Here is a 54929-nt window from a genome sequence, read left to right as displayed (position 1 = left end):
AGCCGGCGATATCGGCGAGCGCCTCGTGGAAATCCTCGTCGGCGAGGTGGAAGCGCTCCTGATCATCGGCCTCATACGATTCGTGCAGCACGGCGATCGTCGCGTCGAGCCGGGCGATGTCCTCGGCGGTGGCCGTCCGCGCCAGCACCTCGACCGTGGCGCACTCCAGCGCCTGGCGGATGAACACCGCTTCGGGGATCGCCCCCGCCGGAATGCGGGCGACGAAGGTCCCGGCCTGCGGGAATATCTCGACCAGCCCCTCCTCCTTCAGCCGAATCAAGGCCTCGCGTACCGGCGTGCGGCTCATGCCGAAGCGGGCGGTCAGGTCCTTCTCGGACAGCGGCACACCGGGCCGGAGCACCATGTCGAGGATCTCGCGGCGAAGCTCGTCCTGCACGACGGAGGCGGCCGTGGCGCGGCCCGCCGACGCTCCGGCCAGACGCTGCGGCTTGCGCTCGCGGCGCGAGCCTCCAGTCTCGCCTATCCCTAACGCCTCCGACATCGTCCTATCCTGGCCATGATCACTGCCTTATTGGACCACGATGCGCGCTCCGCGGCCAATCAAGGCGTAACACGGCCGAGCGGTGCATACTAGTATATTAGTATATTGACGTCCCACCAGTGCTGGCCCTATGGTCCGGCCCGACAGAGGAAACGCCAGCGATGCTGCTGCACGACGATCGTCTTTTGCCTGCCGAGCCGGTGACGCGCGGCATTGCGCGCCGCCTCTATGCCGGCGTCCGCGACCTGCCGATCATCTCGCCGCATGGCCACACCGACCCGCGCTGGTTCGCCGAGGACAAGCCGTTCCCCGATCCGGCGACGCTGTTCGTCAAGCCGGACCACTACATCTTCCGCATGCTCTATTCGCAGGGCATCAAGCTCGAACAGCTCGGCATCGCCCGCAAGGATGGCGGCGAGATCGAGGGCGACCCGCGCCAGATCTGGCGGCTCTTTGCCAGCAACTGGCACCTGTTCCGGGGCACGCCGACGCGGCTCTGGTTCGAGCATGCCGCCTTCTCGATCTTCGGCATCACCGAACGCCTCTCGGCCGAGAGCGCCGACCGCATCTATGACCGCATCGCCGAGCAGCTGGAGCAGGACGCGATGCGCCCGCGCGCTCTGTTCGAGCGCTTCAAGATCGAGGCGATCGCCACGACCGAAGGCGCGCTCGACCCGCTGAAATGGCATGACATGATCAGGGAGTCCGGCTGGGGCGGCAAGGTCGTCACCGCCTACCGTCCCGACAGCGTCGTCGACCCCGAATTCGAGGGCTTCAAGGACAATCTCGACCAGTTCGGCGAACTGACCGGCGAGGATGTCGGGAGCTGGACCGGCTATCTCGAAGCCCATCGCAAGCGCCGCGGCTATTTCATTGAGCGCGGCGCGACCTCCTCCGACCATGGCCACGCCACGGCCCGCACCGCCAACCTTTCGCCGGCCGAGTGCGAGAAGCTCTTCGCCAAGATCTTGAAGGGCAAGTTCTCGGCCGAGGATGCCGACGTCTTCCGCGGCCAGATGCTGACCGAGATGGCGAAGATGAGCCTCGATGACGGGCTCGTCCTGCAGATCCACCCCGGCTCCTATCGCAACCACAACCCGCATCTGTTCGAGCAGTTCGGCCGCGACATGGGCTCCGACATCCCGCGCGGCATGGACTATGTCTCGGCGCTGAAGCCGCTGCTCGACGCGGTCGGCAATGAGCGTGGCCTCACCGTCATCGCCTTCACCCTCGACGAGACCAGCTATTCGCGCGAGCTCGCCCCGCTCGCCGGCCATTACCCGGCGCTGAAGCTCGGACCGGGCTGGTGGTTCCTCGACGCGCCCGAGGCGATGCTGCGCTTCCGCGAGCTCACCACCGAGACCGCCGGCTTCTACAACACGGTCGGCTTCAACGACGACACGCGCGCCTATCTCTCGATCCCCGCGCGCCACGACGTCGCCCGCCGGATGGACTGCCACTACCTCGCCAAGCTCGTCGCCGAGCACCGTCTCGACGAGGACGAGGCTGCCGAAGTCGCCCACGATCTCGCCTACCGCCTGGCCAAGGAGGCCTACCGGCTGTGACCAGCGCCACCAGGACCATCGACGAACGCCAGGCCGCGCATCCCCGTGATGTGCGCGGCTACGACACCGAGACGCTGCGCCAGGATTTCCTGATCGAGCGCATCTTCGTGCCGGGCGAGGTCGCACTGACCTACAGCCATTACGACCGCATGATCGTCGGCGGCGCGATGCCGGCAGCCAAGCCGCTGACGCTCGATCCGTTCCCGCCGACCGGTACGCCCTTCTTCCTGGCGCGGCGCGAGCTCGGCGTGATCAATCTCGGCGGCGCCGGCTCGGTCACTGTCGATGGCGAGCGCTTCGAACTGCCCAGTCTCGATGCGCTCTATGTCGGGCTGGGCGCGAAGGAGGTCTCCTTCGCCAGCGCCGATCCGGCCAACCCGGCCAAGTTCTACCTGACCAGCGCCCCGGCGCATCGCGAGGCCAGGCACCAGCTCATCCGCAAGGACGACGCCAATACCATCCATCTCGGCTCGGCCGAGACCTCGAACAAGCGCACAATCCGGCAATACATCATGCCGAACTCGACTGGCACCAACCAGTTGGTGATGGGCATGACGGCGCTGGAGCCGGGCTCGGTCTGGAACTCCATGCCCTGCCACACACATACTCGGCGGATGGAGGCCTATCTCTACTTCAACCTCGACCAGGCCCACCGCGTCTTCCACTTCATGGGCGAGCCGCAGCAGACCCGCCACCTCCTCGTCGCCAACGAGCAGGCGGTGATCTCGCCGAACTGGTCGATCCATTGCGGCTGCGGCACCTCGAACTACTCCTTCGTCTGGGCCATGGCCGGCGACAATGTCGAGTTCACCGACATGGACGCCGCCCCGGTGGAGACCCTGCGCTGATGGCGACGACTTCGCCCTTCTCGCTGGACGGCCGCACGGCGCTGGTGACGGGCGCCAATACCGGCATCGGCCAGGGCATCGCGGTGGCGCTCGCCGAGGCCGGCGCCAGGGTCGTCGCAGCCGGGCGCTCCAGCATGGCTGACACCGAGAAGCTGATCACTGAAGCGGGCGGCACCTGCTTTCCGCTCCACGCCGATCTCCAGCAGAACGGGATCGCCGCGCGGGTTATCGAGCAGGCCGCGGAACTGGCCGGCCCGCTCGACATCCTCGTCAACAATGCCGGCATCATCCGCCGGGCCGACGCGCTCGATTTCAGCGAGAGCGACTGGGACGAGGTGATGAACCTCAATCTCAAGGCCAATTTCTTCCTGGCCCAGGCCTTCGCCAAGGCCGCGCTCTCCGCCGGACGCACCGGGCGCATCGTCAACATCGCCTCGCTGCTCGCCTTCCAGGGCGGCATCCGCGTCGCCTCCTACACGGCGAGCAAGAGCGGGCTCGCCGGCCTCACGCGGCTGCTCGCCTGCGAATGGGCGGCCAAGGGCATCAACGTCAACGCCATCGCTCCCGGCTATGTCGAGAGCAACAATACCGAGGCGCTCCGTGCCGATCCCGACCGCAACGCCGCGATCCTCGCGCGCATCCCGGCCGGCCGCTGGGGCAGGCCGTCCGATATCGGCGGCGCGGCGGTGTTCCTGGCGAGCGATGCCGCGGCCTACATCCATGGCGCGATCCTTCCCGTCGACGGAGGCTGGCTGGCCCGATGAGCGACCGTCTCAACTCCTTCTTCCAGCACGACGCTGACATCGCCTGGGAGCCGACCGAGCCCGGCGTCAGGCGCAAGATCATGGCCCATGGCCCGGACCTGATGGTCGTGCGCGTCGCCTTCGAGCAGGGTTCGGTCGGCAAGGCCCACCAGCATCCGCACCGCCAGGCTTCTTACGTCGAGAGCGGCGTCTTCGACGTCACCATCGACGGCAAGACCAGCCGGCTTGTTGCGGGCGATACCTTCTTTGTGCCCGAGAACCTCGTCCATGGCGTCGTCAACGTCGAGGCCGGGCAACTGATCGATTCCTTCACACCGATGCGGACGGAATTTTTGTGAAAGTCCGCTGCGCCGGCCCTGCCGGCGCAGCTCCCGCCTGGGGCAAGAACGACCGGAATAAGCCGGCGATCATTTTGGGGAGAGGATCAAGACCATGCTCAATCGCAAGACCATGCTCGATCGAAGGAGTTTCTCCGCGCTCGCCGGCGTCGCCTTTGCCGCGTTGCTTTCGACCTCGGCTCAGGCGCAAAACGTCACCCTGCGCTCGACCGACATCCACCCGACCGACTATCCGACGGTCGAGGCCGTCCGCCATATGAGCAAGCTGCTCGATGAGCGCACGCAGGGCCGCATCAAGATCAACGTCTTCCACTCGGCCCAGCTCGGCCAGGAGAAGGACACGATCGACCAGACGCGCTTCGGCGTCATCGACATCAACCGCATCAACATGGCGCCGTTCAACAACCTGATCCCGGCGACCAACGTGCCGTCCCTGCCCTTCATCTTCCGCTCGGTCGACCACATGCGGAAGGTCATGGACGGGCCGATCGGCGACAATCTCCTGAAGGACTTCGAGAAGCACGACCTGATCGGCCTCGCCTTCTACGATTCCGGCTCGCGCTCCTTCTATAACTCCAAGAAGGCGATCAACAGCCCGGCCGACATGAAGGGCATGAAGATCCGCGTGCAGCAGTCCGATATGTTCGTCGCGCTGGTCTCGGCGCTCGGCGCCAACGCCACGCCGATGCCGTTCGGCGAGGTCTATTCGGCCCTGCAGACCGGCGTCATCGACGGCGCCGAGAACAACTGGCCGTCCTATGAATCGACCCGGCATTTCGAGGTCTCGAAGTTCTATTCGGTGACCGAGCACTCGCTCTCGCCAGAGGTGCTGGTGATGTCGAAGAGGAGCTTCGACAAGTTCAATGCCGCCGACCAGGCGCTGATCAAGGCCGCCGCCAAGGAATCCGTCGCCAAGATGCGCGAGCTCTGGGACGCGCGCGAAAAGGCCTCGGAAGCCAAGGTCAAGGCCGGCGGCGCGCAGATCAACACGGTCGAGAAGCAGCCCTTCATCGACGCGATGAAGCCGGTCTACGACAAGTTCGTCACCGACGCGAAGCTCAAGGACATGGTCGCCGCGATCCAGGCGGTGAAGTGAGCTGAACGACGGGGCGGCTTTCGGGCCGCCCCGTTTTCCAAAGCCCTCATCCTGAGGAGCGATCGCAGATCGCGTCTCGAAGGATGCTCCAGTTGGTTCCGGAGCCTCCTGGAGCATCCATCGAGACGCCGCTCCGCGGCTCCTCAGGATGAGGGCTGAGCACAAGCAACCGACATCAGTCTCGGACATCCCATGCACGCCTTCACCGCGTCTCTCACGCGCCTCGGCGCCAAGCTCAGCCTCTACGCCCTGTTCGCCGCCGGCGCCGGTCTCGTCCTGATGACGATCATGGTCGCCTGGGGCGTTTTCGGCCGCTATGTCCTCAACGACACGCCGATCTGGGTCGAGGCCGGCTCGCTCTTCCTGATGTCCTGGTTCATCCTGCTCGGCGCCGCCGTCGGCGTGCGCGAGAGCGATCATCTCGGCTTCGAGGTCGGGCTCGCCATGTCGCCGCCGCCCCTGCGCGCCGCTCTGATCCTGATCGGCGAGGGCCTCGTCTGCGCTTTCGGCATCGCCATGCTCGTCTATGGCAGCCAGCTCGCCGCCGGCACCTGGAGTGACCGCATGCCGATCATCGGCATCTCGCGCGGCTGGGACTATGTCCCGATCGCCGCCGGCGGCGCGCTGATCGCCCTCTTTGCGTTTGAGAAGATGCTGCTCTTCGTCACCGGCGAGAAGCAGGCCCCGCTCGGCTTCGGCCATTTCGGCTCCGAGCAGGAGGTCTGAACCATGGAACTCTGGGTTCTCTTCGGCACCTTCTCGCTGCTGCTGCTGATCGGCGTCCCGGTCGCCTTCTGCCTCGGCATCGCCTCGGTCGCGACCGTGGTCTATATGGGCCTGCCGCCGGTCGTCGTCTTCCAGCAGATGAATTCCGGTATGAACGCCTTCGCCATGATGGCGATCCCGTTCTTCATCTATGCCGGCGACCTGATGATTCGCGGTGGCATCGCCGAGCGCCTGATCCAGATGGCGGCGAGCCTGGTCGGCCATCTGCGCGGCGGCCTCGGCCAGGTCAATGTCGTCACCTGCACGCTCTTCGGCGGTATCTCCGGTTCGGCCGTGGCGGACGCCTCCGCCGTCGGCGGCCTGATGATCCCGCAGATGAAGAAGCGCGGCTACGACGCCGACTACGCCGTCAACGTCACTGCGAATGCGGCGATCATCGCGCTGCTGATCCCGCCCTCGCACAACATGATCATCTATTCGCTCTCGGCCGGCGGAAACCTCTCGATCGCCGATCTCTTCACCGCCGGCGTCGTCCCCGGCCTTCTGCTCTGTGCCGCGCTGATGGTCGCGGCCTGGGCGGTCGCGGTAAAGCGCGGCTATCCGCGCGAGGCCTTCCCCGGCTTCGCCGCCGTCGGGCGCTATGTCGTGCTGGCCTTGCCAGGCATCCTGCTGATCGGCATCATCTTCGGCGGCGTCCGCTCCGGCGTCTTCACCGCGACCGAATCCTCCTGCGTCGCCGTGGTCTACGCCATCCTCGTCACCATCCTGGTCTATCGCCAGCTGACCTGGACGGCCTTCGTCGAGGCGACGCTCGGCGCGGTCCGCACCACCGCCATGGTGCTGCTGGTGATCGGCGCCGCCGGCTCCTTCGGCTGGCTGATGGCCTTCCTGCAGGTGCCGCAGGCGACGATCGCGGCGATGAAGGCGGTCTCCGACAACCCGCTCGTCATCCTGCTGATGATCAACATCATCCTGCTGGTGCTGGGCACCTTCATGGATATGGCGCCGATGATCATCATCTGCACGCCGATCTTCCTGCCTGTGGTCAAGGCCTTCGGCGTCGACCCGATCCATTTCGGCGTGATCCTGATCCTCAATGCCGGCATCGGCCTCAATACCCCGCCGGTCGGCTCGGTGCAGTTCGTCGCCTGCGCCATCGGGCGGATCTCGATCGGCGAATCCATGCGCACGATCTGGCCGTTCTACGGCGCCTCTGTTGCCGTGCTGCTGCTGGTGACCTATGTGCCCGGCATCTCCCTCTGGCTGCCGAGGCTGTTCCATTGACCCGTCTGTGCTCCGCCACCCTTGCCTCGCTCCCGGCCGCCGTCAGGCGTCCGAGCTATGATCGGAGCAAGCTCCAGCCAGGCATCGTCCATCTCGGCCTCGGCGCCTTCACCCGCGCCCATCTCTGCGAATTCACCGACGATGCGCTTGAGCGGGAGTTCGGCGCCTGGGGCATCGTCGGCGCCAGCCTGCAACGTCCCGACCAGCGCGATAGGCTGAAACCGCAGGACGGGCTTTACACCTTCCTGAAGCGCGCTCCCGCCGGGCCGGAGCTGCGCGTCATCGGCTCGGTGCTCGACGTGCTCGTCGCGCCCGAGAACCCGCAGGCGCTCGTGGCGAAGCTCGCCGCGCCCGAGACCAGAATCGTCTCGCTCACCGTCACCGAGAAGGGCTATTGCCACGATCCGGCAACGGGCAAGCTCAAGGCCGACCATCCCGACATCGTCCACGACCTCGCCAATCCCGCTGCGCCGCGCTCGGCCGTCGGCCTGATCGTCGCAGGTCTCGCCGCCCGCAAGGCCGCGGGTCTTGGCCCGTTCACTGCGCTCTGCTGTGACAATCTTCCCTCGAACGGCCATGTCCTGGCCGGTCTCATCAGGGACTTCGCCGCCCTGCGCGACGACAAGCTCGCCGCCTGGATCGAAGCCAAGGGCGCCTTCCCCTCGACCATGGTCGACCGGATCGTGCCGGCGACCACCGAGGCCGATATCGCCGAGGTCGCTGGCCTGCTCGGCCTCGACGATGCCGCACCGGTGATCGGCGAGCCCTTCCGGCAATGGGCGGTGGAGGACGTGTTTGCCGCCGGCCGGCCACGCTGGGATGCGGTCGGTGCGCAGATAGTCTCCGAGGTCGCGCCGTTCGAGTTCATGAAGCTGCGCATGCTCAACGGCGCGCATTCGAGCCTGGCCTATCTTGGCTATCTCGCCGGTCACGAGACGGTCGCAGAGGCCAGCCGTGATCCGGTCTTCGCGCGCTTCCTGCAAGGCCTCTGGTCCGAGATCATTCCGACCGTGCCCGCTCCCCAGGGCGTCGACCTCAAGAGCTATGCCGGTGACCTGCTCGACCGCTTCCAGAACCCGGCAATCAGGCACCGCACCTGGCAGATCGCCATGGACGGCTCGCAAAAGCTGCCTCAGCGCCTGCTCGGCACCATCCGCGAGCGGCTGAAGGCCGGCGCGCCGATCGATCACCTTGCCCTCGGCGTCGCCGCCTGGATGTCCTATGTCACCGGGACCGACGAGACGGGCGCTGAGATCGATGTGCGCGACCCGCTTGCCGGTGAATTCGCGATCCGCGCCAAGGCGCTCGGCCGCGATGCCGTGGCGCTGAGCACGGCCCTGTTCGGCATTGGCGCGATCTTCGGCGAAGACCTGCCGCGCGAGGAGCGCTTCACGCAGGCCGTGGCCGGCCATCTCGACAGCCTGTTCCAGAAGGGCGCGAAGGCGACGGCCGCGGCGCTGGGGTGAGGATATGCGTCATGCTCGGGCCTGACCCGAGCATCTCAGCCTGGAGGAGGCTCCGATCGGCGCCTTCTCGTCAGGAGATTCTCGGGCCTGCGCTTCGCTCCGCCCGAGAATGACGAGCTTCTGCCCTTGATCCCCGCCCCGCCCTGACGCCAGATACAGGCGATGTTCGCCCGCTTCGCCAACGCCCTGGCCACCAGTGCCCTCGCCGCATTGCTGCTCCTGCCCTCAGCGGAAGCGAAGGCTCAGGCGCAGCCGGCCGCAACCTATGTCGTGCCGAACTACTGGGACCCGAATGTCAGAGTCGAGCGGCCCGATCCCGGCCCGCCGCGCGTGATCCGCTTCCTGACCGACGATGATTTCCCGCCGATGCATTTCGCCACGCCGGAAGGCGGCGTCACCGGATTCTCCGTCGAGCTCGCACGAGCCGTCTGCGAGAAGCTGATGTTGAGCTGCACCATCCAGGCGCGCCGCTTCGACACCTTGCTGGACTCCCTCGCCGAGGGACGCGGCGACGTGCTCGCCGCCGCCATCCCGGTCACTGTCGAATTGCGCACCCGCTTCGCCGCCAGCCAGATCTACCACCGCTCGCCCGCAAGGCTGCTGACGACGCGGGGCAATGCCCGTGCGGACCTCGAACTGGGGAGCTTGCGCGGCACCCGCGTCGCCGTGGTCGCGAGCACCGCGCATGAGGCCTTCCTCGAGCGCCTCGCCCCGTTCATCCAGCGCCGAACAGCACCCGACCTGCAGGCGGCCCTTGCCATGCTACGCAGCGGCGATGCCGAATATGTCTTCGGAGACGGGGTCTCGCTGGCGCTGAGCATCGCCGGCCGTGGCGGCAGCGAATTCGCCTTCGCCGGCGGCCCCTATCTCGAAGCCCGCTATTTCGGCGAGGGCGTCGGCTTCCTGCTGCGCAAGGACGATCTCGCGCTGAAGCGGGCGATCGACTACGCGCTGCAGGGCCTCTGGGACGACGGCACCTATGCCAGGCTGTTCATCCGGTTTTTCCCGGTCAGCCCGTTCTGATCATCCCTGGCGGGCTGGCTCGGCTTGGCGAGGCGCCCTTCCTCGGCCTTGTAGAAATACTGCGAGGCGACCAGCCAACCTTTGAGCGGCCGCAGGGGCGGGATGCAGGTCAGCAGCACCAGCGGCAAGGTCGTGACCAGATGCACCCAGGTCGGTGGCTGGTAGCTCAGCTCCAGCCAGAGCGGGAAGGCTACCGCCGGCACGCAGACGAACATCATCACGAAGAAGGCCGGGCCATCCGCCGGATCGGCGAAGGAATAGTCGAGCCCGCAGGCCTCGCAACGCGGCTTCAGAGTCAGGAACCCGTCGAAGAGCTGTCCTTCACCGCAGCGCGGGCAGCGGCCGCGCAGGCCGGTCTTGAGCGGAGACAGCGCGGGCCAATGCTGATGTGCCATGTCGTCCTCCTGACGGTGAAGCAACGAAATTGACTGCATTCACCAGAGATTGACAGCCACATAATCCCGATATTGATTGCAGTCAATATTCATGCGTATGCAGCACTGTCGCACCCTATGCATTGGGCACAGTCCCGATCCGATCAGAGCGCTCTGACACTCGCTTCCGGAGCCTGCTCCAGTGCGTGCGCCATGAAGGCGAGCGCATCGCCCAGCGCCTTTCGGCCGATTGGCCCTCCCAGGCAGATGCGGGCAGCTTCCGGCGCCGGCCCTTTCGCGGTGAAGGCATCGCTGGCGACGATGCCGATTCCGGTCGCCTGCATCTGCCCGACGAAGGCGGCCCGGGTCCATGGCTGCGGCAGCTCCAGCCAGAGATTGAAGCTGAGCGGATCGGCGCTGCTCGAGCCCGCCGGCAGGATTTCGGCGGCGAGTCGCTGCCGCGCCGCCGTCTCCGCCCTGACGAAGGCAAGCAGCGCATCGGCGCTGCCGTCCTCGATCCAATGCGTCGCAAGCGCCGCGGTCAGGGGCGAGGCCATGATGCTGCTGGCCCGCAGCGCGGCGGCGAAGGGCCAGCCGGAACGGAGATCCGGCACCACGACATAGGCGAGCCGCAAGCCGGCCCCAAGGCATTTCGACAGGCCCGCAATGTGCCAGGTCAGCTCCGGCGCCAGCGCCGCGAAGGGAGCGGGCGCATCGGGCGGCAGGAAGCCATAGGCATCGTCCTCGATGATCGCCACGCCATGCCGGCGGGCGATCGCTGCGACCTCCCCGCGTCGCCGTTCTGGCATGGTGATCGTCGTCGGGTTCTGCAGCACGGGATTGAGATAGAGCGCCTTCGGCTTCAGGCGGCCGCAGGCTTCGGCGAAAGCTTTGGGATCGAGGCCCTCGCCATCCATCGCCAGACCGGTGAGGGGCAGGCCGAGCTGCGCGCAGATCGAGCGAATGCCGGGATAGGTCAGCGCCTCGCAGAGCACTGCGTCGCCGGGCTTGGCGAGAGCGCTCAGGATCGCCAGCAGCGCCGCATTCGCTCCCGGGACGACGAAGAGCTGTTCAGGGGCGGGAGCAAGCCCGCGCCGCCCGAGCCAAAGCCCAGCAGCAGCCTTGTCGGCTGGCGAGCCACCGAGCGGCTGATAGCGCAGCAGACTGACCAGTCGCTCACTGACCTCGACCATGCCCTGCCGCAGCCGGGCGACCAGTGCCGGATCATCGGGCTCCGGCGGTAAGGTCATCGAGAGGTCGACCAGCTCCGGCGCGGATACGCGCGGTATCGAGTCTCTGTCCGGCGCCACGGCTTTCGTCGGCACCGCCTTGACGAAGGTGCCCTGCCCGACCCGCGACTCGACTAGGCCGCGCCGCTGCGCCTCGACATAGCCGCGCGCCACGGTGGTGAAGTCGACGGCGAGCGCCTCGGCCAGCCGGCGCTGTGGCGGCAGCCTGTCACCCGCCGACAGCGCTCCCGCGGCGATGTCGGCGGCGATGCGGTCCGCGATGGCAAGATAGCGCGGCTTGTCGCTTTGGGTCAGGTCGGGGAGCCAATCCATCGATGCGATCCGTCGAAAGGCGAAGCACTGAATGGATTGACTGTATATTGTTGCGCAGCCGCGCTGTCACTAGCGAGAGCGCTCCGACTTCGATCGTCATTGCAAGCGAAGCGAAGCAAGCCAGAAGGGCGTAGAGCTCTGGGGCCCCCGGATTGCTGCGTCGCTTTTGCTCCTCGCAATGACGGGAGAGGTCGACCGCCTGTCAGCTGACGATCTCGCCCCTGAACGCCCAGCGCGTCATCCGACGCTCGACCAGGGCGCAGGCTGCGTACATCAGCACGCCCATGATCGCGATGGCGAAGAGGCCGGCGAAGGTGGTGGCCGAGTCGTTGCGCGCGCCGGCCGAGAGCATCAGGAAGCCTATGCCGCGATTGCCGCCGACCGTCTCGGAGATCACCGAGCCGATGAAGGCGAGCGTCACCGCAACCTTCAGGCTGGCGAAGAGATAGGGCATGGCGCGGGGCACGCCGACCTTGGTCAGGATCTCCCATTGGCTGGCGCCTAGCGAACGCATCACGTCGCGCATCTCAGGCTCGATCGTGGCGAGGCCGGTCGCGACGTTCACCACGATCGGGAAGAAGGAGATGACGAAGGCGGTGATGATCGCCGGCAGGGCGCCAACTCCGAGCCAGATCATCAGGATCGGCACGATCGCGACCTTGGGCACCGCGTTGAAGGCGATCAGCAGCGGGTAGAGCCCGGAATAGACGAAGGGCGAGGCACCGACGGCAAGGCCGAGCAGAACGCCGAAGCCGATCGCTAGCACGAAGCCGATCGCCGTCGTCCACAAGGTCTCCAGGCAGTATCGCAGCAGGATGTCCCAGCGCTGGATCATCACCTCGAAGATGCGGGAGGGCTTCGGCGCCAGGATCTCCGGCACGTCGAAGACGATGCAGGCGAGTTCCCAGAGCAGCAGCAGGCCCGCCATGGCGAGCCAGGGCATGGCAACGAGCAGGATCTGCCTCTGCCGATCAGTCATGACCTTGGTCCTGCCGGGGCCGCATCACGCATGCTCCATATGGATGCGTTCGCGCAGATCATGGACGATGTCGACGAACTCGGCGGTGAAGGTCGTCTCCAGCGTGCGCGGGCGCGGCAGCTCGATCTTGCTGATCTTGACGATCCGTCCTGGCCGGCGGCTCATCACATAGACGGTGTCGGCGAGATAGACCGCCTCGCGCAGGTCGTGCGTCACCAGCACGGCGGTGAAGCGGCGCTCCAGCCAGAGCGCCTGCATCACGCCCCAGAGCTCCTCGCGGGTGAAGGCGTCGAGCGCGCCGAAGGGCTCGTCGAGCATCAGGATCTCGGGCTCGTGGACCAGCGCGCGGCACAGGCTGGAGCGCTGCTGCATGCCGCCGGAGAGCTGCCAGGGAAACTTGTCGCCGAAGCCGCCGAGGCCCACCGATGCGAGCAGCTTTTCCACCCGTTCGACGTATTCGGCCTTGTTCGCCCGGAAGCGGCGCTTGTGCGGCTCGACCACTTCGAGCGGCAGGAGGATGTTGTCGCGCGTCGTGCGCCAGGGCATCAGCGTCGGCGCCTGGAAAGCCATGCCGACACCGCGGATCGGGCCCTTGACCGGCTGGCCGTGGACCCGGACCTCGCCGCCGCTCGGTGGCAGCAACCCGGTGACCAGCTTCATCAGCGTGGACTTGCCGCAGCCGGAGGGGCCGACCACGGCAATGAACTCGCCCTTGGCGATATCGAGCGTCGCATCCTCCAGCGCCAGCATGCGCGAGGGCCCGCTGCCATAGGCGAGGCTGACCTTGCGCAGTTCGACGAGAGGCGTGTCGGCTCGCCTTCGCGAGCCCTCATCCTGAGGAGCAGCCGCAGGCTGCGTCTCGAAGGATGGTCCAGATGTCACGGGAGCCTCCTGAAGCATCCTTCGAGACGCCGTCCCTGGTGGGACGGCTCCTCAGGATGAGGGCTGGAGCGGGTGGCCAGGTCGATTACGGCGCGACCATGCGCTCCGCCTTGGGCGGCAGGAACTTGTTGGTGAACACCTTGTCGGGTGCCGGCGCGGCCGGCAGGCCGAAGGCGTCGGCAACGTCGGTGACCGAGCGGGCAAAGCGCGCCGGGTCGACATCGCCCATGCCGTTCTCCTTCACGAAGGGCGTCAGCACATTCATCTTCAGCGACAGGTCGAGGCGCTCGGTCTCGAGCTTCTCGTCGATCAGCGGGTCGCGCTTCTTGGCGGCGGCGATACCGAGAGCCGGATTGGCGGCGACCTCCTTCCAGGCCTTGGCCGTGGCGCGCAGGAAGCCCTTCACCACCTCAGGCTTCTCGGCGAGGGCCGGCGAGACGATGATGCCGTTGCCGTATACGTCCATCTTGTAGTCGGAGTAGTTGAAGGAGACGATGTCCTCCTGCTTCACGCCGCGCGCCTTGAGGTCGAGCACCGAGGAGAAGAAGTGCCCGCTGATGAAGTCGACCGTGCCCTGCACCATCGACTGCTCGCGCAATTGCGGCGTCAGGTTGACGTGATTGACGCTCTTGGCATCGATGCCGACCTTCTTGGCGAAGGCGGGAAAGAGCCGGAACGAAGCGTCGAATACCGGCGCGCCCAGCTTCTTGCCGGCGAGATCGGCCGGCTTGGTGATGCCGGTCTTCTTCAGCGTGTGCACGCCGAAGGGCGGGAAGTCATAGGCCATGAAGACGCAGAGGATCTCCTTGCCGGCGTTCTTGGCGTTGTACTCGATCAGCGAGTTCACATCGGCGAAGCCGATATCGTAGGCGCCGGTGGCGACGCGCTGGACCGCGCCGGCCGAGCCCTGGCCGGGATCCATCGTCACGTCCAGCCCCTCGGCCTTGTAGTAGCCCTTCTCCAGCGCAACCAGGAAAGGCGAGGTCGGCCCCTGGAACACCCAGTCGAGCGTGAACTTGACCGCGGTCTGCGCCTGCGCCGGCGACATCGCTCCCAGGGCCAGCGCAGCCGCGCCGGCGAGCACGACGCGGCGGCTGAGCGCCCATGCCAAACACTTGCCGGCCCGCTGCGAGCCGGAATGCCCCCACTTAACCTCACGAACCATCGAAGCCGACCCCTGCTTATGTTGTACGACGACGCTAACGGGGCTCTCTTGTGAGTCAATCGACCGGGCGGGGTTGTCTGCCGCTTTTTCAGGCAGGCGTTTTCCATCTTGCCGGCAGATGGCGTCCCGGTTGTTGCACCGCACGCGCATATCTGCGAAACCGCGCCCTTCCCTGCCCTATCCTGCGAGACCTCTAGCCAAAATGCCCGCTTTCGAACCCGCGCTGATCGAAGCCGCCCGCGTCTCGGCCGCCTGGCCGTTCGAGGAAGCCAAGAAGCTCGTGGCGCGGTTGCAGAAATCGGGCAAGCGGGAGGTGGTGTTCGAGACCGGCTACGGTCCGTCGGGCCTGCCGCATATCGGCACCTTCGGCGAGGTCGCGCGCACCTCGATGGTGCGCCATGCCTTCCAGGTGCTGACCGACGGCGCTGTCCCGACCCGGCTGATCGCCTTCTCGGACGATATGGACGGCCTGCGCAAGGTGCCGGACAACGTCCCGAACAAGGAGCTGCTGGCGCAGCATCTCGGCAAGCCGCTGACCGAGGTGCCGGACCCGTTCGGCACGCACGACTCGTTCGGCCGGCACAACAATGCAAGGCTCTGCGCCTTCCTCGATCAGTTCGGCTTCGACTACGAGTTCAAGTCCTCGACCGACGCCTATCGCGCCGGCGAGTTCGACACGACCCTGCTCAGGATGCTGGCCCGCTTCGACAAGATCATGTCGATCATGCTGGCGACCCTGCGCGAGGAGCGCGCCGCGACCTATTCGCCTTTCCTGCCAATCCATCCGAAGACCCGCATCGTCATGCAGGTGCCGATCGAGGCGCGCGATGTCGAGGCCGGCACCATCACGTGGACCGATCCGCAGAGCGGCGAGCGCTTCACCACGCCGGTGACCGGCGGCCATGCCAAGCTGCAATGGAAGCCGGATTGGGCGATGCGCTGGGTCGCGCTCGGCGTCGACTACGAGATGGCCGGCAAGGACCTGATCGACTCGGTCAAGGTCTCCTCGCAGATCGCCCGCGCGATCGACGGCACGCCGCCGGAGGGCTTCAACTACGAACTCTTCCTCGACGAGCAGGGCCAGAAGATCTCGAAGTCGAAGGGCAATGGCCTGACCATCGAAGACTGGCTGAGCTATGGCCCGCCGGAGTCGCTGGCGCTGTTCATGTATTCGCGCCCGCGCGAGGCCAAGAAGCTGCATTTCGACGTGATCCCGCGCGCGGTCGACGACTACCTTCAGTTCCTGGGCGGCTATGATCGGCAGGACTGGAAGAACCGCCTCGGCAATCCGGTCTGGCACATCCATGCCGGCACACCGCCGCAGCCGGAGGTGGTCGCCACCGGCGCCGGCGACTATGCGGTGCGCACGCAGATCTCGTTCTCGCTGCTGATGAACCTCGTCGCCGTCGCGAACTCCGAGGACAAGGCGGTGCTCTGGGGCTTCCTGCAGCGCTATGCGCCCGGCATTTCGCCTGAGAGCCATCCGCGGCTCGATGCGCTCGTCGGCTACGCGCTCGCCTACTTCAGAGACTTCGTGAAGCCGGCCAAGCACTACCGCCCGGCCGACGAGACCGAACGCGCCGCCTTCCTCGCATTGGACGCGACACTCGCCGCGCTGCCGGCAGGTGCTAGCGCCGAAGAGGTTCAGGATGCGGCGCTCGACGTCGCCCGCGCCATCCCGCGCTACCAGAACCTCAGCGCCAAGAATGCGACGCCGGAGCGGCCGGGCGTCTCCGGCGACTGGTGGAAGGCGATCTACCAGGTGATGTTCGGCGAGGATCAGGGCCCGCGCTTCGGCTCCTTCGCCGCGATCTACGGCCTCGACAACACCCGCAAGCTGATCGCCAAGGCGCTCGATGGCGGGCTGATCCGCGAGCATGAGGCCTTCCTCGCGGCGCGCCAGCCGCTCAGCGCATGAGTGCAGCGGCGGCTGAGGCGGTCGAGAAGGCCATCGCCAGCCGCCGCGCCGTGCGCGCCTTCTTGCCCGATCCCGTCGATCCGGCACTGGTGCGCCGCCTGATCGCACTGGCCGCGCAGGCGCCTAGCGGCACCAATATGCAGCCCTGGCGCCTGCGCGTGCTCGGCCCCAGGACCCGCGCGAAGCTGGAGACGGCGCTGGTTGCCGCGCTCGACGATCCCTCCCCGCGTGAGGAGGAGTATCGCTATTATCCTGCGATCCTCCGCGAGCCCTATCTCTCTCGCCGCCGCAAGGTCGGCTGGGACCTCTACGGCCTGCTCGGCGTCGCCAAGGGCGACCATGCCGGGATGCGCCGCCAGACCGAGGCGAACCTGCGCTTCTTCGGCGCGCCGGTCGCGCTGATGCTGACGGTCGACCGCGATCTCGAGATCGGCTCCTGGCTCGATCTCGGCGCCTTCGTCCAGACCTTGCTGATCGCGGCGCAGGGTCATGGTCTCGACTCCTGCCCGCAGGCGATCTTCGCCAGCTTTCATGGAATCGTGCGGCGCGAGCTTTCCATTCCACAGAACGAGGTCGTGGTCTGCGGCATCGCACTCGGCAAGGCCGATCCGGACGCGCCGGCAAACCGGCTCGTGCCGGAGCGCGAGCCGGTCGAGGGCTTCACCAGCTGGCTGGATTAGGGCGCGCCCCGCGCCTCAGCCCGCCACGGCGGTATACTCGGTCTCGACCGAGGAATCGTGCAGATGGTGGTCGTAGCCGTAGATGTGGATCGAGATCGCATCGCCCACGCCGCGGTTCTGCATGCGGTGGATGTTCGGCCCGGTCGGCAGCATGCAGGCGACATAGCCGGCCTGGCGCTTATGCTCCTCGGTCGGAACGGCGCGATTGGCATCGATGGCGCGATACCAGGTTTCCGTCAGGGCACCCGCGACCATGCCAAAGCAGCACGAGCAGTGATGGTCGTGGATGCAGGTCGTGGCGCCTTCGCCCCAGACCATCGCCCAGACGCTGACGGCCTCGTTGCCGGCGAGCAGGTTGCGGGCATAGCCGCCCTGCTTGCGCAGCAGCGGCAGGGCCTGGATCAGGTCGGGGATAGCGACGAGTTCGTTGAGGACGGCACGGGCGGCGGCGAGATAGTCGCGCGAGCAGGTGCCCTCATGGGTCTGCAGGGCATTCAGCACCGCGCCGCTCCGCTCCTCGCCGAGAAAGCCCTGCATGTCCCTGATCCCCCGTCGCATCGAATGACAGGAGGATGATAGGCCGGGCCCGGTGGGAACGGTTTGCGATCCGCCGCTCAAAATACGGCAAAATTAGAAACTGATACCAATATAGTTCTCGATATGAGAAAATAATTTCCGCTCGTAGATAGCGAGTGATATTCTGTTCCGGGGAGATCCATCGCCGTGGCCAGGCTCGACACCTTCGATCTGCGCATTCTCGCCCTGCTGCAGCAGGATGCGAGCCAACCGCTGGCGGAGATCGCGGCGGCGGTCGGACTGTCGCCGACACCGTGCTGGCGGCGCATCCAGAAGCTGGAAGAAGCAGGCCATATCAGGCGGCGCGTCGCGCTGCTCGACCGCACCAAGCTGAAGGCCGGCGTCACCGTCTTCATCGCGGTGAAGACGGCGCGCCATACGATGGAATGGCTGGAGCGCTTCCACGCCGCCGTACACGACCTGCCCGAGATCGTCGACTTCTATCGGATGAGCGGCGATATCGACTATCTGCTCAAGGCCTATGTCTCGGACATCTCCGCCTATGATGCACTCTACAAGAAGCTGATCTCGCGCATCGAGCTCAGCGACGTCACCTCCATGTTCGCCATGGAGGAGCTGAAGTCGACCACGGCGATCCCCCTCGGCTTCGCCGCCGAGGAGCCGTAACGGATCAGGCGCGGAGCGAGGTGAACCCCTTGCCCTCGGCCGCGAGCTTGCGCAGCAGCGGCGCCGGTTCGAGCGAGGCATCGCCGCTTTCCTTCGCCTGCTGCTCAAGCCGCTCGACGATGGTGGCCAGTCCGACGCTCTCAGCCCAATGCATCGGCCCGCCGCGCCAGGCCGGCCAGTTGTAGCCGTTGAGCCAGACCGTATCGATGTCGCCGGCGCGCGTGGCGATGCCTTCGTCGAGGATGCGCGCGCCCTCGTTGACCATCGGGTCGAGCAGCCGCGCCAGGATCTCTTCGCTGGTGAAGCTGCGCCGCGTTACGCCCTTCCTCGCCGAGACCTCGGCGATCAGCGCCTCGACCTCCGGATCGCGCTCGCCGGCTCGCGCGCCTTCGGGATAGCGGTAATAGCCGCGCCCGGTCTTCTGGCCGAACCAGCCGCGCTCGCAGATCGCATCCGCCACGGCGGCGGTCTTGCCGCGCGCCTTGCGGCTGCGCCAGCTGATGTCGTTGCCGGCGAGATCGGACATGGCGAACGGCCCCATCTTGAAGCCGAAGCCGGTCAGCGCCGCATCGACCTCATGCGGGAGCGCACCGGCGACGAGCAGGCGCTCGGCGGCGCGGGTGCGCGCCTCCAGCATGCGGTTGCCGACGAAGCCGAAGCAGTTGCCGACCACGACCGGCACCTTGCCGAGCTTGCGCCCGAGGCCGATCGCGGTTGCGACGACATCGTTGGCGACGCCGGCGGGCCGGACGATCTCCAGCAGCTTCATCACATTGGCCGGGCTGAAGAAGTGCAGGCCGAGCACCTCGGCCGGCCGGCTCGTCACGGCAGCGATCTCGGTGAGGTCGAGATAGGAGGTGTTGCTGGCGAGGATCGCGCCCGGCTTGGCGATCGTGTCGAGCGCGCCAAAAATCTCCCGCTTGACGCCCATCTCCTCGAAGGCAGCCTCGATCACGATGTCAGCTTCCGCAGCGGCGGCAAGCCCGACCGCCGGCGTGATCAGGGCCATGCGCTGCTCGCGCACCGCCTCGGTCATCGAGCCGCGCTTGACCGAGAAGCCATAGGTGTCGCGCACCCGGGCATGGCCCTTGTCGATCTGCTCCTGCGTCGTCTCGATCAGCGTCACCGGGATGCCGGCATTGGCGAAGCACATCGCGATGCCGCCACCCATGGTGCCGGCGCCGATCACGGCGGCGCGCGCGATAGGACGCGGCTTCACGCTCTCGTCGATACCGGGCACCTTCGCCGCCTCGCGCTCGGCGAAGAAGACATAGCGCAGCGCCTTGGAGCGCTCGTCGCCGAGGAGCTTCACGAACAGCGCCCGCTCGGTCGCAAGCCCCTCCGCCAGCGGCAACGTCAGGGCCGCGCGCACCGCCTCGACCAGCGCCGCGACATTCGGCATCTCGCCCGATTTCGCCAGCGCATCCTTGGCCAGTGCCTCGAAAGCCTCGCGCTCGCTCCCGGTCAGCTTGTCGGTGCGCGCGCTGGTCTTCACCGGCACGCCCTTGCCTGCCAGCTCCTGCGCCAGCGCGATCGCAGCCGCGGTGGCATCGCTCTCGACGAGCTTGTCGACCAGCCCGAGCGCCAGCGCCTTCTGCGCCGGGATCGGCTCGCCCGAGAGCATCATCGGGAAGGCGGCGGCCGCTCCGATCAGGCGCGTCAGGCGTTGCGTGCCGCCGGCGCCCGGAATCAGGCCGAGCTTGATCTCCGGCAGGCCGAGCTTCGCGGCCGGCGTCGCGATGCGGCCATGGCAGGCGAGCGCGACTTCCAGCCCACCGCCCAATGCGACGCCCTCGATCGCGGCGACCACAGGTTTCGGCGCATCCTCGATCGCCGCCAGCAGGTCTGGCAGGATCGGCGGGGTCGGCGGCTTGCCGAACTCGCTGATATCAGCACCAGCGATGAAGGCGCGGCCCTTGGCGGCGATGATCAGTGCCGTCACGGCCGGATCGGCCATCGCCTGCGCCAGCGCGTTGTTGAGATCATTCCGGAGCGCAGCCGAGAGCGCATTCACAGGCGGGTTGTCGAGCGTCGCGACGGCGATCTCGCCCTGGCGGGTCAATGTAACGGTAGGCATGCGATCTCCACCCTGTCCTGCTCGCAGCGCAACCGCACCGCTGAATTAGTTGAAATTTAAAATAATGACGGGAGCCCCGCAATGCCGCGAGCCTAAGGGCTTCCTTGACCGGTGCAAGCGGCTCCCCCATCGTCTGCCGCCCGTTTCCGGCGGGAAGGACATTCGAGAAGGTTTGCATGACCGAGACCGTTCTGAGCGAGACCCCGGCCGAGGGCGTCAGGCAGATCACCATGAACCGGCCCGACCGGCGCAATGCGCTCGACCGCGCCACCTATCAGGGGCTGATCGACGCGCTTGCCGCCGCTGATGCCGACGCCTCGGTGCGCGCCGTCGTGCTCACCGGCGCCGGCGGCTGCTTCACCAGCGGCAACGACATCAAGGATTTTGCTGCGGCTGCCGCGACCGGCGTCGGCGCCGAGATCGCCATCGACTTCCTGACCGCGATCTCGACGGCGAAGAAGCCGATTGTCGCTGCGGCGGAAGGCTTCGCCGTCGGCATCGGCACCACCATGCTGCTGCATTGCGATCTCGCTTTCGCCGGACGCAGCGCCAGTTTCCGCATGCCCTTCGTCAGCCTCGGCCTCTGCCCGGAAGGCGGCTCGAGCTATCTCCTGCCGCTGATCGCCGGCAGCAAGCGCGCCGCCGAATTGCTGATGCTGGGCGAGCCCTTCGGGCCCGAGGTCGCGCAGGACGCCGGCCTGATCAACGGCGTCACCGACGAAGGCGGCGCGCTGGCGGCCGCGCTCGAGAAAGCCAGGGCGCTGGCGGCGCTGCCGCCACAATCGGTGGCGCTGACCAAGTCGTTGCTGAAGCGCGGCAGCGCCGCCGCCGTGGCCGAGACGATCGGCACCGAGGCACGCCATTTCGGCGAGCGCCTGAAATCGGCCGAGGCACAGGCCGCCTTCATGGCGTTCCTGACCAAGCGCTGACGGCGCCCAACTGTCGCGCCGTTGTCGCGGGAATCGCGGAACTTCCTGCTCCTCGTCACGTTGACGCGCGTCGGCAATCGCAAGGAGCAGGATGTGAAGTTGAAGGTCGTCGCCACCCTGGTCTATCGCTTCGACCATGAAACGCCGGTGATCGTCGCGATCGAGCCGGCGCGGTCCCCGGATCAGACCATCGTTTCGGAGCAACTGCTGATCGACCAGCCCGCCGAATTGATCCGGGACCTGGATGCGGACACTGGCATGCGCCGCTTCCGCGGGGTGCTGTCGGGCCAGGTCTCGATCCAGTATCAGGGCACGATCGACAACGGCACACGCCGCCTGCTGCACGCCGATGCGCGCCAGCACGCTTGGGCCGAACTGCCGGCAGAGGTGCTGCCCTATCTGTTGCCGAGCCGCTTCTGCCCCTCCGACAACCTGATGCGCTTCGCCCAGCGCGAGTTCAGCGACATTGAGGCCGGCGGCGCCAAGGTGCTCGCCGTGGTCGACTGGCTGCAGGAGCACGTCGATTACATCCATGGCGTCAGCAACGCCCAGACCACGGCCGAGCAGACCTTCATCGACCGCGCCGGCGTCTGCCGCGACTTCAGCCATCTCGCCATCGCGCTCTGCCGTGCGCTCAATCTGCCGGCCCGCGCCGTCAGCGTCTATGCAGCCGATCTCGCTCCGCCGGACTTCCACGCCGTCTTCGAGGTCTATCTCGACGGCCAGTGGTGGCTGGTCGATCCGACGCGGCTGGCACCGGTCGACGGCATGGTCCGCATCGCGGCTGGGCGCGACGCGGCCGACATCGCCTTCTTGACCAGCGGCAATTTCTGCCAGTGCCTCAACCAGTGGGTCGAGGTCAGCCGCATGGAGGACAGCGAGCCGGCGCAGGCGGCCTGAGCTCAGGCAGCCGCCATCCGCCGCCGTCCGGCGCGCCACAGGCTGTGCGCCAACGCCGCCAGGAAGAGAACCGCCTGCACCACGACGATGCACGGCCCGGTCGCGACATCGAGATGGAAGCTCAGGATCGTGCCGAAGACGCTCGACGTCACCGCCGCCGCGATCGCGGTCAGGAGCATCAGGTCGAAGCGGCGCGTCGTCAGGAAGCCGATCGCGCCGGGCGCGACCAGCATGGCGACGACCAGGATGATGCCGACCGCCTTGAGCGCCGCGACGATGGTCAGCGCCAGCATGGCGAGCAGGCCGAAATGCAGCGCCTTCACCGGCAGGCCAATGGCGCGCGCATGCGCCGGGTCGAAGGCGTGCAGCAGGAAATCGCGCCGCTTCGCCAGCATGAAGCCGGCGACCGGCAAGGCGATCAGCGCCGTTTCGGCGATGTCACCCCAGGTCACGCCCAGCATATTGCCGAACAGGATGTGCATGAGGTGCTGGTCGCTGTCGACCTTGACGAAGAGCACGAGGCCGAGCGCGAACATGCCGGAGAAGACGATGCCCATCACCGTGTCCTCCTTCACCCGGCTGTTCTCCTTGAGATAGCCGATGCCGAAGGCGCAGGTCAGGCCGGCGGCGAAGGCGCCGATGGCGAGCGGCAGGCTCGCGATATGGGCGAGCACGATGCCGGGCAGTACCGCATGCGAGACCGCATCGCCCATCAGCGACCAGCCCTTGAGCACGAGGAAGCAGGACAGCACGGCACAGACGAGGCCGACCATCACCGCGACCGCGAGGCCGCGCAGCATGAACTCGTGCGCAAAGGGCGCGAGCAGCCAGGTTTGAATGAGGCTCATGCCGGGCCTCCGACGCTGGCGGCCCGGCGCGCGCCGAGACGGCCATGCTTGGGCGCGAACAGGAAGGCGGCGAGGAAGAGCAACGTCTGGAGCACGACGATCAGCCCGCCGGTGGAGCCGTCGAGGAAATAGCTGGCATAGGCGCCGACCGCCGACGTCACGACGCCCATCGTCACCGCGATCGCAATAAGCAGCCCGAAACGGTCGGTCAGGAGATAGGCGGTTGCTCCCGGCGTTACCACCATGGCGATCACGAGGCAGGCGCCGACCGTCTGCAGCGCCGCGACGGTGCAGGCCGAAAGCAGCACGAAGAACAGGATCTTCAGCCGTGTCGGCGACAGGCCGACGGCACGCGCCTGGTTCTCATCGAAGAAGACCAGCATCAGGTCCTTCCAGCGCAGCAGCAGGATGGCGAGCGAGACGAAGGCGATGATCGCGACCTGGACGACGTCCTCGTCGGAGATGCCGAGGATGTTGCCGAGCACGATCGACTGGACGTTGACCGAGGTCGGGTTGATCGAGACGATCATCAGGCCGACGGCGAAGAACGTCGTGAAGACGATGCCGATCACGGCATCCTCGCGCAATTGCGTGCGCACCCGGACCAGCGCCATGGCAAGCGCCGCCAGCAGGCCGGAGAAGAAGGCGCCGGCGGCGTAGGGAACCTTCAGGAGATAGGCGAGCGCGACGCCAGGTACGATCGCATGCGCCAGCGCGTCGCCCATCAGCGACCAGCCCTTGAGCATCAGGTAGCAGGACAGGAAGGCGCAGACGCCGCCGACCAGAGCCGAGACCCAGATCGCCTTGACCATGTACTGATAGCCGAAGGGTTCGAGCAGGAGCTCCATCACGGCTGCCCGTCCTTCCTGCCGGCGGCGGGCTTCTCATGATCGCGATCGCCGTAGAAGACGAGCGGGCGCTCGTCGTCGGTGATCACGGTGACGCGGCGCTGGTCGGCGTCGGCATGCAGGCTCGCGCCCTCCAGGCGGAAATGCCGGAGCGCGCCGCCGAAGGCCCGCTGCAGATTGTCCTGGGTGAAGGTCGTCTCGGTCGGCCCGGCCGCGAGCACGGTCTTGTTGACGATCACGACCTGGTCGCAGAAATCCGGGATCGAGCCGAGATCATGGGTCGAGACCAGCATCAGCCGGCCTTCCGCCCTGAGTTCGCGCATGAGCCCGACGATCTGGTCCTCGGTCTTGACGTCGACACCGGTGAAGGGCTCGTCGAGCAGGATCACCTGCCCGCCCTGCGCCAGCGCCCGCGCCAGAAAGACGCGCTTGCGCTGGCCGCCGGAGAGTTCGCCGATCTGGCGGCGGCGGAACTCCAGCATGTTGACGCGCTCGAGCGCCAGCTCGGCCGCTTCGCGGTCCGCCTTACGCGGCATGCGCATGAAGCCCATATGGCCGTAGCGCCCCATCATCACGACGTCGTCGACCAGCACCGGGAAGGTCCAGTCGACTTCCTCGGCCTGAGGCACATAGGCGACGAGGCCGCGCTTCAGCGCCGCGCGAACCTCCATACCGGCGATGCTGACCAGCCCCTGCGCCGGCTTGAGGAAGCCCATCAGCGTCTTGAAGATCGTCGACTTGCCTGAGCCGTTGACGCCGACCAGCGCGCAGATCGTGCCGGGGCCGAGCGCGAAGGAGGCATCGTTCACCGCGGTGACGCCATTGGCGTAGCGCACGGTGACGCCGCTGACCACGATCGACGGCGTCGCTCCCTGCCCCGGGCGAATCTCGGCGGTCCGCGGATTCACTGGCCGAACCCTTTCGCGATGGTATCGACGGTGACTTCGAGCAGCTTGAGATAGGTCGGCACCGCGCCGCGCGCATCGGAGAGCGAGTCGACATAGAGCACGCCGCCATATTTGGCGCCGGTCTCGCGCGCGACCTGCTTGGCGGCACGGTCCGAAATCGTGCTCTCGCTGAACACGGCCGGAATCTTGTTCTTGCGGACGAGGTCGATCAGGCGGCGCACCTGCTGCGGCGTGCCCTGCTCGTCGGAGTTGATCGGCCAGAGATAGGCTTCGCGCCAGCCATAGTCGCGCGTCAGATAGCTGAAGGCGCCCTCGCTGGAGACCAGCCAGCGCTTCTCGGCCGGCACCTTGTCGAGTCGGGCGCGCAGAGGCGCGTCCATCGCTTTGATCTGCGCGGAATAGTCGGCCGCGTTCTTGGCATAGGTCGCGGCATTGGCCGGATCGGCCTCAGCCAGCGCCTTGCGGATGTTCTCGACATAGATCAGCGCGCTCGCCGTCGACATCCAGGCATGCGGATTGGGCTTGCCCTCATAGGGTCCGTCCTTGATGCCCATCGGCGCGATGCCGTCCGTCACCACCGCGCTCCGGACGTTCTTCACATTGTCGAAGAACTTCTCGAACCAGCGCTCCAGGTTCATGCCGTTCCAGAGCACGAGATCGGCCGATTGTGCCTTCACCACGTCGAGCGGAGTCGGCTGGTAATCGTGGATCTCTGCTCCCGGCTTGGTGATCGACTCGACGATCGCCGCCGTGCCGGCGACGTTCTGGGCGATGTCCTGGATCACCGTGAAGGTCGTGACGACGCGCAGCGGCTTGCCGGGCGCGGCCTGTGCCAGGGCGCTTCCAGCGGAAACGGCGAGGCCAAGCGTCAGCGTCGCAGCTGCGACGAGATCAAGGAAACAGCGGCGCGAGGGCATGGTCTCTCCAATAGCGAACAGCGATTGGTACAACGCTATTGCAAACTATTTGCATCTGTCAACGCAATTGCAACCCAATTGCGACAAGTCATTTTTGCAAATGCGTCTCAGGGTTGCTACCTCTCGCGCATGAAAGGAATCGACCAGCGCGTAACGGAATTCGAGCACCAGCTCCGCAAGGCGGGCCTGCGCATGACCCAGCAGCGCCGGCTGATCCTGCGGGTCCTGGCCGAGGCCGATGACCATCCCGATGCGAAGGGCATCTTCACGCGCGCCTTCTTGCACGACCCGACGCTGTCGCTTTCGACCGTCTATCGCACGATGAAACTGCTGGAGACGCAGGGCGCGATCGAGCGCCATGCCTTCGAGGACGGCGTCTCGCGCTACGAGCACGCCGACCAGCAGCACCATGACCATCTGATCGATGTCGAGACCGGCCAGGTCGTCGAATTCTCCTCGCCCGAAATCGAGGCGCTCCAGGCGAAGATCGCGGCCGAACTTGGCTACGAGATCGTCCGCCACAAGCTCGAACTCTATGGCAGGAAGCTCGGCCGGAAGGGCCGCCGCAAACCCGGCGAAGGCTGAAGCCGAGTCTTGGCGGCAATGAGTTTACTGAATCTCAATCGCCACTTCGATAGCTCACGCAACGGCAACTTGCCTGTAGGAAGCGTGCATTAGCTTTGAGTAATCGTTTCGAATTGCGAGCCGCCATTCGCCCGCGCTCGGGCGCCAGCCTCGATACCAAGCTCGTTCTGGGTTGCATGGTCCTGCTCGCGCTCTCGCTTGCACTGGCGCTCGGCCTGATCACCATTCTCGGCAGCGATTATGTCCGTGCCAGCCGCAATCTCGAGGCGCTGACGCTCTACAGGAAAGTGCTGACAGCAGCGAACCGGCTCTCGGCCGAACGCGGCCCGATGAACAGCGTGCTCGGCGAGGAGCCGGCGGCGGACGGCCCTGCCGCGCGCAAGCTCGCCAAATTCCGCACAGTGAGCGATCAGGCCCTGGCCGAGATCACACCCGATGACGGTAATGAGATCACCCGGCGTCTCGTCGATCGCGACAAGCTGGACAACGTCCGCGCCAGCCTCGTCGCGGCAAGACGCGCAGCGGATCGGCTGAGCGCACGGCCACTGGCCGAGCGCGACACCACCGAGATCCGCAGCGTGATCGCGGGCATGTTCGGGGTCGTTGAGACGATGCGGCCAGTGGTGCTCGCCGCCATGGCCGAGCTGATGGAACACGACATCTCGCTGACGGGGCATGCCCTGACCGGGCTGATGCTTGGCGATCTGCGCGAGTATGCAGGGCGGCTCGGATCCCTTCTCGCCCCGTCGATCGCTGCGCGCCAGCCGCTCTCCGCGACGGCTTACGACGAACTCATCCTGACTCATGGGCGCGTCCTGCAGATCTGGCAATCGCTCGAACACCAGCTTGCCCTGCACGTCGACGCGCCCGAGTTGGTCGCCGCCGTCGGCGAGGCGAGAATCCGTTACTTCCGCGACGGGCTCGATCTCATCGCGCGGCTGAGCGCCGAGGGAAAGACGGGCCACTATTCTGTCACCACCGAACAGATGACCTTGCAGTACGTTCCGACGATGGCGCCGCTGGAACGCCTGCGTGACGGCTTCCTCGACGATATGCTGGCGCATGCACGGGCCACCCGGGCGAACAGCGTCCATTGGCTTCAGCTCGTCGTGGCCTTCACCGTTCTGATCGTCCTCACCAATCTGCTACTGCTCGTGCTGGCGCGCCGGCGCATCTTCCGCCCGCTGCTGCAGGCCCGCAACCACATCGTGGCACTGGCCGAGGAACGCAATCTCGACCAGCCGACGCGCGTCAGCAGGCATGGCGGCGAGATTCATGAGCTGTTCGCGGCCCTTGAATCGCTGCGCCTCAAGCTGCGCGAGCGCCTGCGCCTCACCGAGCGCCTGAAGGTGCAGGCCGAAACCGATGCGCTGACCGGCCTGCTCAACCGCCGCACGTTCGATCGCCTTGGCCAGGACGACTCCGGCTTCGCCGACCTGCCCGTCGAAACCGGCCTGATCCTGATGGATATCGATCGCTTCAAGCTGATCAACGACACCTATGGCCACATCGCCGGCGATCAGGTCCTGCGGGCCACGGCGGGGCTGGTGGTGGACATGGTTCGCAAGAACGACCTCGTCATGCGCTATGGCGGCGAGGAGTTCGCCATCGTGCTGCCGAGCACCTCCCTGCGCACGCTGGCGCGGATCGCGGAAACGCTGCGCGCGGCGATCGCCGAGCAGGCGATCGCGCTCGACGACGGCACCGAAGTGCGCGTCACTGCGAGCTTCGGCGTCGCCACGGGCCGACGCGATGGCCCTGGCTGGAAGATATTGATCGAAGCAGCCGATCAGGCGCTTTACATGGCCAAGGCCGAAGGCCGGAACCGGGTCGGCGTCGCCGGCGAGCACAGGCTCGCCGGTCAGATCGTGGCCGATCGGGTCAGGGCAGCCTGAGGCCGCCCGAGCCTCAGCCCGCCTTTCGCTTGTTCTGCCGGTTGGCGATCAGGTCGTCGACGACGGCCGGATCGGCCAGGGTCGAGGTGTCGCCGAGCGCGCCGAACTCGTCCTCGGCGATCTTGCGCAGGATGCGGCGCATGATCTTGCCGGAGCGGGTCTTGGGCAGGCCGGGCGCGAACTGGATCAGGTCCGGAGAGGCGATCGGGCCGATCTCGTTGCGGACATAGGAAACCAGCTCCTTCTTCAGGTCGGCAGAGGGCTTCTCGCCGGCCATCAGCGTGACATAGGCGTAGATGCCCTGCCCCTTGATGTCGTGGGGGTAGCCGACCACGGCCGCTTCCGAGACCTTGGGATGCGCCACCAGCGCCGATTCGACCTCGGCCGTGCCCATCCGGTGGCCGGAGACGTTGATCACGTCGTCGACGCGGCCGGTGATCCAGTAATAGCCGTCGGCGTCGCGCCGGCAGCCGTCGCCGGTGAAGTACTTGTTCGGATAAGTCGCGAAATAGGTCTCCTCGAAGCGCTTGTGGTCGCCATAGACCGTGCGCATCTGGCCGGGCCAGCTCTCGGCGATGACGAGGTTGCCCTCGGCCGCGCCCTCCAGCACCTTGCCCTCGGCGTCGACCAGCTCGGGCTTGACCCCGAAGAAGGGCCGCGTCGCCGATCCCGGCTTGAGCTTGGTCGCACCCGGCAGCGGCGAGATCAGGATGCCGCCGGTCTCGGTCTGCCACCAGGTGTCGACGATCGGGCAGCGGCGCTCGCCGACGACGCGGTGATACCACTCCCATGCCTCGGGATTGATCGGCTCGCCGACCGAGCCGAGCAGCCGCAGCGACTTGCGCTTGGTCTTCTTCACCGGCTCCTCGCCGGCGCCCATCAGCGAGCGGATCGCGGTCGGGGCGGTGTAGAAGATGTTGACCTTGTGCTTGTCGATCACCTCCCAGAAGCGGGAGATCGTCGGATAGGTCGGGATGCCTTCGAACATCAGCGTGGTCGCGCCGTTGGCGAGCGGCCCGTAGAGGATGTAGCTGTGCCCGGTGACCCAGCCGACATCGGCGGTGCACCAGTATATGTCGCCGTCATGGTAGTCGAAGACGTATTGATGCGTCATCGCGGCGTAGACGAGATAGCCGGCGCTGGTGTGCAGCACGCCCTTGGGTTTGCCCGTCGAGCCCGAGGTGTAGAGCAGGAACAGCGGGTCCTCCGCCTTGACCTCGACCGGCGGGCAATGGCCGGACACCTTGGCGATCTCGTCATGATACCAGACGTCGCGGCCGTCCTTCATGGTGACGTTGCCACCGGTGCGCTTGACCACGATCACCGTCGCGATGCCACCCTTCACCTTGTCGTCGGCGGCATCGACATTCTTCTTCAGCGGCACGGCACGGCCACCGCGCAGGCCTTCATCGGCGGTGATCACGATCTTCGAATCGGAGTCCTCGATGCGGCTCGCCAGCGAATCCGGCGAGAAGCCGCCGAACACCACCGAATGCATCGCCCCGATCCGGGCGCAGGCCAGCATCGCATAGGCCGCTTCCGGGATCATCGGCAGGTAGATCGTGACCCGGTCGCCCTTCTTGACGCCCTTGGCTTTCAGTACGTTCGCGAACTTGCAGACCTCGGTATAGAGCTGGCCGTAGCTGATCTTCTTCGACTCCGAGGGGTCGTCGCCTTCCCAGATGATCGCCGTCTGCTTGGCGCGCGTCGCAAGATGCCGGTCGATGCAGTTGAAGGCGACATTGGTGGTGCCGTCCTCGAACCATTTGATCGAGACCTTGCCCGGCTTGTAGCTGGCGTTGCGGACCTTGGTGTAAGGCTTGAACCAATCGATCCGCTTGCCCTGCTCCGCCCAGAATTTGTCCGGGTCCTTGATCGAGGCCGTATACATCTTCTTGTACTTGGCGTCGTTCAGATAGGCCTTCTTCGCCCAGGAAGCCGGCACGTCGTAGATCATCTCGGTCATAACAGGCGTCTCCCCGGACTTCGGCCGTCATCGGGGCCGGCATGCAGATCGCGACGGCGATGCCACCGCGATCCGACCGGCCTTTTTCAAGTTGGTCGCATCATAGGGCGCGACATCACGCCGACAAGCGCCGCGGGCTCGCACTTTCGTTGCTGCGACTTTCGGCGGAAATCGTGGTCGTCAGAGCCCGCCCATCTTGCAGACGAGAGCCCATTCCTCGTCCGTCACCGGCTGCACCGAGAGGCGGAAGGAGGTGACGAGCGCCATCTTGGCGAGCTTCGGTTCCGCCTTGACGGCGGCGAGCGAAACCGGCTTCGGCAAAGGCTTCAGCGCCTTGAAATCGACCAGCACCCAGGGCGGGCCGGCCTCGGTCCAGGGATAGTGCTCCTTGATGACTTCGGCGATGCCGACGACCTCGAGACCCTCGTTCGAGTGATAGAAGAAGACCTGCTCGCCGGTCTTCATCGCCATCAGGTTGAGCTTGGCGGTGTGGTTCTTCACCCCGTCCCAATGCGTGCCCTTGGCGCCTGCCTTGACCAGGTCGTCCCAGGAGTAGACAGACGGTTCCGATTTGATCAGCCAGTGCGCCATCAGCCTTCGTCCTCTTCCTTCAGGGGCACCGGCGGCCGCGATGCCGCCTCGCCATTCTCGTTCCAGAACCTGACCATCTCGCGCGTCAGCCCGGCATAGTCCTGCGGGCTGAGCTCGACGCGAACCTCGGCTTCGCCGAAGGGCAGGATCAGCACGAAGCGATGCGTGTCCTCGGCGCGCCGGCGGCGCAGCTCGATCACCCGCTGGGCAATGCGCCCGGCGAGCGGCACCGGCTGGCTCTCGGCCACCAGTTCGGCCCCCGTGGTCTTGCGCACCTCGGCGATGCCGCGCGCGACGCGCTTCGTCAGATCGGACCAGTCATTCGCCATGCATATCCTCTCCGCTCAGTTCTCCGCCCGCACCGGCCGCGCCAGCAGCTCGGCGACGGCCTCGCGCACCCCGACTGCCCCAGCGATGATGCTTGATACGGCCTCGGCGATCGGCATGTCGATCGCCTCCGCACGCGCCATCTCGACCAGCACAGAGGCTGTGAAGGCGCCTTCGGCGAGCCTGCCGCCGGACGCGTCAGTCGGGGTCTTGCCCTGCCCCAGCGCCTGGCCATAGGCGAAGTTGCGCGATTGCGCCGTGGCGCAGGAGAGCACGACGTCGCCCAGCCCCGACAGCCCCATCAGCGTCTCGGCCTGCGCGCCATGCGCCTCGCCGAAGCGGCGGAGTTCCGCAAATCCGCGCGCCACCAGGGCAGCCCGCGCGCTCTCGCCGAGCCCGAGGCCGATGGCGATGCCGGCGGCGATGGCGAGCACGTTCTTGGCGGCACCGCCGATCTCGACGCCGCGCGGATCATTGCTGTGATAGAGGCGCAGCGCCGAGGAATTCAGCGCCTCCGCCAGTGCCTTGGCCAGAGCGGCGTCGGCGGAGGCTAGCGACAGCGCCGTCGGCAATCCGCGCGCAATGTCGGCGGCGAAACTCGGCCCCGACAGCACCGCCGGACAAGCTTGCGGCAGCGCTTCGGCGATGACCTGCGTGGTGAAGCGTCCGCTGCCCTGCTCGATGCCCTTGGCGGCCGAGATCACCGGCAGCCCTTTCGGCAGCGCCGGCGCCAGCAGCGTCGCGGCCGAACGCAAGGCCTGGGTCGGCACCGCCAGGATCAGCGCCTCGACCCCGGCCACCAGCGCGATGTCGGAAGTCGGCTCGATCGCCTCGGGTAGCTTTGCCCCCGGCAACCGCGGCGCCTCGCGCTTCTCGCGCAGGCTCGCCACTGTCTCCGCGTCGCGGGCCCAGAGGACGACGCGCCGCCCGGCCCGCGCCGCCGCGAGCGCCAGCGCCGTGCCGAAGGCACCGGCGCCGGCGACGCCTATCGTCCGGTAGAGGCTTTTTGCGCTCACGCCTGCGCCCTGAGTTCTTGGAGCGGCCAACGCGGGCGTGCCACCGCGCCCATGTCGTCGACGAGGCCGAGCCGCAGGCGCTCCAGCCCGGCCCAAGCGATCATCGCGCCATTGTCGCCGCAGAGTGCGACCGGCGGCGCGACCATCGGCAGCCCGGCCTCGGTCGCAAGCCGCACCAGGCCATTGCGGATCTGCTGGTTGGCGGCAACGCCACCGGCAACGACCAGCGAAGACGGCTTGATCCCGGCCTCGCGGCAGGCGCGCAGGCCCGCCCGCGTGCGATCGACCAGCACGTCGACCACCGCAGCCTGGAAGGAGGCGCAGAGATCGGCGACATCACGATCGGACAGCGGCGCGATCCGCTCGGCGACCAGCCGTACCGCCGTCTTCAGGCCGGACAGCGAGAAATCCGGATTGGGCCGGCCGCTCATCGGCCGCGGGAACTCGAAGCGCTCGGGATCGCCGCTGCGTGCCTCGCGCTCGACCGAAGGTCCCCCCGGATAGGGCAGGCCGAGCATCTTGGCAATCTTGTCGAAGGCTTCGCCGACCGCATCGTCGATGGTCGTACCGAGCCGGAGATAATCGCCGACACCGCGCACCGCGAGCAATTGCGTATGCCCGCCGGAGACCAGCAGCAGCAGATAGGGGAAGGCGAGATCGTCGGTCAGCCGCGCCGTCAGCGCATGACCTTCGAGATGGTTGATCGCGATGAAGGGCTTGCCCGTCACCAGTGCGATCGCCTTGGCGGTGGTGAGGCCGACCATGACGCCGCCGACCAGCCCCGGCCCCGCTGCCGCCGCGACGCCGTCGATCTCGGCCGGCTTCATGCCGGCGCTCTCGAAAGCACGCGCCACGATCCGGTCGATCGCCTCGACATGGGCACGCGCCGCGATCTCCGGCACGACGCCGCCATAGGCGGCATGGGCCGCGATCTGGCTGAGAACCTCGTTCGACAGGATCTTGGCCTCGCCGGAGCGTTCGACGCAGACGATCGCGGCGGCCGTCTCGTCGCAGGTCGTCTCTATGCCCAGAACTCGCATGCTCGTCATGATGTTGGGCGGGCATCGGCACTGGTCGCCGGGCTGCCGCCGAGGTGCGCGGTTTCGCGCGGGGATTTCCTCCGTATAGTGCTGCATGAAGGAGAAGGCCAATGCCCAGCGTCGGCCCATCCGCACAGAACCGGAGAGCTCGCACCAGATGACGGACATACCGATCGCCGGTTATGCCATCCTTGTCGGCGAATGCCTTGGTTCCGTCACGGAGGCCGCGCAGGGAGCGAGGATCGGGCGCGGATCTCGCATCCGTATCCAGCCCGGCAGCTTCGATCCGGCCTGAGCCCGCCCGAGGAGACGATATGCGCGTTTTGGTGTTCAGACCGCTTGAGGATGCCGAGCGCAGCGCTCAGAGCTTGCGCGAGCGTGGCAAGGACCCGGTGGTCGCGCCGCTGTTTCAGGTCCTGCCAACAGGCGAGAAGCCGCCCAAGGGACCATTCGACGCGCTGGTGCTGACCAGCGCCAATGCCGTGCCGGCGCTGGAGGGCCTGCCGAAGAGCTGGCGCGGCGTCCTGCCTGCGTTCTGTGTCGGCGCTCGCACTGCGGACGCTGCCGGCAAACTCGGCTTCACCGCCCACAGCGCCAGGGGCGGGCGCGCCGAGCTGCTGGCGCTGATTCTGGAACAGTTGCCGAAGGGCCAGAAGCTGCTCCTCGTCGCCGGCCGCGACCGGCACGAAGACCTGCCGCAGCAACTGGGCGACGCCGGCCAAGAGGTGACGATCTGGACCGCCTATGAAGCCAAGGCCGTCGACGCCCTGCCCGCTCCGGCCGCCGATGCGTTGCGCGATGGCTCGGCCGATGCCGCCCTGCATTATTCGGCGCGCAGCGCCGAGATCTTTTTCGACCTCGCCGGCAAGGCCGGGCTAACCGAGCAGGCGCAGGCCCTGCCGCAGCTCGCGCTCTCGGTCGCGATCGCCGCACCGCTGATCTCGGCAGGGTCCGACACCGTGCTCGTCGCCGAGCATCCTGAGGAAGCCGCGCTCTTCGCCGCACTCGATCAGCTTCCCGCTCGCACTTTGCTGACCGGCGATGCTAAGGAGCCGGCAGCGGCGGACGACAAGGCGGACAAGGACGAGATGGCGGCGGGACCGAGCAGCGACCAGGGCCAGACCGGCAAGCGCCGCAATCGCTCCGGCCGGACGCCGCCGACCATCGAGCTGGCCGCCACTCCGGCCACGGAAACGGCCCCCGCAGAGGCTGCCGCCTCGACGACGACCGCAGCCGAAGCCGAACGCATCGAGACCGCCGCCGAAGCGGTCCTGCCGACCGAGGCGCTCCCCGAAGAATTCACGCCGCCGCCGGTGCCGGAGCAGCAGCGCCGCTACAGCCTGCCGACCGTCGCGCTCGCCGGCCTCGCCGGCGGGGTGATCGGCGCCGGCCTGGTCCTGCTGGCTCTGCGCCTCGCCGGTCCCGATGAGGGCGCGCGGCTGGCTGAGCTCGCCAAGCGCGTCGAGAACCTGCAGGCGCAGAGCGCCGCGATCGGCGCCATCGACCGCAAGGCGACGGCGGCGGCCGAAAGCGCCGCCAAGGCGGGCAGCGAAGCGCAGGCCAATGCCGCCCGGCTCGCCGAGTTGGCCAAGGCCGCCCCGGCCGGCGGAGGCGCCCCCGCCGGGCTGACAGAGAAGGTCGACCGCGCCGACAGCACGGCCGCCGCCGCGCGCGATGCGGCAGCGACGCTGGGCCAGCGCCTTGCCGGCGTCGAGGCCGCGGCCAAGAGCGCCGCCCAGCCGAGCAGGCAGGCGCTCGCCGCCGCCCGCGTCGTCCTGGCCGAGCGGATCCGCGACGCGATCGGCTCCGGCCGACCCTTCCAGGCCGACCTGACCGCGCTCGGCGATATCCCTGCCGAGCAGAAGGCGGCGCTCGCCGCCGTCGCCGGCACCGGAGCGCCGACACGCGACAAGCTGCTGGCGCAGTTCAAGAGCCATCAGACCCTGTTCGTGCGCGAGACCACCCCGGCCGCGAACAGCTGGGAAGACAAGTTGCTCGGACTGGCGAGCCGTATCGTCACCATTCGCCCCGTCGGCGACTCCGGCTCCAGCGATCCTGCGACCCTGCCGATCAGGCTGGAGGGCGCCCTCGTCCAGAACGACATCGCCAAGGCCGCTGAGCTCTGGACGCAACTGCCCGAGCCGGCGCGGCGTGGCAGCGAAGCCTTCGGCGCGGCGCTGAAGCAGCGCGCGAGCGCGGAAACGACGATCAACCGCATCGCGCAGGATGCGGTCGCGGCGCTGGGCACGGCAGGCTGAGAGGATAGATCCCGATGGTTCGCGTACTGGTCTATCTCCTCGTCATCGCCGCCCTCGCCGCCGGCGCCGTCTGGCTCGCCGATCGGCCCGGTGAGGTCTCGATCCTCTGGCAGGGCTACCGCATCGAAACCAGCGTCGCGATCGCGGCGATCGGCGTCGTCGTGCTCGCCTTCCTCGCTCTGGTCGCCTGGGCGATCGTGCGCTTCGTTTTCGGCCTGCCCTCCGCCTTCGGCTACGCCTCGCGGGCCAGGCGCCGGGCCCGCGGCTTCGAGGCGATCTCGCGCGGCATGGTCGCGATCGGCGCGGGCGATCCCGTGGCTGCCGGGCGCTATGCCGTCGACGCCCGCAAATTCGTCGCCAACGAGCCCCTGACCCTTCTGCTCGAGGCGCAATCGGCCCAGCTCTCCGGCGATCGCGGCCAGGCCGAGGCCGCCTTCAAGGCGATGCTCGACAAGCCGGATACGCGCGTGCTCGGCCTGCGCGGCCTGTTCGTCGAGGCCCGCCGGCGCGGCGACATGGCCGCCGCCCGCGCCTTTGCCGACGACGCGGTGCGCCGCTCGCCCTCGCTTGCCTGGGCCAATGACGCCCTGCTCGATTTCCACACCGCCGCCGGCGACTGGCAGGCGGCTCGCACCGCGGTCGAGCGTCGCGCCGCGCTGCGCCTTGCCGACAAAGGCGAGGCCAAGCGCCAGCGCGCCGTCTTGCTCGCTGCCGAAGCGCTGGAGGCCAAGGACCGCGAGCCGGAAAAGGCGCTCGCCGCCGCGCTCGAAGCCGTCAAGCTCGCGCCCGGCCTGACCCCAGCCGCAGCGCTCGCCGGCCGGATGCTCTCCGAGCGCGGCGACATCAAGAAGGCGGCACGTCTGCTGGAGGCGGCCTGGAAACAGGTCTCTCATCCCGATATCGCCGGCGCCTATCTCGATGTTCGCCCCGGCGACAGCGCCCGCGATCGACTCGCCCGAGCAGAGATGCTGACCAGGCTCAGGCCCGCCGATCCCGAGGGCGTGCTGGCGCTCGCCGGAGCCGCCATCCATGCGCAGGACTTCGCCCGCGCTCGCGCCGCGCTGAAGCCGTTGCTTGCAGGCGGCGCCTCGGTCCGTGCCTGCCTGCTGATGGCCGAACTGGAAGAGGCCGAGCACGGCGCCACCGGCCGCGTCCGCGAATGGTTGGCCCGCGCCACCCGCGCCCCGCGCGACGCCGCCTGGGTCGCAGACGGGCTCGTCTCCGACAAGTGGCTGCCGATCTCGCCGATCTCGGGCCGGCTCGACGCGTTCGTCTGGACGGTCCCGCCAGCGACGCTGGGCAGCCAGGGCGCCCATTTCGAAGACGATGTCCTCGCCGATCTCGACGACCCCTCTGCGCCGCTGCTCGAAGGCAAGGCCGAGGTCGCGGAAGCGGTGACGGTTCCGGCCGCTGCCGGTCTCGCTCCGCCGCCTGCGCCCGAACCAGCGAAGCCGGAGCCCAAGGTCGAGCCCAGGCCTGAACCGGTCGCTGCGGCCGCCCCTCCTCCAGCCGAGCCGGTCGTCGAGATCGCTCCCCCGGCGACGAAGCCTGCGACACCGCAGGCCAAGCCTGCCCCTGTCGTCTTTCCGGTGGCGCATGCACCCGACGATCCAGGCCCTGAGCAGCAGGCGCCGGGCGAGACCAAGGGCCGGTTCCGGATTTTCAGTTGACGCTAAAGCGGGCGTCATTCTCGGCCGAAGCGCAGCGAAGAGCCGGGATTCTCGCGACGCGAAGGCGCTAACCAGCGCCTCCCCCCGCCTGAGCTGCTCGGGTCAAGCCCGAGCATGACGCGTGATCTTTGCGCCCCGGGCGCCTATAGACGGCGCATGACCGTCTCCGAGATCACCACTTCACCCGTCATCGACCTCGTCATCGCGCCCGAGCAGGCCGGCCTGCGCCTCGACAAGGCGCTCGCCCTGCTCGGCGGAGAGGTTTCCCGCGCCCGCCTGCAGCAGGTGATCAAGGAAGGCGGCGTCAGCATCGACGGTGTGGTGGTCGCCGATGCCAGCCGCAAGGTCGCCGTCGGCCAGCGCCTCTCCCTCATCATGCCCGAGGCCAAGCCGGCCGCGCCGGTCGGCCAGGACATCCCGCTCACCGTCGTCTTCGAGGACGAGCACCTGATCGTCATCGACAAGCCGGCCGGGCTCGTCGTCCACCCCGCCGGCGGCCATGAGGACGGAACGCTGGTCAACGCGCTGATCGCCCATTGCGGCGAGAGCCTGTCCGGCATCGGCGGCGTACGCCGGCCCGGCATCGTCCACCGGCTCGACAAGGACACCAGCGGCCTGCTCGTCGTCGCCAAGAACGACAAGGCGCATCGCGGCCTCGCCAAGCAGTTCGCCGACCATGGCCGGACGGGCCCTCTAGAACGGGCCTATCTCGCTCTGGTCTGGGGTTCGCCGCGCCGGCAGACCGGCACGATCGACGCTCCGATCGAGCGCTCGAATCGCAATCGCGAAAAGATGATGGTGGTCGGCGAAGGCCGGGGCCGCGAAGCGATCACCCATATCGAGCTGATCGAACGCTATCCGCCCTTGCTGCGCGGTCATGAGGAGGTCGAGGCGCTGGCAAGCCTGGTCGAATGCCAGCTCGAGACCGGTCGCACCCACCAGATCCGTGTCCATATGAGCCATATCGGCCACCCGCTGCTCGGCGACCAGCTCTACGGCTCCGGCTTCATGACCAAGGCGAGCCGCCTGCCCGAGAATGCCCAGGCGGCGCTCGCCGATCTCGGCCGCCAGGCGCTGCATGCGCGCCTGCTCGGCTTCGAGCATCCGGTCACCGGCGAAGAATTGCGCTTCGAGTCGGAACCACCGGCCGAGTTTGCACGTTTGCAAGCAGAACTCTCGATCCTGTGACCGATTTTTGCTGCGTTGCCCACTTTCCGCCACCCTCGCATCGTCTATACTGCGTTGCGAAAGCGGATGGCTAAAGGGGCGCCGCTAGGGTGTTTTCAGCGGGCGACAGGGCGAAGGTCGTCGTCAACGCATAGCACCGGACGATCCTGCCCGATGGAACATCGGGTGGTTGGCTCGCCGCTCGGCGGGAGCCGGAAAGGAGTACGAGCATGGCGACTGCGTCGTTGCCCGTCATGTCCGCGGAGGGCGGACTTTCACGTTATCTGGATGAGATCCGTCGGTTCCCGATGCTGGAGCCGAACGAGGAATTCATGCTGGCCAAGAGCTGGCGCGAGCATGGCGACCGCGACGCGGCCCATAAGCTCGTGACCTCGCATCTGCGCCTCGTCGCCAAGATCGCCATGGGCTATCGCGGCTACGGGCTGCCGATGGGCGAAGTCGTGTCGGAGGGCAATGTCGGCCTGATGCAGGCGGTCAAGCGCTTCGAGCCCGACAAGGGCTTCAGGCTCGCGACCTATGCGATGTGGTGGATCAAGGCCTCGATCCAGGAGTACATCCTGCGCTCCTGGTCGCTGGTGAAGATGGGCACCACCGCCAACCAGAAGAAGCTGTTCTTCAACCTGCGCAAGGCCAAGAGCAAGATCTCGGCACTGGGCGAGGGCGATCTCAAGCCCGATCAGGTCAAGACCATCGCGACCAAGCTCGGTGTCAACGAGCAGGACGTGATCGACATGAATCGCCGGCTCGGCGGTGACGCGTCGCTGAACACGCCGCTGCGCGAGGATGGCGAAGGGGAGTGGCAGGACTGGCTCGTCGACGACAGCGAGAGCCAGGAGCGCCGCCTCGCCGATTCGGAAGAGAGCGACAACCGCCATCTGGCGCTGCGCGAGGCGCTGGGCGTTCTGAACGACCGCGAGCGCCGCATCTTCGAGGCGCGTCGCCTCGCCGAGGACCCGATCACGTTGGAGGAGCTCTCCGAGGAGTTCGGCGTCTCGCGCGAGCGCGTCCGCCAGATCGAGGTCCGCGCCTTCGAGAAGGTGCAGGACGCGGTCAAGAAGGCGCTGGTGAAGATCGAGGCGCCGCGGGCCGCCCTGCCCGCAGCCTAGCGCCCGTTCCGATCAGCTTGCACCGCGAGCTGATCGGCAAAACGCTGTCCAGACAAGAACGAGAGCCGGTTTCGATCAGGTCGCTCCGATCTGATTGAAGCCGGCTCTTTTGTCAGTAGAGAGGTTGCAAGGGCTGCAGAGGCAGCCTGAGCGGCCCGAGGAAGACCCTGCCTTCGCGCAGGACCAGCGGCGGCAGCGGCGAAAGCCCTGCCGCCGTATTGCTTTGCCCGCCATCGCCGGTGCGACCGCCGAGCAGGGCCCCCAGCCCCGCCGTCAGCCCGCCGACCTTGATGCCGGCGATGCGGTCGATGCCGGCCACTGCCGCCACGACCTTGCCGGCTGGCCGGTGGGCCTCGTCGAGCGTCAGCTGGCCGCTCGCCTCCAGCCTGGTCGGCCCTTTGGTCAGGACGAGCTTGGTCACGTCCACGAGGCCGCCGGCGGTGCGCCAGGCTTCGAGCGCATCAGGGTTGAAGCCGCGCCGGAAGGACAGCGCGCGCGACAGGCTGGCCTGCAGATCGAGATCGGCAAGCTGGCCATTCCCGACAAGCGCCTCCAGCGCCGGCAGCACGCCGCCCTTGGCGTTGACCGCGAGATCGACGGTGCCGTCACTGGCGAAGCGCTGCGGATTGGGCCGCAGATGCACTTCGGTGGCGCTCGCCCGCCAGGTCTCGGCAGCGCCCTGCCCCGGCTCGGTGACGGTCAGCACCGGCTCGCCCAGCACCAGCGAAAAGCGTTCGAAGGCGAGCCCGCTGAGATGCAGGCTCGCGGCCAGTTCCTTCCAGTCGAGCGCGGCCTTGCGGCCTTGCGGTAGGCTGGCCAGCATCGGCCCGGTCATCTGCAGGATGATGTGACCGGGCGTCCAGACCTGCGCGACCGCGACGGCCGGCCCGGCATCGACCTTGACCTCGTCGCCCCAACGCGAGGAGGTCAGCGTCAGGCTGGCGCAGCGCACCTCGATCCGGAAGGGATAGCCGCCGACGCTGCGCTCCCGGCAAGTCCAGTTGCGGCCGGCCCCTGCCTCGCGGGCGATGCCGGCATCGAGTTCCTGATCGACCCTGCTCCGCGCAAAGCCCCAGATGGCGGACCAGCCGGCAGCGAGCAGCGCCAGCAGCACGAAGGGCGCGTAGAGCCAGAAGCGGCCATGCCGGCGCACGGGCGTGGGATCTGACATGCGCGGGCGCTCCATTGCGAAAATCTCGGCAGGTTGATAGCGACCGGGGCCGCGGCACGCCAGCGCCGCCGCAGATTATCCGCCAACCGGTCGCGAAGCCTCTCTGGCTAGGCAAACGGGCTAAATTGTGAGGAAACGGATGACGGCGCCGCTTCCGCCGGAAGATCTCTGGGTGTTCGGCTACGGTTCGCTGATCTGGCGCCCTGGCTTCGCCTTCGTCGAGCGTTCCGGCGCTCGCCTGCACGGCTATCACCGCGCGCTTTGCATCTATTCGCATGTTCATCGCGGCACGCCCGAGGTGCCGGGGCTGGTGCTCGGCCTCGATCGCGGCGGCATCTGCCGCGGCGTCGCCTTCCGCGTCGCCGCCGAGCAGGCAGAGGAGACGATCGACTACTTACGCGCCCGCGAGCAGGCGACTTCGGTCTATCTCGAACGGCGGCTTGCGCTGCGGCTCGACGATGGACGGCGGCTCAATGCACTCACCTACATCGCCGACCGCAACCACGAGCAATATGCCGGCCGCCTGCCCGAGGAAGCGGTGCTCGCCCTCGTGCGCCAGGGCAAGGGCGTCTCTGGCGAGAATCCGGACTATGTCCGGCGCACCCATGAACACCTGCACGACATGGGGATCCACGACCCGCTGCTGGCTCATCTGGTCGCCGAGCTCGACAGGGCGAGCGGGCCAGCGATCGGCTGAGCTCCCTCTCAATCCTCATCCTGAGGAGGCCCGCAGGGCCGTCTCGAAGGATGAGGGTTGAGAAACACGCGACACGAGACTCACGCCTCCGGCATCAGGTCGCAGAGCGCGGCGCGACGGCCGGCGCTGTCTTCCGCCAGGAGATGGACATGGATCTCGCTGGCGCCGGCCATGGCGACGGCATCGCGCCAGCGCGTCAGAGCCGCATCGATTCCGAACGGGCCACTGTCGCGCGCGGCGACGATCTTGCGGTCCGTCGACACCGCCAGCAGCACCGCGTCGGTGAAGCCGAGCGCATGCCCATCCTGGATGCCGAAGATCGAGGCGACATAACGCCGTCCCGAGCGACCGCGCCAGGCGGTGAAGCGGCGTTCTGCGAGCTGCGAAGCGGCGCGCAGCGGCATCTCGCGGACCTGCCCCGACAAGGCCGAAGCATCCTCGAACAGCGGAGCCGTACGCTCCGCCCTGGCAGGCTGCAGCGCCTCCAGCAGGTTAAGCTGGCGCGGCATGGTGTCCAGTGACCGGTTGCGGTCGAGTGGGAAACGGGCTCGGGCCAAAGCAGCCATGTCGTTCCTCCTTTGTTCTAGAACAAAATCGGAACAGAACGACCTAATGTCAAGGCCGATCAGGCGCCGGGCTGCGGCTCCTGCCGTATGCTGACAGGAGCGGGCACTCCGAGCCGCTCGAGTTCGGCCAGCCCGTCCGCCAGGAGGCGGTTGCTCGCTGTCTCTATCTGCTCCTGCAACAAAGCGTGGAACGCCGCCTTGTCCATGCCTGGCTGGATCGCCGGCATGATCTCGACCTTGATCGTGCCCGGCCGCTTGATCAGGCTGCGCCGCGGCCAGAACAGCCCGGCATTGAGCGCGACCGGCACGCAAGGCACGCCCAGCTCGGTGTAAAGATGGGTGACGCCGTATTTATAGGCCGGCTCGGCCCCGGCCGGCCGGCGCGTGCCTTCCGGAAAGATCATCAATTGGCGCCCGTTCTGGCCGAGTTCGACCTTGGCGCGCCGGGTTACCGCCTGCAGAGCCCGGCTGCGGGCGCCGCGATCGACCGGGATCATCCTGAGTTTCAGCAGGCACCAGCCAAAGAAGGGCAGCCAGGTCAATTCGCGCTTGAGGATGTAGACGGGATTGCGGAACACCGTGATCAGCGCGAAGGTCTCCCAGGTCGACTGGTGCTTTGCCGCCATGATGATGCCGCCGGGCGGAATGTTCTCGACGCCCTTGATCTCGTAGCGCGTGCCGACGATCACCCGCATCCACCACAGCGACGTATGCGCCCAGCACAGCGCGATCTTCAGCAGGAAGCGCGCCGGCAGCACCATCGTCACCATGGCTGCGAGCAGCCAGAATGAAAGGTTCAGATAGAAGGCGACATTGAAGAGCAGGGAGCGGATCAGCAGCATGGTCCGCAAGAACCCCGGCGGTCGATGGACGTCAAGAGCCCGCCGGAAAGATCAGGCGCCGCGCGGCGGTGCCGGCGCCCGCGAGCGCTTGTCGTAATCGGGGCCGATCAGTTCGCCCGGCTTGGGCGAGATCGGCTTGCGGCCGCCGATGATCACGGAAAGCCGCGAGGTCTCGGGGTCGGTCTCGAGCTTGCTGCGCAGTGCGGCGACCAGGTATTTGAGGTATTCCGGCACCAGCAGACGGATCGCGTGCCAGTCGCGCCACCAACCGGCGACGTCGACCTGGTCGGTCACCACCGGATGCGGCACGAAGCGCACGCCCGGCATGGCATGGCGCAGTTCGAGCAGCGTTCGCGGCATGTGGTAGTTCGAGGTCACCACCAGCAGCGAGCGGAAATCGTGGCGGCGAACCCAGCGGCGCGTCTCGATGGCGTTGCCGATGGTGTTTCGGGCGCGATAATCGAGGTCGACACAGCAGTTGAGCGCCTCGCGCGCGCTCGGGTTGAGCTTGGCGAGTTCGTCGCGGCCCGTCCGCTCGTTGACGCCGCTGATCAGCAGGCGCCGTCCGCGGTCGGCATTGAGCAGGCTGACGGCGTCGTCGATGCGCTGCGCGCCGCCGGTGACGACGACGATCGCATCCGTGCGCGGCGGCGCGCCGGCTTCGGTCAGCGACAGGCCGGTGGTGTACCGGACATAGCCGGCAACCACGCCGAAAGAGCAGAGAAGGACGCTCCAGAACAGGAAACGGCGAAACCAGCGGCGCCGCGGGGAAGCAGGCGTCGTCATCGGTCGCAGGGCAGCCGGGCTGTCCTCAACGCAGGGAAAATGACCTTGCCGGGTTCCAAGCAGCACCATGAGATCGGGATACTAACGGCCCAATCGGGCACAATGACGGCATTCCCACAACCCCGCCGCGCAGCGAGTCAGCCCATTGCTCTGAGATAATGGCGCACCGTCAGCCGCGAGACGAGTCCCGCAATCGTCGCGACCACAGCCGCGACCAGGATGACGACCGCATAGCCGGACCAGCCGATCTCGAAGGCGCCGAACAGCGCCTGCAACTGGTCGGCCTCGGGCGTCGCGCTCCAGGCCGAAGACAGGAAGCCGAGCAGCGCGATCGCGATGATCGCCGCCAGTCCCCCTGCCGCGCCGCCGCGCAGGCCGAGTGCGACGAAGCGCGTCTGGAATTCGCGGGCGATGAACTCGTCGGTCGCCCCCACGAAATGCAGCACCTCGACCGAGTCGCGGCTGCCGGCCATGGCACCGCGCGTCGCGAAGGCGACGGCGAGCCCGGCCGCCACCAGCACCAGCAGTACCACCGCGACGCCCGCAAGGATGATCGTGCTGGCCATGGTCGAGAGCCGGCGCACCCAGAGCCGGTGGTCGTCGAGCGTCGCGCTCGGCACCTCGCGCCGCAATGTCTGGCCGAAGGCGACGAGTTCACTGGCGGAGGTCGAGGACAGCCGCAGCACGATCAATCGGGGGATCGGCAGCTCGACGAGGTCGAGCCCGGCGCCGAGCCAGGGCTCGAGCAGCTTGTCCGACTCCGCCTTCGGCATCGGCTTGGCCTCGGCGACGCTCGGCACGGCGCGCGCCAGCTCGACCGCGCGGGCGATGTCCCGCTCGATGTTGCGGCGCGGATCGGGCCTGACCTGGATCGTCATCTCGTTGGCGACCGCGCCGCGCCATTGCTCGGAGGCACGGGCGGCGAGCAGCGCCGCGCCGGCGCTCAGCGCCGCCAGGAAGGTCAGGATGGCGATGACGACGACGAGTGCGCGCCCGGCAACCGAATCCACCGGCACCAGTGGCTGGTCGCGGCGCAGGCTCGCCGGCAGACGCTGACTGCCGCGCGGCCGCTCTTCCTCGGCCTCGTCGATGTCGAGGGGCTCAGGCATCGACATGCAGATGCCCATCCGCCAGCACGAGGCGCGGTGCGTCGTAGAGTTCCATCAGCGCGATGTCGTGGGTCGCGATCACCACCGCCGTTCCCAGCGACTGCAATTCCATGAACAGCCTGAGCAGACGCCGGCCAAGGCCGGGATCGACATTGCCGGTCGGCTCGTCGGCGAGCAGCAATTGCGGCCGGCTGATCAGGGCGCGCGCGATCGCGGCGCGCTGCTTCTCGCCGCCGGACAGGACCGCCGGCACGGCATGCATGCGCTCGCCGAGCCCCACCCAGCGCAGCAGTTCGACGACCTCGGCACGATAGCTCGCCTCGTCCTTGCCGAGGACGCGCAGCGGCAGCGCGACGTTCTCGTAGACGGTCAGGTGATCGAGCAGACGGAAATCCTGGAAAACGACGCCCATGCGCCGGCGAAAGTCGGTCAGCGTGGCGGCTTCGAGGCGCGAGACGTCCTGGCCGAAGAGATTGACCAGGCCGCGCGTCGGTTTGAGCGCCATCAGGACCAGGCGGATTAACGTGGTCTTGCCCGCGCCCGACGGCCCGGTCAGATACTGGAAGGAGCGCGGCGCGATGCTGAAGTTGATGTCCTTCAGCACCTCCGGCCCCATCCCGTACCGCAAGCCGACATTCTCGAACCGAACCAACGCACTTCCTCTCGCTGATCTTGTCCGAATCGTGCCGGACGAGCGCCGACAGGACCTTACACCGAGACGTCTGCCCGGCGGAAAGCGCCGGCAGGTTTTCCTCAGCCTCGCGCGGCGCAGGCTTTACGCGACGTTAACCATAAATCGACCCTATGGGAGGCGGAGCCGCCGACCGCACCCGCTTGCGCTTGCGCGCAGCGAGCAGAGGATCAGGCTCCGGACCGACATCTCTGAGATGCAGCGCGGAGCGAGCATTTTTAAGGCCATGCAGATCGTCTGCCCCAACTGCGCCAGCCGGTACGAGATCGCCGAGGCCAAGATCGGGACCGGCGGCCGCAAGGTGCGCTGCGCCAGCTGCCAGACGACCTGGCAGATCGAGGCACCGCGCGCCTCCGACGCGCAACCGGCGGATGACGTCCTGCAATCCGACCTGGATGCCGCGATCCCGGAGCTTCCCAGCCCTCCCAGCGCCGAGCAGACCGCCGCCGAGTTGGAGGAGGAGCTGCGCCGCGCCGCCGAGATCGACGCCGACATCTCGGCGATCGCGTCGGAGCAGACCGAGCCTCCGCAGCCGGACGCAGCACCATCACGGCCTCCGGGGCGGAAGCGCAGCTGGATCGGGCCCCGCAATCCGGCGGCACGCCTGTCCTCGGCAGCGGCCGGCCTCTTCGTCGCCGCCGGTCTCGCCGCGCTCGGCCTCGGCCTCTGGCAGCGCGAGCGCATCGTCCGGACGGTACCGCAATTCGCCGGGCTCTACGCGAGCATCGGCTTGCCGGTCAATGTGCGCGGGCTCGCCTTCAGCGCCGTCGAGAGCGAACTGGTTCAGGATCAGCAGGGTCGCTTCCTCGTCGTCTCCGGCGATGTCACCAACATCGCCAAGGGCACGACCAAGGTGCCGCCGATCACGGTGATGGTGCGAAGCGAGGATGGCAAGGTGCTCTACAGCTGGACGACAGAGCCGCCGCGCCCGTCGCTGGAGCCGGCGGAGCTGATGCATTTCCGTGCCCGCCTCGCCTCGCCGCCCAATGACGGACGCTCCGTGCAGCTTCGTTTCGGCGCCGGCAGCCCCGGCGGCGTAGCCAGCCTCAACTGATCTCTTCCGGCTGGTTTCCACACCGCCACCGCCCAGCCGCTTCAATTGTCGGCGCATGGACGCTATGACTGGGGCCTGTTGAGATGAGCCCGCGATTACGGGGCTGCGCGGGCATCGGCTCGCGCCGAAAGGAACTGTCGTCGATGTCCCAGCCCAAGCGTATCCGCGTTCTCTATGACGAGGCGGCGATCGCCGCACGCAATGCCGAGATGGCCAGCGATATCGCCGCCAATGCCGGCGAGGACCTGCTCGTCGTCGCGGTGCTGAAGGGCAGCTTCATGTTCGTCGCCGACCTGATCCGCGCCATGCATCGCGCCGGCATGACCCCGCAGGTGGAGTTCGTGCATTTGTCGAGCTATCGCGCCGCCACCGTCTCTTCCGGCCAGGTCGAGATTCTGCGGGATGTGCAGAGCGATGTCCGCGGCCGGCATGTCCTGCTCGTCGACGATATCCTCGAATCCGGCCGTACGCTCGCCTTCGCCAAGGACCTGCTCGCGGCGCGCGGCGCCGCCCGCGTCTCGACAGCCGTGTTGCTGGAAAAGCCGGCCAAGCGCGCCGTCAATATCCAGGCTGACTATGTCGGCTTCGAATGCCCCGACTATTTCGTCGTCGGCTACGGCATGGACGTCGCCCATTCCTATCGCCAGTTGCCCTATGTCGGCGTGATCGAGACCGCCGACCAGGCCGGTCTGCCGGGGATCTGAAGCGATGTCGCGCATTCTCGTGGTCGATGACGAGGAAAGCCTGCGCTCGCTGGTTGCGCGCGGCCTCGCCATGGATGGGCACGATTGCCTGACCGCCGGCGACGGCGCCGAGGCGCTCGACATCCTGATGGCCGAACAGGGCCATTTCGACCTGCTGCTCACCGATATCCGCATGCCGCTGATGGACGGCATCGCGCTGGCGCTCGCCGCCAAGCAGCACTTCCCCGACCTCACCATCATGCTGATGACCGGCTATGCCGAGCAGCGCGAGCGGGCAAAAAGCCTGGAGACGATCGTCTCGGAGGTGATGACCAAGCCTTTCACCATCGCCGAACTGCGCGAGACGGTGCTGCGCGTGATCGAGCGCTCGATCGGGTGAAGCCGTTCGTCTCTTGACGCTCGGTAGCTGATATCTATCTTTGGTAGATATCGCCAGTTGGAGCCTGTGACATGGGGAACGCTTCCTCGGCAAGAGCCAAGCTCTTCATGCATGGCCGCAGCCAGGCGGTGCGGCTGCCGAAGGAGTTCCGCTTCGAGGGCAGCGAAGTGCGGGTCAGCAGGGTCGGCGACAAGGTCATCCTCGAACCGATCGCCGGCGCGCCCTTCGATGCAGATGCATGGCGCGCCCGGCTCGATGAACTCGGCGCCCGCGATTTCCTGGTCGACGGGCTGCCGGATGATCCTCCGCCGGCCGACGAAGACGAGATCGCATTCGGCTGAGGCGATCCGATGTTCTGCCTCGACACCGATGTGATCGTATACGCGATCAATGGCCGCGTTCCGGCCATCGAGCAGCGGCTTCGCCAAGAATTGGCGACAGGAACGACACTCCTCGTCCCCGCCATCGTCCTGTTCGAGCTCCGCTACGGCATCGCCAAGAGCATGCGGCGCGAGGCATCCACGCGGGTCCTCGATGCTTTCCTGGCGGAGGGCTTCGATGTGCTTTCGTTCGAGGCCGAGGATGCCGCCGAGGCCGGCGACATTCGCGCCGCGCTGGAAACCTCCGGCATGCCTATCGGTGCCTACGATATTCTGATCGCAGCCCAGGCTCGGCGGCGCGGCGCCGTTCTCGTGACGGGCAATCGCCGCGAATTCGAGCGCATCCCCGGCTTGATGGTCACAGATTGGGCGGGATGACCGCTCAGCGGTTCAGCCACCAGATCGAGGCGTTGAGCAGGCTCGCGAACGAGACCCAGGCGAGATAGGGCAAAAAGAGCGCCACGGACAGCCTGTCGCCCAGCGCTGCGAAGCGCCGCATCGTCCAGATCATCGCCGCCAGCAGCATCGCGATCACGACGAGCCCGCCCGCCGGGCTGTTCAGGCCGAAGAAGGCGCAGGACCAGAGGATGTTGAGCACAAGTTGGACATGATGGGCGAGCAGCGTCTGCGCCCTGCCCGGCGTATCGACTGGCCGGCGCAGTGTACGGAACGCAGCCAGCGCCATCAGTGCGAACAGCGTCGTCCACACCGGAGCAAACAGCCAGTTCGGTGGATTGAACGGTGGCTTGGCGAGGCCGGCATACCAGCCCGGAATCTGCGGCACCGTCACGGCGCTGCCGATCAGCGACGCCGCGACCACCGGCAGGATCGCGAGGAGCGCGGCAAGCCACACATTCAGCTGACGATCGGTGCTGCCTGACGATATGCTCATGCGGCGACAATGGGGTGCGCCTGCGCGCCGCACAAGACGAGCCTCTTGCACCGCAACAATTCAGGTGAGATGAATTTTCTCACATAGTGGAAATCGGATCGCCCCATGACCAAGCGCCCGCTGCACCCCCGTTCGCTCGCCGCGCAGGCGCTGGGCAAGATCGATCCGCTGACCAAGGCCGTGGTGCCGCCGATCCATGTCTCCACCACCTATATCCGCGACGAGGACAACGCCTATTCCTCCGGCTTCATCTATGGCCGGCCGGACAACGAGACGGTCCATGAGGCGCAGGCCGTCCTTGCCATGCTGGAAGAGGCCAAGGCCGGCGCCCTGCTGTTCGGCTCGGGGATGGCCGCGGCGACCGCCGTGTTCCAGGCGCTCTCTCCCGGTGATCATGTCGTCGCCTCCAAGGTGATGTACTGGGCGCTGCGCGCCTGGCTGCTGACCGAGGCGACCCGCTGGGGCCTGAAGATCGACTTCGTCGAGACCGATGACCTCGCCAGGCTCAAGGAAGCGGTGAAGCCCGGCGTCACCAAGCTGATCTGGGCCGAGACCCCGTCCAACCCGCTCTGGACCATCACCGACATCGCCGCGGTCGCGAAGATCGCCCATGCAGCCGGGGCCAGGCTCGCGGTCGATTCGACCTGCGCCTCGCCGGTTCATACCCGGCCGCTGACGCTCGGCGCCGACATCGTCATGCACGCCGCAACCAAGGTGCTGAACGGCCACTCCGACGTCGTCGCCGGCGCGCTCTGCGCCAATGCCGATGACGAGTTCTGGAACCGGATCAAGACCATCCGCAAGGGCCAGGGCGGCATTCTCGGCCCGTTCGAGGCCTACCTCCTGATGCGCGGCATGCGCACGCTTCATGTCCGGCAGGAGCGCCAGTCGGCTTCGGCCATGGCGCTGGCGCAGAAGCTGTCCGCCCATCCGCTGGTCTCGCGCGTGCTCTATCCCGGCCTGCCGCAGCATCCCGGCCACGACATCGCCGCCAGGCAGATGGAAGGCGGCTTCGGCTTCATGCTCTCCGTCCAGGTCAGCGGCGGCGAGGCGGCGGCGGTCAAGTCGGCCGCCCATGTCGAGCTCTACAAGCGCGCGACCTCGCTCGGCGGTGTCGAGAGCCTGATCGAGCATCGCGCCTCGATCGAGGGCGCCGGCTCGCCCTGCCCGCCCGACCTGCTGCGCCTTTCGACCGGCATCGAGGATGTCGAGGATCTCTATGCCGATCTCGACCAGGCGCTGAAGGCCGGGCACGGCTGAAACCTCAGAACCAGATGCCCTTCGCTGTGATCAGCAATTGCCGGCGGTCGGCGAGCCCGTTCAGGCCGCCATTGATCAGCTGGGTGACCCGGGCCGCATCGTCGCGATCCGCGGCGGCGTTGATCTTGCGGTCGCGCCAATAGGCGAAGGCGATCTGGACCGAGATGCGCGGATCGAGCGCCAGCTCCGGCCGCCCTTCGAGATCGACGTTCAGCATCCGGCCGATGCGCTTGTAGTTGGCCCGCCCCGTGAGCTGAAAGATGCCGCGCCCGTGATAGCGCGCGCCGTCGCCGGGCTCGGTGTTGCCGAGATCCTCGCGGCCTTCGTATTTGGCGAACTGCTTCTTCCCGCCCTTCTCCTCGAGCGTGCGGAAACGGTCGGTCTCATGGGCGGCCTGCGCCAGGAAATGGCAGACGCGCAGCGGCGTTGTCAGATCGGCCTCGGCGGCGAGCCGGGTGAAATGCAGGGCGATGTTGCCCATGATCTCGGCCTTGCCGATCGGCGCAAGGCGCGACAGGCGCTCGAGACTGACGGCGAGATCCGGCTGCCGCGGAGCCTGCGGCTCCTCGACCGGTATATCTTCGGCTGGCGATCCCTGCATCGACATGGCGGCACTCCTGTTGCGCGTTTGCGCGAGTATGCATCGGTTTCGCGGTGCGGGGATAAGTTCGCCGGCAGATCCGTCATGGCGCTGAAACAGCGCGCGTCTAGCGAGGGCCTCCGCCCCAGGGAAAGCTCGCCATGACCACCGACACCGCCCTCAATCGCCGCGCATTGCTCGCCGGCCTCGGCACTGCCGCGCTCGCCGCTGCGGCAGCGCCTGCCCTCGCCCACTCGCTTCCGCCTGTGCCGACGAGCAACCTTGCCACCGACACCGGCTATTGGGATGCCGTCCGGCGCCTCTACAGCGTCACGCCCGACATGGTGAACCTCGAGAACGGCTATTGGGGCATCATGGCCGAGCCGGTGAAGGCCGAGTTCAAGCGCCTGACCGACTTCGTGAACTTCGAGAACACCGTCTATGCCCGCAGCAGGATCGGCCAGGATCTCGACAACATCCGCACGCCGCTGGCCGATTTCCTCGGCGTCGCCCGCGAGGAGATCGCGCTCACCCGCGGCGCCACCGAAGCGCTGCAGACGCTGATCGCCGGCTACAACAAGCTGAAACCCGGAGACGGCGTTCTCTACGCCGATCTCGACTATGATTCGATGCAGTACGCGATGAACTGGCTGAAAGGCCGGCGCGGCGTCGAGGTCGCGAAATTCGATATCCCCGAGCCTGCGACCAAAGCCAATGTGCTCGCCGCCTATGAGGCCGCGCTCAAGGCCAATCCGAAGACGAAGCTGCTTCTGCTCACCCATATCAGCCATCGCACCGGGCTGATGATGCCGGTCAGAGAGCTCGTCGCCATGGCCAAGGCGCGCGGCATCGACGTCATCCTCGACGCGGCCCACAGCTGGGGCCAGGTCGACTTCAAGGCGCGGGATCTCGGCGTCGACTTCATCGGCTTCAACCTGCACAAATGGATCGGTGCTCCGCTCGGCGTCGGCCTGATCTACATCGCGCGCGAACGGCTGGCCGATATCGACACCCATTACGGCGACGAGGATTTCAAGCCGGACGATGTCCGCTCGCGTATCCACACCGGCACGCCGAACTTCGCCGCCCAGCTGACGGTCCCCGCCGCGCTCGCCCTCCACCAGGAAATCGGGCCGCAGGCCAAGGAGGCGCGCTATCGGCATCTGCGCAACTACTGGGTCGCGAAGGCGCGAGAGCTCAAGGGCGTCGAGATCCAGACGCCGGACGACCCCGAGATGGTCGCCGGCATCACCTCGTTCGCCCTGACCGGCAAGCGCTCGGCCGCCGACTGCAACGCCGTCGTCGCGGCGCTGCGCGACCAGCACAAGGTGATGACGGTGCGTCGCGGCGGCGTCGCCAAGGGCAACACCATCCGCATCTCGCCGGCCCCCTATCTGACGGAAGCCGACCTCGACCGCTTCATCGCGGCGCTCGCGGTCGTCTCGGGCAATAGGGCGGGTTGAGATTTGGCCGTCATTCTCGGGCAGCGCGAAGCGCAGACCCGAGAATCTCGTGACGGGAAGGCGCTGGCTTGCGCCTCATCCGGCTTGAGATGCTCGGGTCAAGCCCGAGCATGACGCGGGACCGTCAGATCAATTCCGCCGCAGCAGGCGCTCCAGATAGTCGAGCTCCTCGGTCGGCCGCAGCGGATCGCCGAGGCGCCGCCGCAGTTCCTCGAGGATGCGCCGCGCCCGCTGCGTCGCGCTCTCGTCGGCACCCGGAACGCGCACGCGGCCATCGGCCCAGTCGCGCTGGCGCTGCGGGCGGCCAAGCGGATCGTTGTTGTCGCGCTGCTGCGCCGAGGGCCGGCCGGCCGGGCGTCCATCCGGCTCGCCATAGGCGTTCTCGTTGCCCTCGCCCTCGCCGGGCTCGCCCTGCATCTGCTGGGCGAGGTTCTGGCCGCCCTTGCGCAAGGCGTCCAGCGCGCGCCCCTGCGAATCGACCGCCTGCCCATCCTGGCCTTGACCAAGCTGGCCCTCGGCCTCGCGCATCGCATCCTCGGCCTCGCCAAGCTCGCCGGGGTCGGCGCCCATGCCGCGCATGCGCCGCTGCAGATCCTGCAGCCGCTCGCGCAGGGCCTGCTGGCGCTGCGACAACCCTTGCTGTCCCTGGCCCTGCCCGCCTTCGGCGTTTTGGCCGTCTTCGCCCTCGCCCTCCTCGCCAGGCTGCTGCCCGGGTTGCTGGCCACGCTGCCCACGCTGGCCCTGTTGCCCTTGCTGGCGCTGGCCCTGCTGGCCGGGACGCGCCTGCTGTTGGCCGGGGCGGCGGCCCTGCTGGGTGCGGTTCTGGTTCTGCTGGTCCTGCTGGTAGGTCTCGTCGCGCAACTGCTGCTGCTCGCGCGTCATCCGGTCGAGATCGCCCAACGCCTGGTTCATCTCGCGCTGGCGCGGGTCCTGCTGGCCGGGGCGCGCCGTCTTGAGGTTGTTCAGGAGGTTGTTGAGCTCCTCCATCAGGCGCTGCGCCTCGGCCATGTCGCCGCGCTTGGTCAGCTCCTCGATGCGGTTGAGCATGTTCTGCAGGTCGCGCGGCGTCACCGTTCGGAAATTCTCCGGCAGCCGCGCCTGGTTCTGCTCGCCGTTCTGCTGCTGGCGCTGCCATTGCTGGGCAAGCTCGCGCATGTACTGGTCCATGGCGCGGCGCAGATCTTCGGTGAGCTTCTTCATCTCCTCTTCGGAGGCACCGCGCTCCAGCGCCTGCGCCAGGTTCTCCTGCGCGGCCCTGAGCGCCTTTTCGGCATCCGAGAGGTCGCCATCCTCGAGCTGCAGCGCGAGCGCCCACATCATCTCGGCGGCGTCGCGGAGCTGGTCGTCGCTGGCGGCGCGGCGCAGTCGCTCGCCGATCATGCGCATGCCGAGATAGACGCCGGTCTCCTTCATGAAGCGGTCGGGCTCGATCATCAGCGCGTCGAGCGCAAGCTGAACTTTCTTGCGGTTGTCGACTTCCATGACGAGCTTGCGCCGCTGCTCGACCAGCGCCTTGGCCAGCGGCTTGGTGAAAGTCCGCTGCGGCAGCACGACTTCGATGGTCTCGCTGCGTCCCTCCTGCCCGGTCTCGTCGCGCGCCAGGAGGCTCATATTGACCTTGGCGCCGGCCCAGGGATGGGCCGAGAAATCGACCGTGCTCTTCATCTCGTCGTCGCCGGAACCGGAGGGCGGCACCGGCAGCACCTGCTTCGGCGCCTCGACCAGCGAGCGGCCACCCGTGATCGGCCCGACACGCGAGACCAGCACTTCGGCCGAGGCGATGCCGTAATCGTCCTTCGCGCGATAGCTGAGGCCGAGCCCGCCCTGCACGCCGCTGACGGGCTTGGGCGCATCGGCGAAGGCGATCTCCGGCTTCTGGTCGATGATCGCGTGCAGGCTCAAGGTCTGCGCCGGGGCGCCTGAGCCGGTGATGCGCAGGGTGCCGTCGCCGGCCACGAGATAGCGCTTCTCGGTCACTGCGACCGTATTCGGCGGCATGGCCTTGGCCGGCGCCGGCTTGGCGTCTCCGGATTTGACTTCGCCGGGCTTGCCCTCGACCGGTACGGCATCGAGCCGGCCGGTGGTTGCGACATCCATTCCGCTTTTGCCGGCGATGCGCACCACCACCGTCGATTTCTCGGGCACGTTGAAGTTCGGGCTGGCGAGCCTGCCGAAATCGATCAGGATCGGCGGCATGCGCGTATAGGAGGGCGGGTCGATCCAGGCATCGATCCGGACAGCCGCGGCGGCAAGCGCAGGTCCGCGCCAGTCGAAGGCGGCGGCGAGCCGCGGCAGGGCCTCATGCCCGGCGACGAAGAAGCCGGCGACCGCTGCGACCAGCGGCACGGCGCGCAAGGCCCGCCTGTCACGCCCGGCCATGCGCGGCTGTGGCGGCGCGACCTTCAGCGCCGCGACGTGAGCGCTCTGGCGCTGCAGATGCAGCGTCCACAACGCCTGCGAGACCGGATCCTTGCCGCCGACCGCGAGCGTATCCTCGAGCGAGGTCGCCGGACGGTGAGCCCCGTCCATCGAGTGGTCGAGCCGGGACAGCGCCTCGCGGCGGCTCGGCCAGCGACCGGTGACGGCCGGCCAGAAGCTTCCCAGCAGGAGCAGAGCAAAGACGGCGGAGCCGGCGGCCCGCCCCCACCAGGGCAGATACAGCCAGAGCCCGAGCCAGGAGACGGCGAGAAAGGCGAGGACGACGCAGAGCGGCGCCCACAGCTTCGGCCAGAGGCGCTCCCAGGCGAGCGACAGCCGCGAGGCCGCAGTGAGCCGCTCCAGCCGCTTGCGGATCGTACCAACCGAATCTAGCGCCGTGCGGCGCGGTGCTTCGCTCATCCGATGCTCCGGGCCGCCCCCCGCGGCGCCTCTCCTGGCTTCATCGATCGAGCAGAGAGGCTAGCACGTGATT

General features: G+C 67.4%; 55 protein-coding genes (1 of these 55 cut by a window edge). 29 read left to right on the top strand and 26 right to left on the bottom strand.

All coding sequences use genetic code 11. The annotated features are described in order from the left end of the window. A protein-coding gene (locus tag V7S63_RS07580) for a GntR family transcriptional regulator (protein ID WP_336529764.1) crosses the window boundary here: on the bottom strand, positions 1 to 502 show its 5' portion. Its footprint begins 236 nt before the window's first position; only the first 502 of its 738 coding nucleotides appear in the window; its start codon is at positions 500 to 502; its stop codon lies off the left edge, out of view. Between the two features lie 161 nt (positions 503 to 663). Between V7S63_RS07580 and uxaC the strand changes: the two genes are divergently transcribed. The 9 genes from uxaC (at position 664) to V7S63_RS07535 (ending at position 9612) form a co-directional block, all read left to right on the top strand. Beyond that, on the top strand, positions 664 to 2067 hold the full coding sequence (gene uxaC / locus V7S63_RS07575; RefSeq protein ID WP_336529763.1) for a glucuronate isomerase: 1404 nt from the start codon (positions 664 to 666) through the stop codon (positions 2065 to 2067). Next, positions 2064 to 2915: a 5-dehydro-4-deoxy-D-glucuronate isomerase gene (gene kduI / locus V7S63_RS07570; protein WP_336529762.1), complete on the top strand. Its 852-nt coding sequence runs from the start codon at positions 2064 to 2066 to the stop codon at positions 2913 to 2915. The genes uxaC and kduI overlap by 4 nt, the downstream gene beginning before the upstream one ends. Next, positions 2915 to 3679 carry a 2-dehydro-3-deoxy-D-gluconate 5-dehydrogenase KduD gene (gene kduD, locus V7S63_RS07565; protein ID WP_336529761.1) on the top strand — a complete coding sequence of 255 codons (765 nt, stop codon included), beginning with the start codon at positions 2915 to 2917 and terminating at the stop codon, positions 3677 to 3679. Before kduI ends, kduD begins: the two co-directional genes overlap by 1 nt. Continuing rightward, positions 3676 to 4017, top strand: coding sequence for a cupin domain-containing protein (locus V7S63_RS07560; RefSeq protein ID WP_336529760.1), 342 nt, complete (start codon positions 3676 to 3678; stop codon positions 4015 to 4017). Before kduD ends, V7S63_RS07560 begins: the two co-directional genes overlap by 4 nt. A gap of 112 nt (positions 4018 to 4129) precedes the next feature. After that, positions 4130 to 5113 carry a TRAP transporter substrate-binding protein gene (locus V7S63_RS07555; protein WP_336530234.1) on the top strand — a complete coding sequence of 328 codons (984 nt, stop codon included), beginning with the start codon at positions 4130 to 4132 and terminating at the stop codon, positions 5111 to 5113. Positions 5114 to 5305: 192 nt separating this feature from the next. Continuing rightward, entirely contained in the window at positions 5306 to 5839 is a 534-nt protein-coding gene (locus V7S63_RS07550) for a TRAP transporter small permease (RefSeq protein WP_091836280.1), read from the top strand. 3 nt (positions 5840 to 5842) lie between these two features. After that, complete coding sequence (locus V7S63_RS07545; RefSeq protein WP_336529759.1) at positions 5843 to 7123, top strand: TRAP transporter large permease; 1281 nt, start codon at positions 5843 to 5845, stop codon at positions 7121 to 7123. Beyond that, on the top strand, positions 7120 to 8589 hold the full coding sequence (locus tag V7S63_RS07540) for a mannitol dehydrogenase family protein (RefSeq protein ID WP_336529758.1): 1470 nt from the start codon (positions 7120 to 7122) through the stop codon (positions 8587 to 8589). The genes V7S63_RS07545 and V7S63_RS07540 overlap by 4 nt, the downstream gene beginning before the upstream one ends. 162 nt (positions 8590 to 8751) lie before the next feature. Beyond that, on the top strand, positions 8752 to 9612 hold the full coding sequence (locus V7S63_RS07535) for a transporter substrate-binding domain-containing protein (RefSeq protein ID WP_091836286.1): 861 nt from the start codon (positions 8752 to 8754) through the stop codon (positions 9610 to 9612). On the opposite strand, the gene V7S63_RS07530 is transcribed toward V7S63_RS07535, so the two are convergent. From V7S63_RS07530 to V7S63_RS07510, 5 genes are all read right to left on the bottom strand, one after another. Beyond that, positions 9567 to 10007 (bottom strand): DUF983 domain-containing protein, encoded by a 441-nt coding sequence (locus tag V7S63_RS07530; protein WP_091836288.1) that lies wholly within the window; start codon positions 10005 to 10007, stop codon positions 9567 to 9569. The two genes, V7S63_RS07535 and V7S63_RS07530, sit on opposite strands and share 46 nt — an antisense overlap. A 143-nt stretch (positions 10008 to 10150) precedes the next feature. Then, a complete protein-coding gene (locus V7S63_RS07525) occupies positions 10151 to 11548 on the bottom strand; it encodes an aminotransferase-like domain-containing protein (protein ID WP_336529757.1) in 1398 nt (465 codons plus the stop codon). Between the two features lie 202 nt (positions 11549 to 11750). Then, on the bottom strand, positions 11751 to 12527 hold the full coding sequence (locus V7S63_RS07520; RefSeq protein ID WP_091836293.1) for an ABC transporter permease: 777 nt from the start codon (positions 12525 to 12527) through the stop codon (positions 11751 to 11753). 24 nt (positions 12528 to 12551) lie between these two features. Continuing rightward, positions 12552 to 13277 carry an ABC transporter ATP-binding protein gene (locus V7S63_RS07515; RefSeq protein ID WP_336530233.1) on the bottom strand — a complete coding sequence of 242 codons (726 nt, stop codon included), beginning with the start codon at positions 13275 to 13277 and terminating at the stop codon, positions 12552 to 12554. 217 nt (positions 13278 to 13494) lie between these two features. Next, positions 13495 to 14574 carry an ABC transporter substrate-binding protein gene (locus V7S63_RS07510; protein WP_336529756.1) on the bottom strand — a complete coding sequence of 360 codons (1080 nt, stop codon included), beginning with the start codon at positions 14572 to 14574 and terminating at the stop codon, positions 13495 to 13497. A 202-nt stretch (positions 14575 to 14776) separates the two neighbouring features. On the opposite strand from V7S63_RS07510, the gene V7S63_RS07505 reads away from it, so the two are divergent. Beyond that, positions 14777 to 16492: a lysine--tRNA ligase gene (locus tag V7S63_RS07505; protein WP_336529755.1), complete on the top strand. Its 1716-nt coding sequence runs from the start codon at positions 14777 to 14779 to the stop codon at positions 16490 to 16492. Then, entirely contained in the window at positions 16489 to 17172 is a 684-nt protein-coding gene (locus V7S63_RS07500; protein ID WP_336529754.1) for a nitroreductase, read from the top strand. The genes V7S63_RS07505 and V7S63_RS07500 overlap by 4 nt, the downstream gene beginning before the upstream one ends. Positions 17173 to 17187: 15 nt before the next feature. Here V7S63_RS07500 and V7S63_RS07495 read toward each other — a convergent pair whose 3' ends face one another. Then, positions 17188 to 17709: a cysteine dioxygenase gene (locus tag V7S63_RS07495; RefSeq protein ID WP_336529753.1), complete on the bottom strand. Its 522-nt coding sequence runs from the start codon at positions 17707 to 17709 to the stop codon at positions 17188 to 17190. A 186-nt stretch (positions 17710 to 17895) separates the two neighbouring features. Between V7S63_RS07495 and V7S63_RS07490 the strand changes: the two genes are divergently transcribed. Beyond that, positions 17896 to 18375 carry an Lrp/AsnC family transcriptional regulator gene (locus tag V7S63_RS07490; protein ID WP_091836306.1) on the top strand — a complete coding sequence of 160 codons (480 nt, stop codon included), beginning with the start codon at positions 17896 to 17898 and terminating at the stop codon, positions 18373 to 18375. A gap of 4 nt (positions 18376 to 18379) precedes the next feature. Here V7S63_RS07490 and V7S63_RS07485 read toward each other — a convergent pair whose 3' ends face one another. Then, positions 18380 to 20452 carry a 3-hydroxyacyl-CoA dehydrogenase NAD-binding domain-containing protein gene (locus tag V7S63_RS07485; RefSeq protein WP_336529752.1) on the bottom strand — a complete coding sequence of 691 codons (2073 nt, stop codon included), beginning with the start codon at positions 20450 to 20452 and terminating at the stop codon, positions 18380 to 18382. Positions 20453 to 20628: 176 nt separating this feature from the next. Between V7S63_RS07485 and V7S63_RS07480 the strand changes: the two genes are divergently transcribed. Both V7S63_RS07480 and V7S63_RS07475 read left to right on the top strand, forming a co-directional pair. Beyond that, positions 20629 to 21381 carry an enoyl-CoA hydratase-related protein gene (locus tag V7S63_RS07480; protein ID WP_336529751.1) on the top strand — a complete coding sequence of 251 codons (753 nt, stop codon included), beginning with the start codon at positions 20629 to 20631 and terminating at the stop codon, positions 21379 to 21381. A 93-nt stretch (positions 21382 to 21474) separates the two neighbouring features. Further along, on the top strand, positions 21475 to 22281 hold the full coding sequence (locus tag V7S63_RS07475) for a transglutaminase-like domain-containing protein (RefSeq protein ID WP_091837099.1): 807 nt from the start codon (positions 21475 to 21477) through the stop codon (positions 22279 to 22281). A gap of 2 nt (positions 22282 to 22283) precedes the next feature. Here V7S63_RS07475 and V7S63_RS07470 read toward each other — a convergent pair whose 3' ends face one another. From V7S63_RS07470 to V7S63_RS07455, 4 genes are read right to left on the bottom strand one after another with little or no spacing between them, the layout of a single operon-like run. Then, positions 22284 to 23129, bottom strand: coding sequence for a metal ABC transporter permease (locus tag V7S63_RS07470; protein WP_336529750.1), 846 nt, complete (start codon positions 23127 to 23129; stop codon positions 22284 to 22286). Beyond that, positions 23126 to 23977 (bottom strand): metal ABC transporter permease, encoded by an 852-nt coding sequence (locus V7S63_RS07465; protein WP_336530232.1) that lies wholly within the window; start codon positions 23975 to 23977, stop codon positions 23126 to 23128. Before V7S63_RS07465 ends, V7S63_RS07470 begins: the two co-directional genes overlap by 4 nt. Next, on the bottom strand, positions 23977 to 24885 hold the full coding sequence (locus V7S63_RS07460) for a manganese/iron ABC transporter ATP-binding protein (RefSeq protein WP_442896432.1): 909 nt from the start codon (positions 24883 to 24885) through the stop codon (positions 23977 to 23979). Before V7S63_RS07460 ends, V7S63_RS07465 begins: the two co-directional genes overlap by 1 nt. Then, the gene (locus tag V7S63_RS07455; protein WP_336529749.1) at positions 24882 to 25802 is read right to left on the bottom strand and encodes a metal ABC transporter substrate-binding protein; all 921 of its coding nucleotides are present in this window, start codon (positions 25800 to 25802) and stop codon (positions 24882 to 24884) included. Before V7S63_RS07455 ends, V7S63_RS07460 begins: the two co-directional genes overlap by 4 nt. A 129-nt stretch (positions 25803 to 25931) precedes the next feature. On the opposite strand from V7S63_RS07455, the gene V7S63_RS07450 reads away from it, so the two are divergent. Both V7S63_RS07450 and V7S63_RS07445 read left to right on the top strand, forming a co-directional pair. Then, positions 25932 to 26387 (top strand): Fur family transcriptional regulator, encoded by a 456-nt coding sequence (locus tag V7S63_RS07450; RefSeq protein ID WP_091836320.1) that lies wholly within the window; start codon positions 25932 to 25934, stop codon positions 26385 to 26387. 95 nt (positions 26388 to 26482) lie between these two features. Further along, positions 26483 to 28282, top strand: a complete 1800-nt coding sequence (locus V7S63_RS07445) for a GGDEF domain-containing protein (protein ID WP_336529748.1) — start codon at positions 26483 to 26485, stop codon at positions 28280 to 28282. Between the two features lie 13 nt (positions 28283 to 28295). Here the strand turns inward: V7S63_RS07445 and acs are convergent, their stop codons facing one another. The 5 genes from acs to tsaD form a co-directional block, all read right to left on the bottom strand. Beyond that, the gene (acs, locus tag V7S63_RS07440; RefSeq protein ID WP_336529747.1) at positions 28296 to 30248 is read right to left on the bottom strand and encodes an acetate--CoA ligase; all 1953 of its coding nucleotides are present in this window, start codon (positions 30246 to 30248) and stop codon (positions 28296 to 28298) included. 180 nt (positions 30249 to 30428) lie between these two features. Continuing rightward, positions 30429 to 30839: an EVE domain-containing protein gene (locus V7S63_RS07435; RefSeq protein ID WP_091836327.1), complete on the bottom strand. Its 411-nt coding sequence runs from the start codon at positions 30837 to 30839 to the stop codon at positions 30429 to 30431. Beyond that, positions 30839 to 31168 (bottom strand): hypothetical protein, encoded by a 330-nt coding sequence (locus tag V7S63_RS07430; protein ID WP_091836329.1) that lies wholly within the window; start codon positions 31166 to 31168, stop codon positions 30839 to 30841. Before V7S63_RS07430 ends, V7S63_RS07435 begins: the two co-directional genes overlap by 1 nt. Before the next feature lie 15 nt (positions 31169 to 31183). Next, positions 31184 to 32182, bottom strand: a complete 999-nt coding sequence (locus V7S63_RS07425; RefSeq protein ID WP_336529746.1) for an NAD(P)H-dependent glycerol-3-phosphate dehydrogenase — start codon at positions 32180 to 32182, stop codon at positions 31184 to 31186. Continuing rightward, on the bottom strand, positions 32179 to 33222 hold the full coding sequence (tsaD, locus tag V7S63_RS07420) for a tRNA (adenosine(37)-N6)-threonylcarbamoyltransferase complex transferase subunit TsaD (RefSeq protein ID WP_336530230.1): 1044 nt from the start codon (positions 33220 to 33222) through the stop codon (positions 32179 to 32181). Before tsaD ends, V7S63_RS07425 begins: the two co-directional genes overlap by 4 nt. Before the next feature lie 94 nt (positions 33223 to 33316). Between tsaD and V7S63_RS07415 the strand changes: the two genes are divergently transcribed. The 5 genes from V7S63_RS07415 (at position 33317) to rpoH (ending at position 39444) form a co-directional block, all read left to right on the top strand. After that, a complete protein-coding gene (locus V7S63_RS07415; protein WP_100959761.1) occupies positions 33317 to 33517 on the top strand; it encodes a hypothetical protein in 201 nt (66 codons plus the stop codon). Between the two features lie 31 nt (positions 33518 to 33548). Continuing rightward, the gene (locus tag V7S63_RS07410) at positions 33549 to 35480 is read left to right on the top strand and encodes a uroporphyrinogen-III synthase (protein ID WP_336529745.1); all 1932 of its coding nucleotides are present in this window, start codon (positions 33549 to 33551) and stop codon (positions 35478 to 35480) included. Positions 35481 to 35494: 14 nt separating this feature from the next. Continuing rightward, positions 35495 to 37150 carry a heme biosynthesis protein HemY gene (locus V7S63_RS07405; protein ID WP_336529744.1) on the top strand — a complete coding sequence of 552 codons (1656 nt, stop codon included), beginning with the start codon at positions 35495 to 35497 and terminating at the stop codon, positions 37148 to 37150. A gap of 114 nt (positions 37151 to 37264) precedes the next feature. Then, complete coding sequence (locus tag V7S63_RS07400) at positions 37265 to 38338, top strand: RluA family pseudouridine synthase (protein WP_425285447.1); 1074 nt, start codon at positions 37265 to 37267, stop codon at positions 38336 to 38338. Between the two features lie 209 nt (positions 38339 to 38547). Beyond that, complete coding sequence (gene rpoH / locus V7S63_RS07395; RefSeq protein ID WP_091836342.1) at positions 38548 to 39444, top strand: RNA polymerase sigma factor RpoH; 897 nt, start codon at positions 38548 to 38550, stop codon at positions 39442 to 39444. Between the two features lie 112 nt (positions 39445 to 39556). On the opposite strand, the gene V7S63_RS07390 is transcribed toward rpoH, so the two are convergent. Next, entirely contained in the window at positions 39557 to 40615 is a 1059-nt protein-coding gene (locus V7S63_RS07390; protein WP_336529743.1) for a DUF2125 domain-containing protein, read from the bottom strand. Between the two features lie 139 nt (positions 40616 to 40754). Here V7S63_RS07390 and V7S63_RS07385 point away from each other — a divergent pair, with 139 nt between their 5' ends. Next, complete coding sequence (locus tag V7S63_RS07385) at positions 40755 to 41312, top strand: gamma-glutamylcyclotransferase (protein ID WP_336529742.1); 558 nt, start codon at positions 40755 to 40757, stop codon at positions 41310 to 41312. Positions 41313 to 41392: 80 nt separating this feature from the next. On the opposite strand, the gene V7S63_RS07380 is transcribed toward V7S63_RS07385, so the two are convergent. From V7S63_RS07380 to V7S63_RS07360, 5 genes are all read right to left on the bottom strand, one after another. Next, the gene (locus V7S63_RS07380) at positions 41393 to 41878 is read right to left on the bottom strand and encodes a hypothetical protein (protein WP_336529741.1); all 486 of its coding nucleotides are present in this window, start codon (positions 41876 to 41878) and stop codon (positions 41393 to 41395) included. Between the two features lie 59 nt (positions 41879 to 41937). Continuing rightward, the gene (locus tag V7S63_RS07375; protein WP_336529740.1) at positions 41938 to 42720 is read right to left on the bottom strand and encodes a lysophospholipid acyltransferase family protein; all 783 of its coding nucleotides are present in this window, start codon (positions 42718 to 42720) and stop codon (positions 41938 to 41940) included. Between the two features lie 51 nt (positions 42721 to 42771). Then, a complete protein-coding gene (locus V7S63_RS07370) occupies positions 42772 to 43506 on the bottom strand; it encodes a YdcF family protein (RefSeq protein ID WP_336529739.1) in 735 nt (244 codons plus the stop codon). 137 nt (positions 43507 to 43643) lie between these two features. Beyond that, complete coding sequence (locus tag V7S63_RS07365; RefSeq protein ID WP_336529738.1) at positions 43644 to 44621, bottom strand: cell division protein FtsX; 978 nt, start codon at positions 44619 to 44621, stop codon at positions 43644 to 43646. After that, on the bottom strand, positions 44608 to 45231 hold the full coding sequence (locus V7S63_RS07360; RefSeq protein ID WP_244543891.1) for a cell division ATP-binding protein FtsE: 624 nt from the start codon (positions 45229 to 45231) through the stop codon (positions 44608 to 44610). The genes V7S63_RS07365 and V7S63_RS07360 overlap by 14 nt, the downstream gene beginning before the upstream one ends. A 301-nt stretch (positions 45232 to 45532) precedes the next feature. Between V7S63_RS07360 and V7S63_RS07355 the strand changes: the two genes are divergently transcribed. The 5 genes from V7S63_RS07355 to V7S63_RS07335 all read left to right on the top strand — a co-directional run bounded on the left by V7S63_RS07355 (position 45533) and on the right by V7S63_RS07335 (position 48201). After that, on the top strand, positions 45533 to 46360 hold the full coding sequence (locus V7S63_RS07355; RefSeq protein WP_336529737.1) for a zinc-ribbon domain-containing protein: 828 nt from the start codon (positions 45533 to 45535) through the stop codon (positions 46358 to 46360). A 143-nt stretch (positions 46361 to 46503) separates the two neighbouring features. Then, positions 46504 to 47064: a hypoxanthine phosphoribosyltransferase gene (gene hpt, locus V7S63_RS07350; RefSeq protein ID WP_199777537.1), complete on the top strand. Its 561-nt coding sequence runs from the start codon at positions 46504 to 46506 to the stop codon at positions 47062 to 47064. 4 nt (positions 47065 to 47068) lie between these two features. Then, positions 47069 to 47443, top strand: coding sequence for a response regulator (locus tag V7S63_RS07345; protein ID WP_091836358.1), 375 nt, complete (start codon positions 47069 to 47071; stop codon positions 47441 to 47443). Between the two features lie 71 nt (positions 47444 to 47514). Then, a complete protein-coding gene (locus V7S63_RS07340) occupies positions 47515 to 47784 on the top strand; it encodes an antitoxin (RefSeq protein WP_336529736.1) in 270 nt (89 codons plus the stop codon). A 9-nt stretch (positions 47785 to 47793) separates the two neighbouring features. Beyond that, entirely contained in the window at positions 47794 to 48201 is a 408-nt protein-coding gene (locus V7S63_RS07335) for a type II toxin-antitoxin system VapC family toxin (RefSeq protein WP_336529735.1), read from the top strand. A gap of 4 nt (positions 48202 to 48205) precedes the next feature. On the opposite strand, the gene V7S63_RS07330 is transcribed toward V7S63_RS07335, so the two are convergent. Then, positions 48206 to 48676: a TspO/MBR family protein gene (locus tag V7S63_RS07330; protein WP_336529734.1), complete on the bottom strand. Its 471-nt coding sequence runs from the start codon at positions 48674 to 48676 to the stop codon at positions 48206 to 48208. Between the two features lie 144 nt (positions 48677 to 48820). Here V7S63_RS07330 and V7S63_RS07325 point away from each other — a divergent pair, with 144 nt between their 5' ends. Then, positions 48821 to 49975 carry a trans-sulfuration enzyme family protein gene (locus V7S63_RS07325; RefSeq protein ID WP_091836367.1) on the top strand — a complete coding sequence of 385 codons (1155 nt, stop codon included), beginning with the start codon at positions 48821 to 48823 and terminating at the stop codon, positions 49973 to 49975. Positions 49976 to 49979: 4 nt separating this feature from the next. Here V7S63_RS07325 and V7S63_RS07320 read toward each other — a convergent pair whose 3' ends face one another. After that, on the bottom strand, positions 49980 to 50582 hold the full coding sequence (locus V7S63_RS07320; RefSeq protein WP_091836369.1) for a glycoside hydrolase family 19 protein: 603 nt from the start codon (positions 50580 to 50582) through the stop codon (positions 49980 to 49982). A gap of 134 nt (positions 50583 to 50716) precedes the next feature. Here V7S63_RS07320 and V7S63_RS07315 point away from each other — a divergent pair, with 134 nt between their 5' ends. Beyond that, positions 50717 to 52018 (top strand): aminotransferase class V-fold PLP-dependent enzyme, encoded by a 1302-nt coding sequence (locus tag V7S63_RS07315; RefSeq protein ID WP_336529733.1) that lies wholly within the window; start codon positions 50717 to 50719, stop codon positions 52016 to 52018. 129 nt (positions 52019 to 52147) lie between these two features. On the opposite strand, the gene V7S63_RS07310 is transcribed toward V7S63_RS07315, so the two are convergent. Further along, entirely contained in the window at positions 52148 to 54856 is a 2709-nt protein-coding gene (locus tag V7S63_RS07310; RefSeq protein ID WP_336529732.1) for a TIGR02302 family protein, read from the bottom strand. Positions 54857 to 54929: the final 73 nt, after the last annotated feature.

The sequence above is a fragment of the Allobosea sp. CCNWLY174 genome (assembly GCF_037120455.1).
In the GTDB taxonomy this organism is placed as follows: domain Bacteria; phylum Pseudomonadota; class Alphaproteobacteria; order Rhizobiales; family Beijerinckiaceae; genus Allobosea; species Allobosea lupini.
The sequence above is the reverse complement of the archived record's forward strand: the minus strand, read 5'-3'. Positions and strand labels throughout refer to the sequence as shown.

Coding starts and splice junctions, on each gene's coding strand:
- V7S63_RS07435 (WP_091836327.1), bottom strand. CDS start 30,839: ATGGCGCACTGGCTGATCAAATCGGAACCGTCTGTCTACTCCTGGGAC.
- V7S63_RS07520 (WP_091836293.1), bottom strand. CDS start 12,527: ATGACTGATCGGCAGAGGCAGATCCTGCTCGTTGCCATGCCCTGGCTC.
- V7S63_RS07495 (WP_336529753.1), bottom strand. CDS start 17,709: ATGCAGGGCTTTCTCGGCGAGGAGCGGAGCGGCGCGGTGCTGAATGCC.
- V7S63_RS07310 (WP_336529732.1), bottom strand. CDS start 54,856: ATGAGCGAAGCACCGCGCCGCACGGCGCTAGATTCGGTTGGTACGATC.
- V7S63_RS07470 (WP_336529750.1), bottom strand. CDS start 23,129: ATGAGCCTCATTCAAACCTGGCTGCTCGCGCCCTTTGCGCACGAGTTC.
- V7S63_RS07480 (WP_336529751.1), top strand. CDS start 20,629: ATGACCGAGACCGTTCTGAGCGAGACCCCGGCCGAGGGCGTCAGGCAG.
- V7S63_RS07515 (WP_336530233.1), bottom strand. CDS start 13,277: ATGCTGGCGCTGGAGGATGCGACGCTCGATATCGCCAAGGGCGAGTTC.
- V7S63_RS07535 (WP_091836286.1), top strand. CDS start 8,752: ATGTTCGCCCGCTTCGCCAACGCCCTGGCCACCAGTGCCCTCGCCGCA.
- V7S63_RS07465 (WP_336530232.1), bottom strand. CDS start 23,977: ATGGAGCTCCTGCTCGAACCCTTCGGCTATCAGTACATGGTCAAGGCG.
- V7S63_RS07375 (WP_336529740.1), bottom strand. CDS start 42,720: ATGCTGCTGATCCGCTCCCTGCTCTTCAATGTCGCCTTCTATCTGAAC.
- V7S63_RS07550 (WP_091836280.1), top strand. CDS start 5,306: ATGCACGCCTTCACCGCGTCTCTCACGCGCCTCGGCGCCAAGCTCAGC.
- V7S63_RS07430 (WP_091836329.1), bottom strand. CDS start 31,168: ATGGCGAATGACTGGTCCGATCTGACGAAGCGCGTCGCGCGCGGCATC.
- V7S63_RS07340 (WP_336529736.1), top strand. CDS start 47,515: ATGGGGAACGCTTCCTCGGCAAGAGCCAAGCTCTTCATGCATGGCCGC.
- V7S63_RS07335 (WP_336529735.1), top strand. CDS start 47,794: ATGTTCTGCCTCGACACCGATGTGATCGTATACGCGATCAATGGCCGC.
- V7S63_RS07455 (WP_336529749.1), bottom strand. CDS start 25,802: ATGCCCTCGCGCCGCTGTTTCCTTGATCTCGTCGCAGCTGCGACGCTG.
- V7S63_RS07320 (WP_091836369.1), bottom strand. CDS start 50,582: ATGTCGATGCAGGGATCGCCAGCCGAAGATATACCGGTCGAGGAGCCG.
- V7S63_RS07400 (WP_425285447.1), top strand. CDS start 37,265: ATGACGCGTGATCTTTGCGCCCCGGGCGCCTATAGACGGCGCATGACC.
- rpoH (WP_091836342.1), top strand. CDS start 38,548: ATGGCGACTGCGTCGTTGCCCGTCATGTCCGCGGAGGGCGGACTTTCA.
- V7S63_RS07345 (WP_091836358.1), top strand. CDS start 47,069: ATGTCGCGCATTCTCGTGGTCGATGACGAGGAAAGCCTGCGCTCGCTG.
- V7S63_RS07315 (WP_336529733.1), top strand. CDS start 50,717: ATGACCACCGACACCGCCCTCAATCGCCGCGCATTGCTCGCCGGCCTC.
- V7S63_RS07415 (WP_100959761.1), top strand. CDS start 33,317: ATGAAGGAGAAGGCCAATGCCCAGCGTCGGCCCATCCGCACAGAACCG.
- V7S63_RS07505 (WP_336529755.1), top strand. CDS start 14,777: ATGCCCGCTTTCGAACCCGCGCTGATCGAAGCCGCCCGCGTCTCGGCC.
- V7S63_RS07545 (WP_336529759.1), top strand. CDS start 5,843: ATGGAACTCTGGGTTCTCTTCGGCACCTTCTCGCTGCTGCTGCTGATC.
- V7S63_RS07325 (WP_091836367.1), top strand. CDS start 48,821: ATGACCAAGCGCCCGCTGCACCCCCGTTCGCTCGCCGCGCAGGCGCTG.
- V7S63_RS07555 (WP_336530234.1), top strand. CDS start 4,130: ATGCTCGATCGAAGGAGTTTCTCCGCGCTCGCCGGCGTCGCCTTTGCC.
- V7S63_RS07390 (WP_336529743.1), bottom strand. CDS start 40,615: ATGTCAGATCCCACGCCCGTGCGCCGGCATGGCCGCTTCTGGCTCTAC.
- V7S63_RS07500 (WP_336529754.1), top strand. CDS start 16,489: ATGAGTGCAGCGGCGGCTGAGGCGGTCGAGAAGGCCATCGCCAGCCGC.
- V7S63_RS07485 (WP_336529752.1), bottom strand. CDS start 20,452: ATGCCTACCGTTACATTGACCCGCCAGGGCGAGATCGCCGTCGCGACG.
- V7S63_RS07560 (WP_336529760.1), top strand. CDS start 3,676: ATGAGCGACCGTCTCAACTCCTTCTTCCAGCACGACGCTGACATCGCC.
- V7S63_RS07370 (WP_336529739.1), bottom strand. CDS start 43,506: ATGACGACGCCTGCTTCCCCGCGGCGCCGCTGGTTTCGCCGTTTCCTG.
- hpt (WP_199777537.1), top strand. CDS start 46,504: ATGTCCCAGCCCAAGCGTATCCGCGTTCTCTATGACGAGGCGGCGATC.
- tsaD (WP_336530230.1), bottom strand. CDS start 33,222: ATGCGAGTTCTGGGCATAGAGACGACCTGCGACGAGACGGCCGCCGCG.
- V7S63_RS07510 (WP_336529756.1), bottom strand. CDS start 14,574: ATGGTTCGTGAGGTTAAGTGGGGGCATTCCGGCTCGCAGCGGGCCGGC.
- V7S63_RS07355 (WP_336529737.1), top strand. CDS start 45,533: ATGCAGATCGTCTGCCCCAACTGCGCCAGCCGGTACGAGATCGCCGAG.
- V7S63_RS07530 (WP_091836288.1), bottom strand. CDS start 10,007: ATGGCACATCAGCATTGGCCCGCGCTGTCTCCGCTCAAGACCGGCCTG.
- uxaC (WP_336529763.1), top strand. CDS start 664: ATGCTGCTGCACGACGATCGTCTTTTGCCTGCCGAGCCGGTGACGCGC.
- V7S63_RS07450 (WP_091836320.1), top strand. CDS start 25,932: ATGAAAGGAATCGACCAGCGCGTAACGGAATTCGAGCACCAGCTCCGC.
- acs (WP_336529747.1), bottom strand. CDS start 30,248: ATGACCGAGATGATCTACGACGTGCCGGCTTCCTGGGCGAAGAAGGCC.
- V7S63_RS07405 (WP_336529744.1), top strand. CDS start 35,495: ATGGTTCGCGTACTGGTCTATCTCCTCGTCATCGCCGCCCTCGCCGCC.
- kduD (WP_336529761.1), top strand. CDS start 2,915: ATGGCGACGACTTCGCCCTTCTCGCTGGACGGCCGCACGGCGCTGGTG.
- V7S63_RS07525 (WP_336529757.1), bottom strand. CDS start 11,548: ATGGATTGGCTCCCCGACCTGACCCAAAGCGACAAGCCGCGCTATCTT.
- V7S63_RS07365 (WP_336529738.1), bottom strand. CDS start 44,621: ATGTCGATGCCTGAGCCCCTCGACATCGACGAGGCCGAGGAAGAGCGG.
- V7S63_RS07380 (WP_336529741.1), bottom strand. CDS start 41,878: ATGGCTGCTTTGGCCCGAGCCCGTTTCCCACTCGACCGCAACCGGTCA.
- V7S63_RS07360 (WP_244543891.1), bottom strand. CDS start 45,231: ATGGGGCCGGAGGTGCTGAAGGACATCAACTTCAGCATCGCGCCGCGC.
- V7S63_RS07385 (WP_336529742.1), top strand. CDS start 40,755: ATGACGGCGCCGCTTCCGCCGGAAGATCTCTGGGTGTTCGGCTACGGT.